Origin of the sequence: Microtetraspora sp. NBRC 13810, assembly GCF_030268685.1 — a bacterium.
Classification (GTDB): Bacteria; Actinomycetota; Actinomycetes; order Streptosporangiales; family Streptosporangiaceae; genus BSRQ01.
In genome coordinates this window covers 115,344-172,761 of the sequence record NZ_BSRQ01000017.1, presented here as the reverse complement: position 1 = coordinate 172,761, position 57,418 = coordinate 115,344, and the positions used below count along the sequence as shown (strand labels likewise).

Genomic DNA, 57,418 nt, shown 5'->3' with positions numbered 1-57,418 from the left:
TACCCAGTGGCCCGAGGTCACCAGCGGCCGGTTGACCACACCGGGCTTCTCGGCGACGCCGTGCACCACCACGAGGGAGGCGACACGGTGCGCGGTGAGGGTGGCGTAGACGACGCGGTAGGGGCCGTTGTGGGCGACGACCCCGGGAGCTTCCGCCAACAAGGTCATGACCGGGGCCACGGGGGAACCCAGGTCGGGGACGAGCGCCACCACGTCCGGTCCGGCGGTGGCCTCCCGGGTCTGCTCGTACAACGTCTGGGACGCCCCGCCCAGGGACAGCCCCAGGGCCATGGTGGCGGTGGCCGCGATCACCGCCACCAGCAGCATCACGGCCTGGGCCTTGTGCCGGCGGACGTCGGCCAGCACGAGGCGCACGACGAGCACGATGCGGCCCATGGCGTTCAGCCCTCCAGCCCGATCAGGCCGCCGAGCCACCCGGTGCCGGTGCCGGCCAGCCGGGTGTCGTCGACGAACATCCCGTCGCGCATCGAGATCAGCCGGTCCGCGGTGGCCGCGACCCGCTCGTCGTGCGTGACGATCACGAGGGTCTGCCCGGCCGAACGCAGGTCTTCGAAGATTCTCAGCACGTCGAGTGTCGCGGTGGTGTCGAGGTTGCCGGTCGGCTCGTCGGCCAGGACGACCAGCGGCTCGTTGGCCAGCGCACGGGCGATGGCGATCCGCTGACGCTGCCCGCCGGACAGTTGCGAAGGCAGGTGCCGGGCGCGGCCGGTGAGCCCGACCCGTTCCAGCAGCAGGCTCGCGCGCCGCCTGGCCTCGCGCCGCGAGCGCCCGGCCAGCAGCGCGGGCAGCTCCACGTTCTCCGCCGCCGACAGCTCCTCCACCAGGTGGAACGCCTGGAAGACGAAGCCCACCGACCGGCGCCGCAGCCGCGCCAGAGCCCGCTCGCTCAGGGTGTCGATGCGCCGCCCGGCCAGCCACACCTCCCCCTCGGAGGGCCGCTCCAGGCCGCCCAGCAGGTGCAGCAGGGTGGATTTCCCGCAGCCGCTGGGCCCCATGACCGCCAGCGTCTGCCCCTCGGGCACCTCCAGGTCGACCTCGTCGACCGCGCGGACCCGGCCCTGCCCCCGGCCGTGGTTCTTCACCAGGCCGTGCACCCGGACCGCCGCATTCACCACGTTCATGCATCCTCAGCTTCGTCATCGACCTTGGACCAGGCTCGCTCGCAGGCCGCCAGCCAGCGCAGGTCCGCCTGCAGCCGCAGCACGACCCCTTCCAGCAGCAGGACGGCGGCCGATCCCGCCGGCTCGGCCAGAGCGGCCTGCTGCACTTCACGCAGGCGGCGCAGCAGCTCACGGCGCTGCGCGGCCACGAGCTCGACCGGGTCGGCGAGCCGGGCCGCGGCCGCCGCGACGAGCTTGAGATGGAACTCCGCCAGGTCCGGTTTCGGCCAGTTGACCTCGGTCAGCCAGGCGGCCACCCGCTGCTGCCCGGCCGGCGTCAGCGCATAGACCTTGCGGTCGGGCCGCTCGGGAAGACCGTCCGCCCGCTCGCAGACGACGAGTCCCGCCTTCTCCAGCCGGGCCAGGGTCACGTAGATCTGGCCGGGGTTCATCGACGCGCCCAGCGGGCCGAGACTCTGCTGCAGCCGAGCGCGTAAGTGGTACCCGTGCGACGGTTCTTTGGCGAGCATCGCCAGCACTGCGTCCTGCACCCCAACCCCCTAACGGTTAGCCAATAGATAGCGGCTATCTATACGGGTGTCAAAACGCCCGATCTCCTAGGGGGCGGTGGCGAGCATGGGCCCCGCACGGACGACCATGGAGCGCATGAGTGACCAACCTGGACGATGGACCCGGGCGACCGTCTACCCCGACATGTGGGCCAACCCGGACGACGACCCCCGCAACAGCGAGGGGCCCAGCCCGGACGGCGAGCTCGCGACGCTGCAGGACTTCATGACGAACTACCGCATGACCCTGCGGATGAAGTGCGAGGGCCTGGACGCGGAGCAACTGGCCCGCCGGTCGGTTCCGCCGTCGACGATGTCGCTGCTCGGCCTGCTCCGGCACCTCGCCGAGGTGGAACGGGACTGGCGCAACTGGATCAGCGACGGCGATCCGCTGCCGAAGCTGTACGGCGAGCGGGACGGGGACTTCGACGGGGCCGTCGCCGAGCAGGCCGAGGTCGACGCCGCGTACTCCGCTCTGGCGCGCGAGCAGGAGGCGACCGACGCCGCGCTGGCCGGGCACCCGGATCTGGGCGAGCGTCTGGGGAAGAGCGGGATCGCGGTTCGGGAGCTGATGGTCCACAGGATCGAGGAGTACGCCCGGCACTGCGGGCACGCCGACCTGCTGCGCGAGCGCATCGACGGCGTCACCGGCGAGTAGGGCTCAGCCGGCGAGCGCCTCCGCGATGGCCCGGTCCAGCTCGGCCGGATCGGCGGGATCGGCGGCGGACGCCTCGGCGAACTTCGTGACCAGCCGGGCGAACTCCTGGCGCTCGGCCGGATCCCAGTCGGCGATCAGCCGGTCGAGGTGGGCCCGGCGGTAGCGGGTGACCGCGTCGAGCACCCTGCGCCCGGTGTCGCTCAGCACCAGGCGGGCCCGCCTGGCGTCGACCCGGGACACCTCGCGCTCGACGAACCCGGCGCCGATGGCGTCGTTGACCAGCCTGCTGGCGGTGGAGGGCTCGACGTCCATGTACTCGGCCACGCCGCCCACGGTCACCTCCGGGCACTCCAGGCCCAGCCGGTAGATCGCGCCGACGACCATGACGTTGGACATCTGGACGGCCCGTGCCGGGTCGCCCGCCCTGCGCGGCCGGAGCGGCCTCGACCACATCCGGCGCAGCCGGAAGAACGCCACGTCGATGGCGGCGCCGGCCGTGCTCTCCCTGGTGTCCACGACTCCAGGCTAGCAGGATATGTGCAGGCTACACACAATCCGCCGGATCCGCCGGATCAGCCGGTCAGCGTGATCGGGTTGACGAGGTCGGCGTACATGAGCAGGCCGGCCATGATGATCATCACGAAGGCCATCGCGTAGGTCAGCGGCAGCGCCTTGGCGATGTCCACGTAGCCGGGCATGGGGCGCCGGGTGACCCGGGCGAAGCCCCGCTTGAGGCCCTCCCACAGCCCGCCCGCGACGTGCCCGCCGTCCAGCGGCAGCAGCGGGATCAGGTTGAACATGCCGATCGCCAGGTTGAACCCGGCCAGCAGGTTGATGAAGAAGGCGACCTTGTTCTCCACCGGCGCGGCCGAGGACGCGACCTCGCCGCCGATCCGGCCCGCGCCGATCACGCCGATCGGGCCGTTCGGGTCGCGCTCCTCGCCGGAGAACGCGGCGTTCCACACGCCGACCATCTTCTGGGGCAGCCTGATCAGCGCACCGGCCGTAGCCGCGGTGAGGTCCCACATGTGCGCGGCGACCGCGCCGACGCCCATCCGCTGGTTCTCCACCTGCGCCAGGACGCCGAGGTAGCCGACCCGCTCGATCTTGCCCGGCTCGTCGAGGGACTCCCGGTCCTGCACGATCAGCGGCGCGGTGAGCGTGAGCCGCTGCCCGGCGCGGTCCACCCCGATCGCGACCGGGCCGGCCTTCTGGGCGCGGATCGCCCGGGTCGCCTCGTCCCAGGTGGCCACCGGGCTGCCCGCGACGGACACGATGCGGTCGCCGGGGCGCAGGCCCGCCCGCGCCGCCGGGCTCGCCGGGTCGCTCGGGGTGCACTCCTTGTTGGACGCGTATGCCTCGGCGGTCTTCACGCAGGCGGGGACCGTGGCGAGCGTGGTCTGCTCGGTCGGCACGCCGAAGCCCATCAGCACGACGGCGAAGAGGATGAAGGCGAGCACGAAGTTCATCGCCGGGCCGCCGAACATGATGATGACCTTCTGCCACCACGGCTTGCGGTAGAAGACGCGGTTCTCGTCGCCGGGGCGGATCTCCTCCAGGGACGCCTCTCTGGCGGTGTCGATCAGGCCCTGCCAGGGCGAGCTGCGCGTGGTGCGCACCATGTTGGGCGCGTCGGTGGGCCGGGGCGGCAGCATGCCGATCATCCGGATGTAGCCGCCGAGCGGGATCCACTTCACCCCGTACTCGGTCTCGCCCCTGCGCCGCGACCACATCGTGGGACCGAAGCCGACCATGTACTGGGTGACTCTCACGCCGAAGCGCTTGGCGGGCACCAGGTGCCCGATCTCGTGCAACGCGATGGAGAGCAGCAGACCCAGCAGGAAGATGACGAGCCCGGCAACGTAGAGCCAGATCACCGTGGAAACCCCCGTTACCGAGAAGCCTGTGGCCCTACCAGGCTAACCGACTCCGGCCCGTCCGGCGCCGATCTTCTCCGCCCGGTGGATCACGGGCGCCAGATGAGCACCAGGGCGCAGTCGTCGTTGTGCCCGGAGGACATCGAGTTGACCAGCGTGCGGGCGCCGTCGCGGAAGCCCTGCCCCGAGGGCACGAGCTGTTCGGCCTCCCCGAGCAGCCGGTCGAGCCCCGCGTCGATGTCCCGGCCCGGCTGTTCGATCAGCCCGTCGGTGTAGAGCAGCAGCGCGTCTCCCCTGCGGAGCACCCCGCTGTCGGTCTCGCAGTGCAGGTCGGGGACCACGCCGAGGACGACGCCCTTGGCCGTGGACACCCGCCAGGAACCGGTGCCCGCCTCGAACTTCACCACCGGCGGATGGCCGGCCGAGGTGATCACGTACTCGCCGGTGGAGAGGTCGAGCGAGAGGTGCACGGCGGTGACGAATCCCTCACTCTCCCGCTGGCGGTGCAGGTAGTTGTTGCACGCGGGCAGGAAGTCGGAGACCGCGCCGAGCAGCCCGCCGAAGGTGCCCGACAGCATCAGCGCCCTGGTCCCCGCGTCGGCGCCCTTGCCCGACACGTCCACCAGGGCGAGCTCCAGCCGGTCGTCCTCGCGCACGGACACCAGGAAGTCGCCGCCGAACGAGGAGCCCCCGGCCTGCTTCAGCACGACCTTGGCGCCCCACTCCTTGGGCAGCGCGGGCAGCTCGCTCTGCCGTTTCAGCCGGTCGCGCAGCTCCAGCAGCATCGCGTCCCCGCGCAGCCCCTGCACGCCCAGCTTGCCCCGGGTGCGGGCCATCAGCGCGGCGAACACCGAGGTGAACACCATCGTGACCAGCAGCCCCGGGCCGATGTGCACGATCTCGCCGGCCGCCGCGATGTAGACCACCGCCGCGACCACGGCCCCCAGCAGCACCAGCAGGCCGCGCAGCCGGAGCTGGAGCCCGCCGATCAGCGTGATCAGGATCAGCAGCGAGGGCGAGAACCAGTCGATGTGGCTGCGCGCGGCCAGCACGCCGACCGCCAGCGACAGCACGCTGAGGGTGATCACCAGGTTCCGGTCGCGGGCGAAGGGCCCGCGGCGCAGGAAGCGGACGATGCGCACGAGGAACGGCACACGGACCAGGAACGCGCGGAGCCGTGGAGGGATCAGCGGCGCCGGACGGGAACTCATGATGCGCTCGACTGTATCGGTCGAAGGCGCGTTTGGGCAGCCCACTTGACCAATGCCTTGATCATCATACCCACGATATTGGTTGGCCCGCGCGTAGCCCGGGGCCTACCGTGGCCCGATGAGCAAGTTCACGATCCGGCCCATCGACGAGTCCGAGTGGGCGGAGTACGACCAGGTCCTCCAAGAGGCGTTCAACAGTGAAGGCGAGCCCGCCTTCACCGAGCGCTTCCGAGCCCTCCTCACTCTCGACCGGACTCTCGCCGTCTTCGACGGGGGGACGATGATCGGCACGACGGCGGTCACCCCCTTCACCATGACGGTGCCGGGCGGCCCGGCCCCCGTCGCCGGGGTGACCGCGGTCGCGGTGCTCCCCTCGCACCGGCGCCGGGGCGTCCTGTCCTCGCTCATGCGCCGCCAGCTCACCGACCTGCACGAGGCCGGCGAGCCCCTCGCAGCGCTGTACGCCACCGAGGCCGCCATCTACGGCAGGTTCGGGTACGGCAGGGCCTCCGACACCCTGGCCGGCACCATTCCCGCCCATCGTTCGGCGTTCAGGAGGGACGCGCCCGCCGACCCCGCCCTGCGGCTGCGCGTGGCCCGGCCGGCCGAGGCGAGGAAGGACTTCGAGCGGATCTTCGACACCGTCATGACCGGCCGCCCCGGCCACTATTCGCGCACCGCGGCCCGCTGGGACGCGCTGCTCGCCGACGACGAGACCGCCCGGCACGGCGACGGCCCGCTGCGCTGCCTGCTCGCCGAGGACGACGGCGAGGTGCGCGGCTACGCGCTGTTCCGGGTGCGGAACGGCGTCACCGATTACGACGTCCCGGACTCCGAGCTGCGGCTGCGCGAGCTGCACGCGACGGATCCCGCGGCCTACGCGCTGCTGTGGCGCGGCGTGCTGGACCGTGACCTGGTGGGACGCGTCCGCACGTGGAGCCGCCCGGTCGATGACCCGATCGTCGATCTGCTCGCCGAGCCGCGGCACTTCAACGCGGTCTGGCTGGACGAGCTGTGGGTGCGCCTGGTCGACGTCGGCGACGCGCTGGTCCGCCGGGCCTATGCGGCGCCGGTGGATCTGGTCCTCGCGGTCGAGGACGACGTGTGCCCGTGGAACGCGGGCCGCTGGCGGCTGTCGGCCGACGAGTCCGGCGCGGTCTGCGAGACCACCTCGGCGCCCGCCGACATCACGCTGCCCGCCTCCGCGCTGGGCGCGGCCTACCTGGGCGGGCGTTCCCTTTCCGGGCTGACCGGCGCGACGGTCGTGCGCGAGGAGACCCCGGGCGCCGTGCGGCGGCTGTCGGCCGCGATGTCCTGGGAACCGCGCCCCTGGGCGGGCCTGGTCTTCTGACCCGTTCCCGAGGCGCTCTCCCGGCGCCCTCTCCCGGGGCCCTCTCCCGGTGCCTCGGCGGAAAGGTTAGGGTCCGGGTATGGCACTGCAGAGTTTGCAGATCACGGCGATCACGGCGATGAGGGCGCGCGACGTCTCACGGCCCACGACGGACCAGCAGGAGGCCGCCGACCGGCGGCCGCTGCGTGACGAGACGCCGCGGCGCGAGACGCGCCGCGGCGGGCAGGCGACCGGCCGCGGCCCGGGCGGCGCCGCGGCGTCGTAGTCCCTACGGCAGCGGCGGCAACTGGCCGATCGTCTCGTAGGACGTGAGCTGGGCGATGCGCCGGCTGTGCCGCTCCGCGCCGGAGTAGGACGTGGTCAGGAAGACCTCGACGAACCGGGTGGCCTCCTCGGTGGAGTGCATGCGGGCGCCGAGGCTCACCACGTTGGCGTTGTTGTGCTCGCGGCCCAGCCTGGCGGTGTCCTCGCTCCAGGCGAGCGCGGCCCGGATGCCGCGCACCTTGTTGGCGGCGATCTGCTCGCCGTTGCCCGAGCCGCCGATCACCACCCCCAGGCTCCCCGGGTCGCCGGCCACCCCTTCGGCCGCGCGCAGCACGAAGGCGGGATAGTCGTCCTCGGCGTCGTAGACGAACGGGCCGCAGTCGATGACCTCGTGATTGTGCTCCTTGAGCCAGGAGACGAGGTGGTTCTTCAGCTCATAGCCGGCATGGTCGGCAGCGATGTAAACACGCACCCGCCCAGTCTCGCAGGTCCGCCCTTCGCGCATCACCGCCTGACGGCTAAGGTAAGACCCAGATCTGCCATGCAGTCCTTACATTTCCCCGACAGGAGCACATCGATGCGTGACATCCGGATGATCGGCGATCCGGTCCTGCGCACCCCCGCGACCCCCGTCACCGACTTCGACCGGGAGTTGCGCCGCCTGATCGACGAGATGTTCACCGTGATGTACGCGGCGAGCGGCGTCGGCCTGGCAGGTCCCCAGATCGGCGTGCCGCGCCGGCTGTTCGTCTACGACATCAGCGGCAGGAAGGGACACGTGGTCAACCCCGAGCTGACCGTGGACGACCCGGAACCGGTGACGGAGGAGGAGGGCTGCCTGTCGATCCCCGACCGCGAGGCGCGCCGGCCCGTCTACGCCGCCACCCCGCGGGCGGCCGGCGTGTCCGTCACCGGCCTGGACCGGCTCGGCCGCCCGGTCCGCGTCAGGGCGCGCGGCATGCTCGCCCGCTGCCTCCAGCACGAGACCGACCACCTCGACGGCACCCTCTTCGTCGACCGGCTGGCCAAGGACGCCGCGCGCAAGGTGCTCCTCCAGGCCCCGTGACCCGCGGCTAGGGAGCCGGCGCGGCCTGCCGGGGGCGGCGCAGCAGCGGGCGGAGCGCCAGCCACGCACCGCCCGCGAACAGCAGGGCGACGACGATCCACTCGTTGGACCCGCCGGGGCCGTAGACGTGGCCGCGCCGCCCGACGTCGAAGGCCCGCGCGGTCTGCCCGGGCCGGAACGTCTCGCGGTCCGCGCCGTAGAAGGAGATCCCGTCGCGGCGCACCCTGCCGTCGGCCGACCGGTAGTCGCCGAACCAGGTGCACTGCTCGTGACCGGGGTGCCGGACGCACTCCACCCGGGTCGCGGTGAACGTGCCCGGCGTGCCGTCGCCACGCGCCGCGGCCAGCGCGGGCCCGGCGTTCTGCGCGGCGAGGAACACCATCAGCAGCCCGCCCGCCATGATCACCACGTCGAAGAACGTCACCCTGCGCACGAAACCACCGCCTTCCCCCCGCCGCGCGGACCGGCCCCCCGCTACATCTGCAGCGACTTGACCTCCAGATACTCCTCCAGCCCGAACTCGCCCATCTCCCGGCCTATGCCCGACTGCTTGTACCCGCCGAAGGGCGCGAGCGGGTTGAAGCCGCCGCCGTTGATCGCCACCTGGCCGGTGCGCAGCTTCCTCGCCACCTCCACCGCCCGCTCCGCACTGCCCGCCCAGACCGCCCCGGCCAGCCCGTACGGCGTGCCGTTGGCGATCCGCACGGCCTCGGCCTCGTCGCGGTAGGCGATCATCGACAGCACCGGGCCGAAGATCTCCTCCTGCTCGATGGTCATACCCGCGGCGACGCCGGCGAAGACGGTGGGCTGCACGTAGAACCCGCGGTCGTGGGGCCGCTCGGTGCCCCCGGCCACCAGCCGGGCGCCCTCCTCCTGGCCGCGGTTGATGTAGTGCACCACCCGGTCGCGCTGGGCCGCGGACACGAGCGGGCCGAGCCGGGTGCCCTCCGCGAACGGGTCGCCGACGGTCTGCTTGCCCGCCGCCTCGACGGCGATGGCCACGGCGTCGTCATACTGGTCGCGGTGCACGATCATCCGGGTGAGCGCGGAGCAGGTCTGGCCGGAGTTGACGAACGCGTTCGCCACGCCGACCTTGACCGCCGCGGTGAGGTCGGCGTCGGGCAGCACCACGTTGGCGGACTTGCCGCCGAGCTCCAGCGCCACCCGCTTGACCGAGTCGGCCGCCAGCGCGGCGACCCTGCGCCCGGCCCGCGTCGAACCGGTGAAGGACACCATGTCCACCTGGGGATGCGCGGCGATGGCCTCGCCGACGACCGGCCCGTGACCGCTCACCATGTTGAACACCCCGGCGGGCAGCCCGACCTCGTGGAAGATCTCGGCCAGCGCGTAGGCGGCGAGCGGGGCGACCTCGCTCGGCTTGAGCACGACGGTGCAGCCCGCGGCGAGCGCCGGGGCGACCTTGCAGACGACCTGGTGCAGCGGGTAGTTCCACGGCGTGATCAGGCCGACGACGCCGGCCGGCTCCCTGATGATCCGCGAGTTGCCGATCCGGCCGCCGTCGAAGTCGTAGGTCTCGGCGAGCTGGGCGAAGGACGCGAGGACCCCGGCCGGCATGAGCGTCTGCACCTTCAGCGCCAGGCCGTACGGCGCGCCCATGTCCGTGGCGATGATCCTGGCGATCCGGTCGGACCGCTCCCTGAGCAGGTCGGCCGCGGCGGCGAGGAACTTGCCGCGCTCGCCGGGAGCGGTGGCCGCCCACCCGGGGAAGGCCGCGCGGGCCGCGGCGGCCGCCACGTCCACGTCGCCGGGGCGGCCCGCCGGAACGCGGTCCACGACCTCCTCCGTGGCGGGATTGACGACGTCGATGCCCTCGCCCGACACCGACGCCGTCCAGGCTCCGTTCAAGTAAAGGGGACGCATGCCGCCATCTTCGCGCGCCCGGGGTGATCTGGCGAGCGCATGTCCCGATCGGTTGGCGGGGGGCGTGCCCGCCGGCTACTCGAAGATGGGGCCCCGGGTGCGGGAGCGCTTGAGCTCGAAGAAGCCGTCGGTGCCGGCCACGAGCAGCACGCCGTCCCACAGCTTGCCGGCGGCCTCGCCGCGCGGCGCGGGCGAGACGACCGGGCCGAAGAAGGCGATCTTGCCCTCCGGGCCGTCGAGGGCGATGACCGGGGTGCCGACCTCCTGGCCGACCAGGCCGATGCCCTCGTTGTGCGAGCTGCGCACGGCCTCGTCGTACTCCTGGGAGTCGTAGGCGTCGATCAGCGCGGGGTCGAGGTCCAGGGCGCCGAGGGCCTCGGACACGATGTCGCGCCAGCCGTCGCGGTCCTTGCCGCGCCCTTCGTTGTGCCAGCGGGTGCCGATCTCGGTGTAGAGCGAGCCGAGAATCTGGTCGCCGTACTTGGCCGCGGCCGCGGCGACGACGCGGACCGGGCCCATGGCGCCGCCCAGCATCTTGCGGTAATCCTCGGAGATGTCCTTGTCCTCGTTGAGCACCGCGAGGCTCATGATCCTGAAACGGGGCTCGATCTCGCGCACGGTCTGCACCTCGAGCAGCCAGCGAGAGGTCATCCAGGCCCAGGGGCAGAGAGGGTCGAACCAGAGGTCTACGGGTGTGCGCTCCGTCATGGCATCTTCCTGGTGGTGAAGTCGGGTCGTTCCTTGTGTCAACCGGATCTTCCGGGTGCGGCATTCCCTCGACCGCCATGGCAGGATTCAGACATCCGTTCCGCAACGAGGCGGAGAGGAGAAGCGCGCGACCGGCGCCGTGTGAAGAGGAGTGGATGTGGCAGGCAATCTCACCCGTGACGAGGCCAGGGAGCGGGCCCGGCTGCTGAAGGTCCAGTCCTACGTCGTAGAGCTGGACCTCACCGAGGGCGACGAGCGGTTCGAAAGCGTCACCACGGCCCGCTTCACGGCCGCCCAGCCGGGCGCCACGACCTTCATCGACCTGGCCGGCGCGCGGCTGCGCCACGTCACGCTGAACGGTGTGGAGCTCGACGTCACGAGCTACGACGCCGAGGAGGGCCGCTTCCCGCTGCCCGGCCTCGCCGCCGAGAACGTGCTGGTCGTCGACGCCGACTGCGAGTACATGCACACCGGCGAGGGGCTGCACAGGTTCGTCGACCCGGTGGACCAGAAGGTCTACCTGCACTCGCAGTTCGAGACGGCCGACGCGCACCGGATGTACGCGTGCTTCGACCAGCCCGACCTCAAGGCCACCTTCGAGCTGACCGTGCTCGCCCCCGGCGGGTGGGAGGTCGTCTCCAACTCGGCGGCCGACCAGGTGAGCGAGCTGGACGAGCACCGCGGCCGGCACGGCACCCTCCAGGCGGCCAGGCGCTGGCACTTCGCCCCGACCCCGGTGATCTCCACGTACATCACCGCCCTGGTCGCCGGGCCGTACCACAAGGTGACCGACGAGCACGACGGTATCCCGCTCGGCGTCTACTGCCGCGCCTCGATCGCCGAGCACCTCGACGCGGACAACATCTTCGAGGTCACCAAGCAGGGCTTCGACTTCTTCCACCGGGTCTTCGGCGTCCGCTACCCGTTCGGCAAGTACGACCAGCTCTTCGTGCCCGAGTTCAACGCCGGCGCGATGGAGAACGCGGGGTGCGTGACCTTCCTGGAGGACTACGTCTTCCGTTCCCGGGTCACCGACGCGATGGTGGAGCGCCGCGCCGAGACGATCCTGCACGAGATGGCGCACATGTGGTTCGGCGACCTGGTCACCATGCGCTGGTGGGACGACCTGTGGCTGAACGAGTCGTTCGCCACCTACATGTCGGTGCTGTGCCAGGCCGAGGCGACCCGCTGGGGCCAGACCGCGTGGACGACCTTCGCCAACGTGGAGAAGGCGTGGGCCTACCGGCAGGACCAGCTGCCCTCCACCCACCCGATCGCCGCCGACATCGTCGACATGCACGCCGTCGAGGTCAACTTCGACGGCATCACCTACGCCAAGGGCGCCTCGGTCCTCAAGCAGCTCGTCGCCTACGTCGGGCTGGACAACTTCCTGGCCGGCGTGCGCGACTACTTCGCCGACCACGCCTGGGGCAACACCACCCTCGCCGACCTGCTGTCCGCGCTGGAGCGCACCTCGGGCAGGGAGCTGTCGTCGTGGTCGAAGGAGTGGCTGGAGACCTCCTGGGTCAACACGCTGCGCCCCGACTTCGGCACTGACGCCGAGGGCCGCTTCACCTCCTTCGACGTGCTCCAGGAGGCCCCGGCCGAGTACCCGACGCTGCGCTCGCACCGCATCGCGATCGGCCTGTACTCCTACGACGGCGGCGTGCTCAGGCGCACCAAGCGGGTCGAGCTGGACGTGGTGGGCGCCCGCACGGCCGTCCCCGACCTGGTCGGCGAGGCCCAGCCGGACCTCGTGCTGCTCAACGACGACGACCTGACCTACGCCAAGGTCCGCCTCGACGAGCGCTCGCTGCGCACCCTGGTCGAGGGCGGCATCTCCGCCTTCGCCGAGTCCCTGCCCCGCGCCCTGTGCTGGTCGGCCGCCTGGGACATGACCCGCGACGCCGAGATGGCCACCCGCGACTACGTCAAGCTGGTCGTCTCCGGCATTCCGTCGGTGGCGGACATCTCCGTGGTCCAGGCGGTGCTGCGGCAGGCCAGGCTCGCCGTCCAGCAGTACGGCGACCCCGCCTGGCGGGACACCGGCCTGACCACCCTGGCCTCCGCCCTGCGCGGCCTCGTCGGTACGGCGGAGCCCGGCTCGGACCACCAGCTCAGCTACGTCAACGCGTTCTCCGCGGTGGCCACCTCGGCCGACGACCTCGCCTACCTGCGCGGCGTCCTCGACGGCTCGGCCGTGCCCGAGGGGCTCACCGTGGACGCCGACATGCGCTGGAGCCTCATCCTCGCGCTGGTCAGCGGCGGGGTGCTGGGCGCGGAGGACATCGACGCCGAGCTGCGCCGCGACGCCACCGCGAAGGGCGAGCGCTCGGCCGCGCAGTGCCGGGCGGCCCTGCCCACCGCCGAGGGCAAGGCGGCGGCCTGGGAGCGCATCCTCAGCGGCGAGCTGAGCGGCGCGCTGCACCGTTCGACGATCGCCGGTTTCATGGACCCGCACCACGTCGAGCTGCTCAGGCCGTTCGCCGAGAAGTTCTTCGCCGAGGTCGGCGGGGCCTGGAAGAACTGGACCTTCGACATGGCCCAGAACTTCGTGGTCGGCTGCTTCCCCGCCCTGCTGATCGAGCAGGCCACGGTGGACCGCACCGGCGAGTACATCGCCACCGCCGAGCCGCCGCACGCGCTGCGCCGGCTGCTGCTGGAGGGCGCGGACGGCATCGGCCGCGCGCTGCGGGCCCGGGCCAAGGACGCCGCCTCGGCCTGATCTCGCGATCACCCCGGGTGAGGGTCTGAGCTCCGTGTGCCACGGAGCTCAGGCCCTCCACGGCGTTCGCGGTGCTAGCCTCCCTAGTGACTCGTGATGGGGGCCTAGGCATCGGGGGGTCATGCCGTGCTCGGACCCGGGACACTGCTCGCCGGTCGCTACCGCCTGCACCACCGCCTCGGCGGCGGCGGGATGGGCGAGGTCTGGCGGGGCGACGACGACGTGCTGGGCCGGATGGTGGCGGTCAAGGTGCTGCTGCCGGCGCTCATGGACGATCCGGGATTCATCGTGCGCTTCCGCGGGGAGGCACGGGCGATGGCGTCGCTGCGTCATCCGCACGTCGTGGACGTCTACGACCACGGCGCCTGTGAGCTCGACGACGGCAGCCAGGTCAGCTACCTGGTGATGGAGTACGTCGAGGGAGAGTCGCTGGACAGGGCGCTGCGCCGCGGGCCGCTGCCGGCCGCCGAGGTGATGCGGCTGGTGGTGCAGGTGGGCGAGGCGCTCGCCGCGGCGCACGAGCAGGGCATCGTGCACCGCGACGTCAAGCCCGCCAACCTCATGGTGCGGGCCGGCGGCGGGATCGTGCTCACCGACTTCGGCATCGCGAGGTCGGCCGCGGGCGACCAGCTCACCACCCGGGGCATGGTGCTGGGCTCGGTGGGCTACTGCGCGCCCGAGCAGGCGAGCGCGGGTGAGATCACCCCCGCCGTCGACATCTACTCGCTGGGCGTCGTCGCCTACCAGTGCCTGGCCGGGCGGGCGCCGTTCGAGGGCGAGACCCCGGTGCAGATCATCTTCAAGCACCTGAAGGCGGAGGCGGATCCGCTGCCCGCGCACGTCACCCCGGCGCAGCGCCAGGTGGTCGAGCGGGCGATGGCCAAGGACCCGGCCGGCCGCTGGTCGTCGGCGGCCGAGATGGCGCAGGCGGCGCGGCGGGCGGCCGAGGACCCGGGCGCGCGCCCGCTGGCCGGGCCCGCGGCGCCGCGCTCGCGGCGCAGGCGGGCGCTGACCATCTTGGCCACCGCGGCGGCGGCCCTGCTGGCCACCGCCGTGCTGGGCGCCGCCGTCTGGCTCCGGCAGCCCGACGCGCGCACGCTCGCGCCGAGCGACGCCGACCTGCGGCAGCCGACGCCCACGGCCGCCCAGCTCACGCCCAGCGCCGAGCCGCCGACCGTGGTGCCGCAGGAGTCCGAGCATCGTCCCCGGCGCACCCCCGGCCGCCGGGTCACCGAACGGCCGGCGCCCTCCCCCTCGCTGACGCCGACCGTGACGCCCACCCGCGAGCCGACCACGAAGCCGAGCGAGCCGCCGACGACGACGCCCACCGAGCCCACGGCGGATCCGGACCCCGATCCCGATCCCGATCCCACCGGCCCGACCGCCGAGCCGTCCGAGATCCCGCCCGCCGAGCGGCAGATCGGCCCGGGCGGAGGGTGCACCACGGAGCCGTGCCCATGACGGCCTGGCAAGCGTGAGATCGTTTCTGCATGGATTCGGCGCGCGATCTCCTCATCGAACTCGCCAGGCGGCACGCCTTCGCCGATCTGGGGGCGCTCGCACCCCGGGTCCTGCCCGACGGGGAGGAGATCGCCGACGTCTGCGAGTTCGGCCAGCGGCTGCTGGCGCTGGACGCCGAGGACTTCGCGGCCGAGGCGCGGGCGGTGCCGGCGGAGCTGAAGCGGCGGGCGCGCGCCTGTCACATGCCGCAGACGCCGCGGGAGCGACCGCGGGGCGCGCTGGCCTCGCTGCGGCCCGCGTACGGGCTGCTGCTTGAGGTGATCGCGATCCGGTGGCACCGGCGGGAGCTGAGTCCCATGGTGGCCGCCGTGCACATCGCCAGCGAGTACCTGCCGCTGCTCGCCTTCGAGCCGGTGCTCGGCCACGCGGGCGACCCGGCGCTGTGGCCGGCCGGGCTGAACGCGGCGGGCAGCAGGTTCGGCGTGATCGGCGACCGGGACTGCGACCACACCAGGGCCGAGCAGTCGGCGGTGAACCGGACGCTGCGGGTGGCGCTGGAGCCGGCGCAGGGCTGGCGGGCCTACTTCGACCGCCAGCACAGCCAGGTCGCCGGGGCGATGGCCACCTGCGTGGCGGCGTGCCGCCACCCGTGCACGGTCATGGACTGGGTCGAGCCGCACGCCCGGGAGAGCCTCGCGGCGCGCGCCGGCGTGGCCCTCACCTTCGCCGACACCCCCTTCGTACGGCTGCGCCACGCCGCCCCCGTGGGGCACGGCTTCGGCGTGCCGTCCGCGGAGGAGGTGCTGGCCGCCTGGGAGCGCAGCCGTGCGGCGATGGCCAAGACGGAGGTCGGTCAGGCCGCCACCGAGGAGGACGGCTTCCCGCTGGCCGGCCTCCCGTCACTCTTCGCTGCCGTCGCCGCGGCCCCGGTCGAGCCGTCCACGCTGATCGACGACATCAGCGCCCATCTGATCGACCGCATGACGTCGTGACCCCCGGTGATCCGAGGCCGTCGGACCGCCGCCGCCGGGGGCATCCTCAAGGTGACAGTTGCGTACACCCCGGGCGAACGCCAGAAGGACGTTCCCCGCGGTCAGGGCTCCGGCGGAGGTCCCGCCCCGGGACGAAACCGCAGATCCGCACCCCGGCTGCCTGGTCCAATACGTAAGATCATGACGTGTGCCGGGTGTTCGCGCACTATGCTCCGGGCTGGAGTTCTCTAGAGAGAAACTGTGGAGATACCCCGGTTCCGAGTGCGCGAAGCAAGTCAACGCGGCCACAAAAGTATGAACTAGGGAAGACTAGGCAATACAACGACACCTCGGCTACGGTGAGTTACGTGGATCTCGGTCAATCTCCTGATGACGGTCACACACAGTCACCTATCTGGGTGAGTGACCGGCCGGCACAGTCGTCGGCACGTCCTTCCGCGCGCGTCTCAGCCTTCACACCGATCGAGCGCGCCTCCCTGCGCAGCCTGCTCCAGGAGCCCAAATACCGACATTTGCGACGCCGTGCGGTGATCGCGGTGCTCGGCGGCATCATCGTCGGCGTGCTGCTGGCCGACTGGCGGCTCGGTGTCACCGGCGCGGTGCTGGCCGCGATCGGCGACACCCTCTACCGGGCGCGTTCGGCATCCTCGGTGCCGGCCTGGCGGCGGCCGTCGGTGGCCGAGCGGCGCACGGAGATGCAGCTCAAGAAGCTGGAGCGGAGCGGCTACCGCACCCTGCACGCCCGCGCCATCCCCGGCAGCGAGGCGCAGATCGACCACCTGGTGATCGGCCCCACCGGCATCTACGCGGTCGACTCGGAGAAGTGGGACAAGCGCCTGCCCGTGCGCGTCCAGGCGGGCAAACAGCTCTTCCACGGCCCGTTCAGCCAGAAGCCGCGCCTTCTGGAGGCCGCGTGGGAGGCGTCCCAGGCGGGCGAGCTGATCGGCAAGAAGCTGGGGCGCGACATCACCATCGTCCCCTCTCTCGCCATCTACGGCCCGTCGCTGCCGTGGAAGATCCTCAACATCCGGCAGGTGGACGTCTTCGAGGGCAGCCGCGTGCGCAGGTGGATCACGAAGCGGGAGCGGTCGCTCACCGACTCCGAGATCGAGCAGATCTTCGACGTCGCGGGCGAGGTGCTGCCACCGCGCTACGCCGAGGGCTGAGCACGGGCGATCGGGGCGACCGGCGGCGAGGGCCGGTACGGCTCGCGGCATGACCCCGGGTCCGCCCGTGGCACCCTGCGGAGTGTCCGAAAGGTGGACCCGGTGTCTCACGCTCCGGGCACGAGTACCATTTGTAAGACTCGCCTTCAACAGGTCGGTCTTCGATGGGAGTAGCGCCATGCCCGCCCTCAGGTCTCGAACGGTCACTCACGGCAGGAACATGGCCGGTGCCCGGGCCCTGCTCCGGGCGACCGGCGTAGCCGGCAGCGACTTCGGCAAGCCGATCGTCGCGGTGGCCAACAGCTTCACCCAGTTCGTGCCCGGTCACGTGCACCTGCGCGAGGTCGGCGACGTGGTGGCGGCGGCGGTCCGCGAGGCGGGGGCCATCCCGCGCGAGTTCAACACGATCGCGGTCGACGACGGCATCGCCATGGGCCACGGCGGCATGCTCTACTCGCTGCCCAGCCGCGAGCTGATCGCCGACGCGGTCGAGTACATGGTCAACGCGCACTGCGCCGACGCGCTGATCTGCGTGTCCAACTGCGACAAGATCACCCCGGGCATGCTGCTCGCCGCCTTCCGGCTCAACATCCCCACCGTGTTCGTCTCCGGCGGGCCGATGGAGGCGGGCAAGACGCCGGGCCGCAAGCTCGACCTCATCGACCCGATGATCGCCTCCGCCGACGACAGCGTCTCCGACGCCGAGCTGCTGGAGATGGAGGAGAGCGCCTGCCCGACGTGCGGCTCGTGCAGCGGCATGTTCACCGCCAACTCGATGAACTGCCTGGCCGAGGTGATCGGCCTGGCGCTGCCGGGCAACGGCACCACGCTCGCCACCCACGTCGCCCGCCGGGAGCTGTTCGAGCGGGCCGGCCACACGGTCGTGGACATCACGCGGCGGTACTACGAGCAGGACGACGAGTCGGTGCTGCCCCGCTCGATCGCCACCCGCGACGCGTTCGAGAACGCGATGGCGCTGGACGTGGCGATGGGCGGCTCGACCAACACGATCCTGCACCTGCTCGCGGCCGCCCGCGAGGCGCAGGTCGACTTCGGGCTCAAGGAGATCAACGAGGTCTCGCTGCGGGTGCCGTGCCTGTGCAAGGTCGCGCCGGCCACCGCGAAGTACCACGTGGAGGACGTGCACCGGGCCGGCGGCATCCCGGCCATCCTCGGCGAGCTGGACCGCGCCGGGCTGCTGCACCGCGACGTGCCCACCGTGCACTCCGCGACGCTGGCCGACTACATCGCCGGCTGGGACCCGCAGTCGCCCACCGTGCTGCCCGAGGCCATGGAGCTGTGGCACGCCGCGCCCGGCAACGTGCGCACGGTCAAGGCCTACTCGCAGGACGCGCGCTGGGAGTCGCTCGACCTCGACCGGTCCGAGGGCTGTGTGCGCGACCTGGAGCACGCCTACACCCGTGACGGCGGCCTGGCCGTGCTCTACGGCAACCTCGCCCTCGACGGCGCCGTGGTCAAGACGGCCGGCGTGGACGAGTCGATCTGGAAGTTCTCCGGTCCCGCCGTGGTCTTCGAGTCCCAGGAGGACGCGGTGGAGGGCATCCTGAACAACCGGGTCAAGGCGGGCGACGTGGTGGTGATCCGCTACGAGGGTCCCAAGGGCGGGCCCGGCATGCAGGAGATGCTCTACCCGACCTCGTTCCTCAAGGGCAAGGGCCTGGGCAAGACGTGCGCCCTCATCACCGACGGCCGCTTCTCCGGTGGCACGTCCGGCCTGTCCATCGGGCACGCCTCCCCGGAGGCGGCCGAGGGCGGCACCATCGCCCTGGTGGAGGACGGCGACATCATCGACATCGACATCCCGAACCGCTCGATGGAGCTCAAGGTGCCGGAGACCGAGCTGGCCGCCCGCCGCGAGCGGCTGCTGACCGGCCTCGGCGGCTACCGCCCGCGCGACCGGCAGCGCACGGTGAGCGTCGCCCTCCAGGCCTACGCCGCGCTCACCACGTCCGCCTCGACGGGCGCCTCCCGCGACCTCACGCAGCTCTCCCGCTGACCGGCGGATGACTCCGGTGAAGGGGGCGGCCGGACCGGCTGCCCCCTTCACCGTGTCCGGGGCAGGGGGAAGGGGCAGGGGGAAGGGGCAGGGGGAAGGGGCAGGGGGAAGGGGCAGGAACAGACCGCCCCGGCCGCGCCGTTCACCCTGAGCGGGGGTGGCACGCCCTGAAGGAGGCGCACATGACGGATCACCTCACCGGCCGGGTGGCGCTGCTGACCGGGGCGTCCGGCGGCATCGGCAGGGCCCTGGGCCGCCTGCTCATCGCGGCGGGCGTGCGGACGGCGTTCGCCTACGGCGGGCAGGCCGAGCAGGCCGAGCGCCTGGTGACCGAGGCGAAGGACGCCGGGGTGGACGCGATCGCGCTGCCCGGCGACCTGGCCGATCCCGAGGTGCCGGCCCGCCTGGTCCGCCGGACCGCCGAAGCGCTCGGCCCGGTGGACGTCCTGATCCCCAACGCGGGCATCGCGATCCAGCTCGGCTACACGGACGTGGATCTCGACGTCTGGGACCGTACGATGGCGATCAACCTGCGCGCGCCCTTCCTGCTGGCCCGGGAGACGGTTCCCGGGATGGCCGAGCGCGGGTTCGGCCGGGTGCTGTTCATGTCGTCCATCGCCGCCTTCACCGGCGGCATCGTGGGCCCGCACTACGCCTCGTCCAAGGCCGGGCTGCACGGCCTGGTGCACTTCCTGGCCTCACGGGTCGCCGGTCAGGGCGTCACGGTGAACGCGCTGGCGCCCGCGCTGATCGAGGACACCGGGATGTTCCCCACCATCCCGGCGGGCGTCCGCCCGGTCCCGGTCGGCCGGTTCGGACGGCCGGAGGAGGTCGCCGACCTCGCGATGGCCATCCTGCGCAACGGCTACCTCACCAACCAGACGATCACCCTGGACGGCGGCGCCCACCCGCGCTGACCTCCCCCTCCGCGCGACGCCGGCCCGAAACCCGCTGCTCGCCGCGCCGCCCGATCCCGTCGCCGGCGGGATCGGGCGGCGCGGCGCCTCGCAAACAGGTGAGCGGGGCGGGACAAGCCCGTCGCCGCCGTCATGAACGGGAGCGGACGACGGCTCCGTGGATCAGTGGTGGGACTTCGTGACCACCGCACCGGTGGCGGGGTCGAGGATCACCCGGCCGGCCTTGGCCTTGCCGAAGCTGAACAGGCCGTCGAGCGAACCCGCGATCCTGTCCAGCGAGTCGCCGCCGATCCCGCCGGTGTTCCAGTTGTCCTCGATGAACCTGAGGACGGAGGTCTGGTCGGTCAGGTGGTGGTCCACGTGGTTGACCTTGCTGTAGGGCGAGATGACCAGCAGCGGGGTGCGCGGGCCGTAGCCGCAGCGGTCGTTGAAGCCGCCGCCGACCTTGGCCTTGCCGCACAGCGCGGCGGCGTCCTGGGCGGAGTCGCGGGACCCGTTGACGATCGGGGCGGCCTTGTGGTCGTACCAGCCGTCGGAGTCGTCATAGGCGATGACGATCGCGGTCGAGGCCCAGTCCTTGGAGTTCTGGATCTTGTTGATCGTGCTGACCAGGAAGTTCTGCTCGTCCAGCGGGTCGGAGTTGGCCGGGTGGCCGTCCTGGTAGGCGCCCGCCTTGAGGAAGCTCACCGCGGGCAGGTTGCCGGCACCGAGGGCGGCGTCGAAGTCGCTCAGGTCGTAGTTGTGGTTGGCCTGGTCGGAGTAGCCGATGGCCGCGACCGAGGACGGGGGCAGGTGCTTGGGGTTGGCGGTCGAAGCGTAGTACTGGAACGGCGAGTGGTGCGGGCTGTAGTCGACGACCGCGTTGCCGCCGATGTTCTTGTGCGTCGTGCCGCAGACCGCGTACTGGCCGGAGGTGTCGGTCGGCTTGAAGCCGCCCTGGAACCAGCCCCACGTGACGCCCTTGCGGTTCAGCAGGTCGCCGATGTTCGGGCCGGTCGCCACCGCGAGGTTGTTCTTCGAGGTGTGGTTGGCGTCGGAGCAGTCGTCGAAGGCCGGGTCGGGGTCGTTGATCACCGTTCCGACGCCGGTCGCGTTCGGCGAGGCGACGACCGAGGAGTCGCTGACGTTCTTGTGCGTCGCCGGATCGACGGCGTAGACGCCGTGGGTCTGCCCGGAGACGAGGTTGAGCGCTCCCGGGGTGGACGGGCCGAACCCGGTGTTGTACGAGTTGTCGCTCATCGCGTAGTTCTGAGCGTAGTTCCACAGGCCGGTCACGGTGTTGCCGTCGTAGTAGTCCATGACCAGACCGGGCGCGCCGTAGAGGATCGGCTGGCCGGTGCAGTTGTCCCGGCCGGTCTGCTGGACGAACTGGTCCATCTTCCCGCCGTTGTAGGCGAGCTGCTCGTGGAAGTAGCCGTGGTCCATGTCGCAGGTGAGCGCCTGCTCGTGGGTGAGCCGCTTCGGGTCGTACTGGTTGGGGTTCTTCGTCAGCAGCTTCTTGGTCAGCCCGTCCACCGACGGGGTGCCCTTGGCGGCCTTGAACGTGGTGCCGTCGGTGTTGGCGGCCTTCGGGTAGGTGCCGAAGTAGTGGTCGAACGACACGTTCTCGTCGAAGAGGACGACGACGTGCTTGATCGGGGTCGTGGTGCGGACCCCCTTGGCCTTCGCCTGCGCCTGGGCCAGAGCCGCCGGGGACAGGGTCGCCGGGGACTGGGCCGCCGGGGCCGGGGCCGCCCCGGTCGCCGACGGTGTTGCCGACGGACTTGCCGGCTGGGTCGGCGACGGGGTCACGGAGTCGGCCGAACCCGGCGACGTGCTCGATACCACCAGGACGCCTGCTGCCACCACGGTGGCCGCGGCGGCGTACCAGCGCGCTGCATTCCTCTTACCTGGGCCAGTGCCCACGGTGCCTCCTTTGACGAAACCGAGCCGCTCTTCGGCCCGGACGGCGCTGGGAGCACACGGCTCTCGGGCGCCCAGGGGATCTCATCGCACCCACACGACACTTCGACCCCACAAAAGTGACAAAAAGGTAAATAACACCCTAAAACGGATCAAATGAGTATATTTTGGACATAGGACTCAGAAGTGTCCCGGACGCCGGGGACGGCGAAGAAGTAGCCGCCGCCGAACGGCGAGATGTAGTCCACCAGCGGCTCGTCCGCCAGCCGCTTCTGCACCGCCTCGAACTGCCGGCGCAGGTCCCGCTGGTAGCTGGTGAAGAGCAGGCCGACGTCCAGGTTGCCCACGTCGTCCATGCCCCGGTCGTAGTTGAAGCCGCGGCGCAGGATCCGGCTGCCGTCGGTCTCCGCCGTGCGCGGGTTGGCCCGCCGGATGTGGCTGGTGAGCGGGATGACCTTGCCCACCGGATCCAGCTCGTACCGGGGGACGTCCTGCTCGTGCGCGCCGTCCAGCGGTGCGCCGGTGTCCTTGGCCCGGCCGAACATCTGCTCCTGCTCGCTCAGCCCCACCCGGTCCCAGAACTCCACCAGCATCCGGATCAGCCGGAAGACGACGAAGCTGCCGCCCGTGGTCCACGCCGTCTCCGGCCGGTCGTCGCGCACCCAGACCAGGCGGTCCATCTCGGCCGCGTCCCCGGTGTCCGGATTGGCGATGCCGTCCTTGAAGCCCATGAGGTTGCGCTGCGTGCCGGTCGGCCGGGGCGGGCTGGCGAACCCGTTCATCCGCCAGCGGACCTGCATGGCGCCCCTGGTGTGCCGGGCGACGTCGCGCAGCGCGTGCAGGAGGGTGTCGTCGTCGTCCGCCTCCAGTTGCAGGCTGAGGTCGCCGTGACACCAGGCCGCGTCCAGGTCGTCGTCGGGGAACACCGGCATCCGGACCAGGCCGGGCGGTTTGCGCGCCGCCAGGCCGTACCTGTCGTCGAACAGGGACGCGCCGAGGCCGAGGGTGACCGTCAGGCCGCCGGGCGGGACGCTCGGGCCGAGGATGCCGGAGTCGGCCGGCGGGGCGCTGATGCCCTGCTCCGGCGGGAGGCCGCCGGTGGTCAGGGCGCGCGCCCGGTCGGTGAGCGTGCGGAACAGCTCCTTCACCTCATCCCTGCCGCCGGCGATGACGTCGAACGCGGCGACGACGGTCCGGCGGCGCGGCGCGGCCAGGATGCCGGCCTGGTGCGGCCCGTGGAAGGCGGGCGCCGGTGACGCCGCGGCAGCCTGGGCCGCCGCCGGTTGCGCGGTGTGCGCGACGGTACCGGCGATCCCGGTGGCCAGCGCGCCGCGGAGGAACGTCCTGCGGTCGTAGCCGCTCATTGTGTCCGCCTCGGGAAACAGATGGTGGCGATCGGGGCGAGCCCTTCGAGCAGGTCGCCCACCGCGCCGTCGATGGATTCGCGGACCGGCGGGTCGAGGTCCTCGACGGGGGTCCACCGGCCGCCGTGCCGCTGGGCCTTGAGCAGCGCCTCGACCCGGTCCAGTCGCCGGTCCAGCCCGGCCAGCCCGGGATAGCGGGTGCGCAGCAGCGGACGTAGCACGCCGACCGTCGCCCGGGTGCCCCGGAGGTTGGCGGCGGCGGTGGCCAGCGTGGTGCCGCTGCCCTCGTCGGCGCGGCCGGAGAGCTCGAACCGGAGGGTGTTCTCCAGGATCTCGTGCGCGCGCAGCGGCAGGTCGCCGGGTTCGAGCTGCTCGTCGGGGAAGTCCGCCCGCAGCGCCCTGACGTCCTTGTACAGGCGGTCGGCCGCCGGGCGCAGCGACTTCGCGGACTCCCCGTGCCACAGGCCGTACTCCACCCGGTGCATGCCGGTGAAACCCGGATCGCGGACGCCTCCGGGCAGGCCCGCCGGACGGCCGTCGATCTCGCCGTCGAAGTCGCCGAACGTGTCGTACGCCGCGCCGAGGCTCTCGTAGGCGAGGTGGGCGGGCAGCCAGGCGGCCCTAGCGGCGGCGAGGTCACCCGCGTCCACCGCCCCCGCCAGCGTCCTCGTCCTCGCGACCAGCGTCTTCAGCCCGCCGGCGACGTAGTCGCGGTACGCCTGCGCCGGGGCGTACAGGTCGTTGTAGGTGACCGGCAGCGTCGCGGGACCGCCTGAGCCGCCTCCCGAGACGGTCACCGGGGGGCCGGCGATCGGGTCGCGGCCGTCGATCTCGCACCGGATCGCGTACGTCCCCGGGCCGAGGCTGACGTGCACGGTACGGGTGGTCCCGGGCGCGAGCCCTTCCAGCTCGGCGTGTACGGCGCCGCCGGGCACGTCGATGAGATCGGCGCCCGCGGAGACGTCCCCGTCGTTGGCGACCATCAGCGTCTGGTCGCCGGTGTGCGGGTGCGTCCAGCCCTCGCCGCAGTGGCTGGCGGAGACCCGGATGGACGGCGGCGCCTGCGGGGCGGCGCTCCCCCTGGCGGCGGGTGTGCCGGGCGGCGCGGTCCCGCCCTCCGAGCATCCGGTCGCGAGGAGCAGCGACGCGAGGACCACCGCACCCAGCCGCCTGACACCCACCCGATCACCCCCCAAATCACCACAAAATGGGCAATGACAGGGTAGGCGCAACATAAGTCACATAAAGCTAAATATCCCCACAGATGTTGGCATGTTCACGAAGCGCTCACCCGGCGTTCCCCCGGCCGCCGCCGGCAGGACAGGCCGGTGGACCAGCCGCCCCGTGGCACGGCGCAGCCACGGGGCGGGACGCGGAGTCAGGCGGCCTTGCGGCGCTGGAAGGGCAGGTAGCGCTCGGCCATGTGCGGGCGGGCGGGAATCGTGGTGGGCTCGACCGCGATGATCCGGTCGAACCGGAAGGCGCGGATGGCGCGCCGCAGCCGGCACATGCCCACGAGATACCAGTATTCGCGGTGGACCAGGCAGGTCACCGGGTCCACCTCGCGCGCGGAGACGCGCTGGGCCACGTCACGGTAGTGCAGGCGGATCACGAGCCTGCCGGTGATCGCGTCGGCGATGAGCCGGGCGCGCTCCGCGACGTCGTCGGGCAGCGGGGCGGTGAGGGTCGCGAGGGTGGCGGCGATGACGTCGTCGTCAACGGGGAGGTGCTCGAACGCGTGGCGCAGGCCACGCCGAGCGGTGATCGACTGCGGTCCGGAGCCCAGGTGGGCGAGGGAGAGGGCGAGGGCAGCGATCTCGGCGGTCGTCAGGGAGCGGGCAGGGGCCGTAATGACGTTAGCCATAGGTAAAGAATAGCCCGCGGCACTGACATTTTTCAGAACACGTGCTCGATTGTCACACCGTCACGCGAGGCCCCCGCGGCCCGTTCAACCGCAGCAGCCGCCCCCGCAGCAACCGCCGCCGCCACCGCCGCCCGTGGGCGCCTGGGCCGCTCCGCCGCCGGTCACGGCCACGGTCGAGAGCAACTTGACGGTGTCGCCGTGGCCCTGGGGGCAGGACGCGGGGTCGCCCGCCTGCGCCATCGGCCTGCTCACCTCGAAGGTGTCACCGCAGGCCCGGCATCGGAAGTCGTAACGAGGCATGGCTGAAGGATACTCCCGCCCCGGCAAGACGCCAGGGGTCCGGCGTGGCGACGGGCCGTGGAGCTCGGAACTCCACGGCCCGCTACCCGTCCTGGTCCACGGTCGAGCTTGCGAGGCTAGGCCGCGGTCTCCTCTAGGTAGGGCGCCCACTGCGGGTCACCGATCAGCTGTGCGCCGATGAGCCGCCAGTGGGCGCCTCGTGGCACCACCGGGGCGACGCGCAGCGACCACCCCAGTTCGTCCAGCAACTTGTCGGCCTTGCGGTGGTTGCACGTCATGCAGGAGGCGACGCAGTTCTCCCACGTGTGCGTGCCGCCCCGCGAGCGCGGGAGGACATGGTCGATGGTCTCGGCCCGCTGGCCGCAGTAGGCGCAGCGGAAGTCGTCACGGCGCATCAGTGCCGCGCGCGTGAGCGGGATCCGGGACCGGTAGGGGATTCGGACATATCTTCTGAGCCTGATCACCGACGGCACGTCCACCGTACGGCTGGCCGAACGCAGCACGGCGCCGCGCCCGTCCCGATGGATCACGTCGGCCTTCTCCCTGAGCACCAGCACGACGGCCCGGTGCAACGAGAGCGTGGTCAGAGGCTCGAAGGTGGCATTGAGCAGTAGTACCTGGCGCATCAGCGGGCCTCTCCCGCTCGCAGCGCCGTGTCAAGGGTCGCGCCGAGGCACGACCCGGGTTGTGGCCCGCTCTCTTGGGGCCCGGATGTTTCGGTCACAGGCACCTCCGCCGGACGGTCCAGCGGATGGTCACCACGGCACCGTCCTCCACCCAGTTTGGCGTTTGTCCATGCTTTTCCGCCACTCCATAACGCCCAGCCGGAATGACGGAAGTCGCTGATCTCTCTTATCCCCGCCCTGGCTCATCTTTACTCCGGTCCACAACAGCCTCCTGGCACGGCTTTGCGCGGGCACCGCGAATGTAGGGTTCGGGTCATGACGCGACTGCCTTATCCGCCGGCCCACCGGGGTGACACCAGCGACGACCTGCACGGCACCGTGGTGCCCGACCCCTACCGCTGGCTGGAGGACCCCGACGACCCGGCCACCAAGGAGTGGCTGAACTCACAGGATGAGTTGCTCAAGGCCACCCTGCACCGGAGTCCCCGGTTCAAGGAGCGGATCGCCGAGCTGCTCAGGTCCGGCTCCATCGGCACGCCGGTGTGGCGCGGGGAGCGCAGGTTCTTCACCAGGCGCACCCCGGAGCAGGAGCACGCCGTGCTCTACACCGTGGATCCCGGCGGCGAGGAGCGGGCGCTGATCGACCCGATGGCCCTCGACCCGAGCGGCCTGACCACGCTCGACTCGTGGCAGCCGGACAAGGAGGGACGCCTGCTGGCCTACCAGATCTCGGTGGGCGGTGACGAGGAGTCGATGCTCTATGTGATGGACGTCGCGTCCGGTGAGCGGGTCGAGGGGCCGATCGACCGCTGCCGTTACTCGCCGGTCGCCTGGCTGCCCGGCGGCGAGTCCTACTACTACGTGCGCAGGCTCGCCCCGGGGCAGGTGCCCGAGGGTGAGGAGCAGTTCCACCGCCGCGTCTACCTGCACCGGGTCGGCGCGTCGCCGGACGACGACGTGATGATCTTCGGGGCCGACCGGGAGAAGACCAACTACTACGGCGTCTCGGTCTCCAGGGACGGCCGGTGGCTGACGATCTCGGCCTCCCGCGGCACCGCGCCGCGCAACGACCTGTGGGTGGCCGACCTGGCCGCCTCCCCGGCGGGACAGCCCGAGCTGATCAGCGTGCAGCAGGACGTCGACGCCCAGACCGCGCTGTTCTTCGGCCGTGACGGCCGCCTCTATGTCTACTCCGACCGCGACGCGCCGCGCGGCAAGGTGTGCGTGACCGATCCAGCCGAGCCCGGCTTCGAGAGCTGGCGGGAGCTGATCCCGGAGGACCCCGAGGCCGTCCTGTCCGACTTCGCGATCCTCGACGCGCTGGACCGCCCGGTCATGCTCGTCGCCTGGACCAGGCACGCGATCAGCGAGATCACGGTGCACGACCTGGTGACCGGCGAGCGGATCGGCGAGGTGCCCACGCCGGGCCTCGGCACGATCGGCGGCCTCATCGAGCGTCCCGAAGGCGGCCACGAGGCGTGGTTCGGCTACGCGGACAACACGACCCCCGCCACCATCCAGCACTACGACGCGCGCACCGGGGAGACCACCCTCTGGGCCGCCTCCCCCGGCGCCGTCGAGGTGCCCCCTGTGCGCACCGAGCAGGTCACCTACCGCTCGGCGGACGGCACGGAGGTGCACATGCTGGTCATCTCCCGCCCCGACCTGACCGGCCCCCGCCCGACCATCCTGTACGGCTACGGCGGTTTCGGCATCGCGATGACGCCGGGTTACTCCGCCTCCATCCTGAGCTGGGTGGAGGCGGGCGGTGTCTACGCCATCGCCCAGTTGCGCGGCGGCGGCGAGCAGGGCGAGGAGTGGCACCGCGCGGGCATGCTGGCCAACAAGCAGAACGTGTTCGACGACCTGCACGCGGCGGCCGAGCACCTGATCGCCACCGGCGTGACCGGCTCGGAGATGCTCGGCATCTCCGGCGGGTCCAACGGCGGCCTCCTCGTCGGCGCGGCGCTCACCCAGCGCCCGGAGCTCTACGCGGCGGTGGTCTGCTCGGCCCCGCTGCTCGACATGGTGCGCTACGAGAAGTTCGGCCTCGGTGCCACGTGGAACGTCGAGTACGGCTCGGCCGACGTCCCGGAGGAGCTCGGCTGGCTGCTGTCCTACTCCCCTTACCACCACGTCAGGGAGGGCGTCTCCTACCCGGCGACGCTGTTCACGGTCTTCCAGTCCGACACCCGGGTGCACCCGCTGCACGCCTGGAAGATGTGCGCCGCGCTCCAGCACGCCCAGGCGGCCGACCGGCCGATCCTGCTGCGCAACGAGATGGAGGTGGGCCACGGCGCCCGCGCCGTGAGCCGGTCGGTGGACCTCGCCGCCGACCAGCTCACCTTCCTCGCCGAGCACACCGGCCTGGCGATCTAGCCGCGCGTCATCGGGGGAAGATGATGGTCTTGTGGCCGTCGAGCAGGATGCGCTGCTCGGCGTGCCACCTGACGGCGCGGGCGAGGGCCTGGCACTCCAGGTCGCGGCCCATCGCGGCGAGGTCCTCGGCCGAGTGGGTGTGGTTCACCCTGGCGACCTCCTGCTCGATGATCGGCCCCTCGTCCAGCTCCGGGGTCACGTAGTGCGCGGTGGCGCCGATCAGCTTCACCCCGCGGGAGAACGCCTGGTGGTAGGGCTTGGCGCCCTTGAAGGACGGCAGGAACGAGTGGTGGATGTTGATCACCTGTCCGGCCAGCTTGGCGCACAGGTCCTCCGACAGCACCTGCATGTACCGGGCGAGCACCACCAGGTCGGCCTGGTAGTGCTCGACCAGTGTGAGCACCTCGGCCTCCTGCCGCGGCTTGGTCCCCGTCGTGACCGGCAGGTGGTGGTAGTCGATGCCGTAGGACTGCGTGAGCGGCCGCAGGTCGGGGTGGTTGGACACCACGGCGACGATCTCGATGTCGAGCAGCCCGGAGCGCACCCGGTAGAGCAGGTCGTTCAGGCAGTGGCCGAGCTTGCTGACCATGACCAGCACGCGCGGCCGGACCGACAGGTCGCGCAGCCTGAACTCCATGGCCAGTTCCGGGGCGAGCGCGGCGAAGGCGGCGCTGAGGTCGTCGGCCGGCAGCCCGGAGACGAACTGCACCCGCATGAAGAACCGGTCGGCCACCCGGTCGCCGAACTGCTGGCTCTCGGTGATGTTGCACCCGTGCGCCGCCAGCAGCCCTGAGACCGCGGCGACCACGCCGGGCCGGTCGGGACAGGACATCGTCAGGACGTACTCGGCTGCCACGGGTCGCTCACCCACTCCTCGTTCATTACACGCACTGCGCAGATTACAGCGCCCGGAAGCCGGTGCACGGTTCCTCACCCGATCCCCTCCCCCATGATTCGCTGGATCTTGGGTAGGTGTGCACCATCGAACTGTTCACGAAATGTTCACTTTCAAGGTGGCGCAGGGGACGATGACCCTTTCGCTGGTGGCGCTCGCCGGTCTCTTCGCGGTCGTCACCGGCATCAACGACGGTGGCGCCGTGCTCGGCACCGGTATGAAGGTGCCCCGGCTGCGCCCCTTCTTCGGACTGCTCGGCCTGATGGCCGCCGTCGCCTTCGTCCCGCTGGTCACCGCCATGGTGGCGACGACGTTCACCTCCCGGCTGGCGTCCCTGCAGGGCGCGCACGGGCGGGCCGCCATGGCGATCGCGGTGCTGGCGGCCATCGCCGTCGTCACCGTGCTCAACGACCGGGGGTGGCCGACCAGCCTGACGCTGGCCATCGTGGGCGCGGTCACCGGCGCCGCCCTCGGCTGGGACCTGCCGGTCTCGCCGGGCGGTGTGACGTTCGTCCTGGTGGTGGGCCTGGCCGCGCCGTTCGCCGGAGCCCTGGTGGCCGTCCTGGTGCGCAGGATGCTGATCCTGCTGGCCACCGGCGCCACCCTGCCCGCCTGGCATCGCTGGGGCTTCGCCCTCCAGTGCCTGGCCTACGGCGCCAACGACGGGCAGAAGATGCTCGCCGTCTTCATGGTGGCGCTCGGCTTCACCGGCGCGCCGCTCACCGTCTGCGCCGTGATCGCCGTCCTGTTCGGCCTCGGCGCCCTGTACGGCCTGCCGCGGGCCGGCCGTACGCTGAGCCGGGAGATCATCGCGTCCCGGCCGTTGCACGCGGTCTCCGCCGAGGTGGCCGGAGGCGTCACCGTGCTCGGCTGCGCCGCGGCGGGGGCGCCGGTCAGCATGACGCAGGCCCTCGCCGGCGCGCTGATCGGCGCGGGCGTGTCCGAGAGCGCCCGGCGGATCCGCTGGCCGGCCACCGCGCGGATCCTCCTGGCGTGGCTGCTGACACTGCCGGTGAGCGGCCTGGTCGCCGGTGCCGCCGCCCTCGCCGTCCGGGGGGTGACCGCGTGAAACGGCTGAGACGGGTGACGAACCTGATGACCGGGCGGATGGACAACGTCCTCACCGAGGCGCTGACCGGCCAGTTGGCGGCCACCAGGGAGGGCGCGGCGCTGGCCATCGCGATGGTCGCCGGCGAGACCGGCCGGGCGGAGGCGCACGAGCGGATGCGCGAGATCGAGCACCTCGGCGACACCTGCCGGGCCCGGTTGGTGGCCGAGCTGTCCGGCGCCCTGGTGACGCCGATCGACCGGGAGGACCTCTTCCGGCTGTCCCGTTCGATCGACGACGTGCTGGACTCGCTGCGCGACTTCGTCCGGGAGTCCTACCTCTACCGGGTGCCCGGCGAGCGGCGGTTCGCCGCGATGCTGGACCAGGTGGTGGAGGGCATCGAGGCGCTGGAGGAGACGGTCCGCGACCTGGCCGCCGGGTCGTCCGCCGTCGGGCACGGCTCGCGGCAGGCGAAGAAGGCGGGGCGCACCATCCGGCGGATGTACCAGTACGAGATCGCGCGCATCTTCGACGGCGAGATCACCGCGGAGAACCTCAAAGAACACGAACTCGCCAGCCGCCTGGAGAAAGTGGGAAGGGCCATCGGGGAGGCGGCCGACGCCATCGCCGACGGCGCCATGAAACGCTGATAGGCCCGGTAGGAGAAAATCCTCCGGAGTGGAAGGGGTATCCGCTCCGGGGCGTGAATCGTGCACCGGATGGGGGCTCCCGGAGGAAGTCCTCGGGGGAGGGTTCTCTACCTCCGGGAGTCAGCCCAGCTCCATGCCCTGCGGCGGGGGGAAGAATCACTCCTCCAGGGCATGTTTAATGTCGGGGTCATCCGGATTCAGGTCATATGCCAGGTGGAGATCCCGGTCCGCGTCCGCCACCCTGCCGAGCACCCGCAGGGCGGTGGCCCGGTTGTAGTACAGCTCGGCGCGCTCGTCCGGCCCGGCCAGCTCGATCGCCCGGGTCAGGTCGGCCACCGCGCCCTGCACGTCGCCCGCGTCGAAGCGCATGACGCCGCGGTTCGCCCATGCCGCGCTCAGCTCGGGATCCGCCGCGAGCGCCGCGTCGAAGGCCGCCTCCGCCTCCGGATAACGCCGCTCGGCCGTCTCCACCTGCCCGAGCACCGACCACAGGTAGGCGTTGCCCGGGTCGATCGCCAGCCCCGCCAGCACATCGGCCCGCGCCTCCTCGCCGCGACCGGCCATGGCGCGCAGGCCCGCCCGGTTGACGTAGGCGTCCAGGTATCCGGGGTCCAGCTCCAGCACCCGGTCCAGCTCGGCCAGCCCGATCTCCCACTCGCCCAGTGCGACCCGCAGCATCGCCCGGTTGTAGTGCCCCTCCGGCAGCGGCGGGCTCAGCCGCAGGGCGGAGTCGTAGTCGGCCAGCGCCTCCTCCAGCAGCCCGAGCTGGAAGAGCACGTTGCCCCGGTCCAGATAGTGGTCGGGGAAGGCGGGGTCCAGCGCGACCGCGGCGTTGTAGTCCTCCACCGCCTCCTTCGTGCGCCCCTGCCTGGCGAGCAACTGCCCGCGGTTGGCCAGCAGCACCATGCGATGGGACAGGTGCCTGCCGGGCGGCAGGTCGCGGGCGGCCAGCTCGATCGCCGCCTCGACCAGCTCCAGCGCGGCGTGCGGGCGCCCCCTGCGCAACTCGATCAGGGCCAGCCCGTTCTGGTCGAAGCCCAGTTTGAACGCCCGGTCCGCCGGATCGGGCAGCAGGTCGGAGATGGCGATCGCCTGGTTGATCCAGGCCGTCGCCCGGTCCAGGTCACGGCGCGCCGGATCGGGATGCCGGGCGTCCAGCATCGCGATGCCGTACGCCGCCGCCGCGTGCACCGCCGGGTCGCGGCTCGCCCGCCTGGCGAGGTCCCACAGCCGACGCGCCTCCTCGTGCCTGACCAGGCCGCCGAGCGCGGTGGCCGTGCGCTGGACGAACCGCCACCACAGGTCAGAGCCCTCCTCGGCGAGCTCCACGCCGCGCAGGCCGAGCTCGGTCACCGCGTCGAGGAATCCCTCGCGCACGCAGTGGTCGGTCGCGGTCCACAGCGCCTCGGCGCCCGCGCCGTGCGGATCGCCGCCGCGCATCCGATGGAACGGCACGGCGCCCAGCCTCGGCGCCCAGGCCGGCCCCGCCTCCAGCTCCGCCGCCCTGCGGTCGTGCAACTCGGCGCGCACCTCGGGGGGCAGCGCCTCGTAGGCGGCCAGCAGCAGCGGGTCGTCGTCGGTGCCGTCGGACGCGACATACGCCGCGCCGTCCGCTTCGGAACGCTCCACCGGCAGGGCGGGCGCGTGCACGACCCGGCCGTTGAACCACGCGGGAGGCGGCTCCGCCGCGCAGACCACCACGGTCAGCCGCTCCGGCGGCACCCGGCGCACCAGCACCGCGAGCAGTTCGCGGTCGGTGGCATCCGCCTCGTGCGCGTTCCGCACGACCAGGACACCGCCCTCCGGCACGCACGCCGCGACGAACTCCGCGATCCCGTTGGCGATCCGCAGGGTACGGCGGGGCGCGGGCACCAGGATCCGCTCGTCGTCGGTGAGACGCTCGTCGAGCCCCTCCCAGCGGGCGGGCACCCGGTCCCGCAGGTCGGGCGCGGCGGCCCGGATCGCCAGATGTTGCGCCACCACCAGCTCCGGAGAACTTTCCAGCGCGGCGGGCACCAGCGTGTGCAGGATCGCCCCCGCCATCGTGTACGGCCCGCGAAGCCGCCGATGCGCGTCCACCACGAGCGGCCCGGTCGCCCACGGGCCGAGCGCCCCCGCACTGTCGCGGGAGCGCTCGCCCTGTAGCCAGAGGTGGCCGGAGTGGTCCATCACCCCTTGTGGATGACGCTGGAACTACCGGTGAGCTTGGCGAGTGTGTGCTTGCACACGATGATCTTCTTCATGGCTCCCCTCCAATACAGTCAAAGGTTCAAATTATTGGGGAGCGGACGAAACAGCACAAGGGAGCTGAAGCGCAATATCTGTATCGATAAGGACAATTAGAATTTCCTACACGACTACAGCCAAGGCCGGAAAAACGTGACCGCGGAGCTCAGGTGGCACCGGGCGTGGCCAACTGATGGACAGAATCGGTCACAAGGTGCTTTTCACCATAAATGACCACAAGTCCACCTACCTCGCGCCGGGAAAGCTCGCGCCAGCCGTACTTCTGGTAGAGCGCGATCGCGGCGTGCTGGTTGAGCGTGGTGTCGCCGCGGGCGAGGCGATAGCCGAGCGCTACCGCCCTCGCCTCCAGCACCACCATGATCTCCTCGCCGTAGCCACGCCGCTGGAACTCGGGATGGACGCGGAGCCGGCACATCTCGGCGGTGACGTCGTCGATCCTGCGCAGCCCGCCCATGGCGACGATGCGCGGCCCGTGCGACTCGATCACCTCGCCGACCAGGAACTCACCACGGTTGGCCAGGTAGACCTCCTGGATGCGCGGAAAGTCGTGGTCGTAGTAGACCCCGTCTCCGGACGCCAGCCCCACCTGGGCCAGACAGATCCGGTGGAGGGCGCTCACCGCCTCCAGGTCGGACCAGCGATACCGCCTGATCTTCAGGGTCATCCATCACCCTTCTCGGTACGTCGCCATCGACTGGCCGTCGGTCTGGTGACCGGGTTCAGGTGATCGGGCCGGGGACGAGGCGATGGGGTTCTTCAGGAGTTCGTTGTACAGGCCGAGCAGCGGATGTGTGGGGTCCTTCTCCGCCACCGACCGGCCCAACTCGTTCGCGCGCCGCATCACGATGTCGGCGCGGTAGTGCTGTTCGAGGGTCCGGAGGAGGCCGACCCCGATGGTGATGGCCTCGTCGACGTCGCCCTCCAGCAGCTTGCACTTGGCCTGATCGAATCTGATCAGCATCGGATCCAGCCACTCGGAGGGCTGGTACCGGTTGAGGGCCTGCGTCAGCGCGATGTCCGCCTCCAGCGCCTGGCCCAGCTTGACCAGCGCGTCGCCCTGGTGGAAGTAGAGCTGGCGCTCGGTGTATCCGAACGTCGAGTCTTCCTTGTCGTTGGGGGGCATCATCTGGAACGCCTGACGGGCTCTGGCCAGGGCCCGTTTCGCCTGCTCGATGGTGTCCTTGCGGCCGCTGGTCGAGAGCATGGCGAGTGCCCTGGCCTCCACGACGGGCGCCATGGCCTGCGCCGGGCAGGGCGTCTGGCCGGCCAGGTCGCGGCTCTTCTTGGCGAGGTTGAGCGCCTCGCGGGGGTCGCCCAGATAGAGCGGGACCAGCGCCTCCCTGGCGGTGACCCAGGCGCGCAGCGCGCGGTCGCCGGTCTCGTCGGCGGCGGTCCTGCCGGTCCTGAAGAACGACCTGGCCAGGCGGTGGTCGCCGAGGTTGATCATGATCATGCCGCCGAGACCGGCGAGCTGGGCGGCCATCCGGCACAGCCGCTCCTGGAGGTCGATGGGCTGCCGGCGCTCCAGCGCCTTGCGCACCGCGCTGAACTCCAGCAGGACGTCGCAGAGCAGCCGCAGCGGCGGCGTGTTCAGGTACTGACGCCCGAAGCCGCGGGTCGCCTCCTCCCACTGGTCGAGCATGGCGGGCGAGACGGTGGCGCTGACGAAGGTCTCGTCCATCCGCCTGCGGATGTTCTCGACCGCGCCGAGCAGCGGCCCGTTCAGCGTGACGTCCTGGCCCTGGAGGATCTTCAGGAGCGACGTGCGCAGCACGTTTTCGTCTTCGTCGTGCGCGCTGACGTGGGGCGGGCCGGGGGCGAAGGGGTGCTGCACGACCAGGTGCGCGCCGTGCGTGATGCTCGGCCGCTCCTCCCGGAACTCGCCGCGGGCCGCCGCCAGGGTCCGGTGCGGGTTGCCGCAGATGCACGGCCCCTCGTAGCCCAGCGCGACCGGCTCCACCCGGTAGACCGAGCACAGATAGTGCAGGTATTCCGGGCCGGGACGCTTCAGCCCGCTCTCGTAGGCCGAGAGCAGCGTCTCACCGATGCCGGGGACGGGCTTGCCGTCCCGGTCGAAGAGGGCGCGCACCTGCTCGATCACGTCGGCGAGTGCGATGCCATGGGCCAGCCGATGGCTTTTGATCCGAGTTGTACCGAATTGCGGGCTGCACGTGTCGTGAATCTCCTCCGCGATCTGAGCGGTACCGCGCCCCACGGCGAGGCCTTTGGCCCTTATCTGCCGCGCCAGCTCGGTTTCCCTGTGCTGCCTGCCGGACATCCCGGCCCCTCTCCATTGCCAGCTCGACCAACTGGCCGTCTTCAACCGACCGGATCTCTGACCTTGCTGACACAGCGTAGTCCATGAGTCGCACTGCGCCTATGAGAATGATGAACCAACTGGGAAGACTTGAAAATACCGCGATAAGGCTTCCGGCTAAGGATCGTCCACCGCCGGACTGTTTCTTTCAACCCGGTTGAAAGAACGGCTACCCGCAGTGGTGAAGTACGCGTTTGACCACAGCCAGACTGTGAGTCATCTTGGGCCAACCGGAACGGCCGCAGGTCACGGGAAGGACTTTCGGCCGTTACGGCGCCACGAAGCTGAACCAGGAGGTGGAGGCAAAGTGGGGGAGGACGACTCCGGACACCTTGAGCGCTTGGTGTCGGAGCTTGACGCTCACGGGTTGCTCGCCCGGGTGGTGCGCACCCAGTCGGGTCGCGCGTTCGTCCGCGTGATCAATCCCAACGCGACCAGTCTGGCAGAGAACGTCACATGCCGGCAGGTCCCGGTCCCCGATCACCGCGATTGGTACTACTGGTGGTCGTGGGGCGAACGCATGCACTCGGTGGACGACCCGGCCGGTGCCGCGACCAAGGTCGCGAGAGTGCTCGCCGCGGTGGGGGACTGACCGTGGCGGTGACCGGCGTCGCGCGGGCGCCGCTGTCACCGCCGTCCCCACCCCGGCGCCGGGAGCCGGCAGGGTGACCGGTGCGGAGCGTCCGAGAGCCGTTCGCGGCCCGGGGACGCTGGTCGCCCGGCCGGCTCCGCGCCCCCTCGTACCCGCGCCGCACCCGCGGCACGACCGCCCGCCGCGCCACAGACTCCCTCCGCAACCACCGGAGGGCGATCGGAGGGGTTCACGCCCTTCCAGGAACGGCACGGGACACGCTTCCGGGTGTGTGTCCCGCGCCGGGCAGGTCGTCACTGGGAGTGTCCGGTCCGCCCCCCGCGGCCCCGGACCGGGCCACCCCGTCTTCCCCGGCGTAATGTGACGGCGGCCGGTTCGGTCGGCAATATGGAGAGGTTCACGACTTCCGCTGCCGACCGAACCGATCCGGGGAGATCCGCCACGTGTTTCCGCTCGCTTCACCCTCGCCGTCACCCACCCCGCCACCCGGCATCCCCGACGGCAGCGCGATGCTCAGCCACCTGGCGACCACCTGTGAGAACGACCAGGGCTTCGTGTGCCCGCTGCTCAACGGCCTCTTCCCCGGCAGCCTCGACGCCTGGGTGCCGTTGATCGCCGGGCTGACGGACCTCATCGTCATCCTGGCCCTCGCCTTCCTGCTGCGCGGCATCGGCCACCGGCTCATCAGCCGGATCGTGAACCGCGCCGCCGAGACCACCCTGCCCCTGCGCAAGCGCCGCCTCGAAGGGGTGGACCTGCTCCTCACCGAGCGGCGCAAGCAGCGCGCCGAGACGATGGGGTCGGTGCTCAAGCACGTGGCCTCGATCATCGTCCTCGGCACGGCGGCCCTGACCGTCCTCGACCGCCTCGGCATCCCGATCACCCCGCTGCTCACCAGCGTCGGCATCCTCGGCGTCGCCATCGGCTTCGGCGCCCAGGAGCTGGTCAAGGACTTCATCGCCGGCATGTTCATGCTGCTGGAGGACCAGTACGGGGTGGGTGACGTGATCGACGCCGGAGCCGCGGTCGGCACCGTCGAGGCCGTCACCCTGCGCGTCACCCGGTTGCGCGACGCCGACGGCCGGGTGTGGTACGTGCGCAACGGCACCATCACCCGGATCGGCAACGAGTCCCAGGGCTGGTCCCGGGCCTCGATCGACGTGCCGGTCGACTACGACGCCGACGTGCCCGCCGTACGCGAGCTGCTCAAGAAGGTCGCCGACGAGCTGTGGGAGGACCCCGACTACCACGGCAAGGTGATCGTCGAGGAGCCGCAGGTCTTCGGCCTGGAGCAGATCTCCGACACGGCGATCATCTTCCGGGTCGCGGTGAAGACCATCCCCGCCGGTCAGGCCGAGGTCGCCCGCGAGCTGCGGCTGCGGCTCAAGAGCGCGCTGGACCGGGAGTCCATCCACATCGCGGCCAGCGGGTGATCCGCGGCGTGACCGGCCCGCGGGGTGACTTAGGCTGATGGGTATGTCAGGGAGCGCCGGGCAAGAGGAGATCCAGGAGCAGGTGTCCTTCTATGACGCCGTCGGAGGCGAGGAGACCTTCCGGCGTCTGGTGCACCGGTTCTACCAGGGAGTCGCGCAGGATCCGCTGCTGCGGCCGCTCTATCCGGAGGAGGACCTCGCCGGGGCCGAGGACCGCCTCCGCATGTTCCTCATCCAGTACTGGGGCGGTCCCAGCGCCTACAGCCAGCAGCGCGGCCACCCCCGGCTGCGGATGCGGCACCACCCCTTCGTGATCGGCTCCGCCGAGCGTGACGCCTGGCTGCGGCACATGCACGACGGCGTGGAGTCCCTGGAGCTGCCGCCCGAGCTGGCCACCCGGCTGTGGGACTACCTCGTCTACGCCGCGCACAGCCTGGTCAACGCTCCCGACTCCTGAGCGCTGTCAGGCATGATCCGGCGGCGCCCAGGGCAGCCCAAGACGCATGGACATCCCCTGGTGGCGTGACGCCGTCGTCTACGAAATCTATGTCCGCAGCTTCGCCGACGCGTCCGGGGACGGCGTCGGCGACCTGCCCGGCATCCGGTCCCGCCTGCCCTACCTCGCCGGCCTCGGCGTGGACGCGATCTGGCTGACCCCCTTCTACCCCTCCCCCATGGCCGACGGCGGATACGACGTGGCGGACTACCGCGGCGTCGACCCGCTCTTCGGCACCCTCGCCGACTTCGACGCCCTGGTGGCGGACGCGCACGAGCACGGCCTGCGAGTGATCGTCGACATCGTGCCCAACCACAGCTCGGCGCGGCACCCGTGGTTCCAGGCGGCCCTGGCCGGCGCGCCCGGCGGCCCCGAGCGGGAGCGTTACGTCTTCCGCGACGGCGGCGACCTGCCGCCCAACAACTGGCAGTCCACCTTCAGCGGCCCGGCCTGGACCAGGCTGCCGGACGGCCAGTGGTATCTGCACCTCTTCGCCCCCGAACAGCCGGACTTCAACTGGTTCTCCCCCGAGGTGCACGCGGAGTTCCTCGACGTGCTGCGCTTCTGGCTGGACCGGGGCGTGGACGGCTTCCGCATCGACGTGGCGATGGGGCTCTACAAGCAGGAGGGGCTGCCGGACACCCCGCCGCTGGACCAGGCGTTCAAGGCCGAATCCCCCATCTGGGGACGACCGGAGGTGCACGAGGTCTACCGGGAGTGGCGCAAGGTGCTCGACTCCTACCCCGACGAGCGGATGGCGGTGGGCGAGGTGTGGACCGACTCGGCCGAGGACCTCGCCCGCTACGTGCGCCCCGACGAGCTGCACCAGAGCTTCAACTTCGCCTGGCTGGAGGCCCCCTGGTCCCCCACCGCCTTCCGCAAGGTGATCGACGACACGCTCGGCACCGTCCCGTCCCCCACCTGGGTGCTGTCCAACCACGACGTCGTACGGCACCGCACCCGGTACGGCGAGGCCGACCCGGGCACCGGCCTGGCCCGTGCCAACGCCGCCCTGCTGACCATGCTGGCCCTTCCCGGGTCGGCATATCTCTACCAGGGGGAGGAACTCGGCCTCCCCGAGGTCAAGGATCTGCCTCCCGAGGCGAGACAGGATCCCATCTTCGCGCGCAGCCAGGGCACTCTTCCCGGGCGTGACGGGTGCCGGGTGCCGCTCCCGTGGTCGGGCGACGCGCCGCCGTACGGGTTCTCGCCCGACGGCGCCCGGCCCTGGCTGCCGCAGCCCGCGGACTGGGCCGGGATCACCGCCGACCGCCAGGACCGCGACCCCGCCTCCACGCTGGCCTTCTACCGCCGCGCCCTGGCCGCCCGCCGTGCCCTGCGCGGCACCCTGCCCGACCAGATCACCTGGCTGGACTCCCCCGAAGGCGCCCTGTTCTTCACCCGCGGCCCCCTCACCTGCGCCCTCAACTGCGGCCCCACCCCCATCCCCCTCCCGCCCCACACCGACCTCCTCCTCTCCAGCACCCCACCCCCCACCTCCGCCCCCACCCACGCCCACGCCCCCGGCACGGGCACGGGCACGGGCACGGGCACGGGCACCAGCCTCGGCACCACTTCCGGCACCGGCGACACCCTCCCGCCCGACACCGCCGTCTGGCTCCGCACCCCGTAGCCCTCCTTCACCACCTCGGCCCGGCCACGCGACGCCCGCATGGCCGGGCCGAGACACACGCGGACCAAACGGTGGATCGGCCGGGCGCGTGGAGCGGTCAGGCGGTGCGGGGGCGGCGGGGGCGGGTGTCGAGGGCCGCGCGGCGTTCGGCGGCGATCGGGATGAGGGGGACGGCGAGCAGGGCGAAGCCCGCGCCGACCGCGAAGCCGCTCCAGTAGTCGGCGGCGCTGATGGCCAGCCCGATCAGCGGCGTCCCGGCGAAGGAGACGAGGTTCTGCACGGTGTTGTGCGCCCCCAGCACCCGCCCCGCCCACGCAGGTCCGGCCAGTTCACCCGCGGCAAGGTAGGACAGTCCGTTGCCGCTCACCGTGATCACGGACGCGAGCAACAACGCCACTACCGCGGCCCACGGGTTCACCCACTCCCCCAGGGCGAGCACCGTCATCACGGCCACCGTGACGAAGGCGATCATGCGCAGCGGCAGCAGCCGCCGCCCCGTCCGATCCGACCAGAACCCCACGCCCAGCCGGATCGCCACCCCGCCCAGCGCGGCCACCCCGAACACCTGCCCCGCCGTGACCTTGTCCCAGTCGTGCGCCTCCACCAGGCAACTCACCCCGTACGTGCCGACGATGAACTGCGGCACGGACAGAGCCGCACTCGCCGCATGCACCCGCCACAACGCCGGATCACGGTAGGGCGACCGCCCCTTGACCGGCCGGGCCACCCCCTCAGGCGCAGGCGTCGTGCCAGTACCCACCGGAACGACACCGGCCACGGGCGCGACGGCCACCGACGGGACGGTCGCAGATGAGGCGGGGTGGGTCTGGGGAGGGGCGGGGTGAGGTTCCTTCGGCGGGTCGGCGACGAAGATGACGGCGAGGACCGCCGAGAAGAAGCAGAGGGCGGCGGCGACGACGAAGGCGCCGGTCAGGCCGAAGGCGCCGGCGATCGGCGGCAGCGCGAAGGCGGCGATCGCCACGCCGAGGGTGTAGGAGATCTGCCGCAGTCCCATCGCGGTCCCGCGCTCGTGGGGCGGAAACCAGCGCAGCACGATCCGCCCGCCGCCCACCACCGCCGCGGCGCCACTGGCACCGGCCAGCACCAGCAGGACGGCCAGCGGCAGGACGGCGGACACGGTGGCGGCGATCGACAGCAGGATCGCGCATCCGGTGACGCCGATGCCGAGCACGATCCGCTCGCCGTGCCGATCGGCCAGCGCCCCCCAGAGGATCAGCGTGGCCAGGGCGCCGAGGCTGGGCATCCCGGCGATCAGCCCGGCCACGGCGAGCGAGACGCCGAGATCCTGGCGCAGGACGGGGAGGATCAGGGGGAGACCGTACAGCCCGACCGTGGTGAGCGTGTGCGCGTTCACCCCCACCGACAGGATCAACCAACGCCGACGCTCATGTCCCATTCCAGGCATCTTCGTACGGAGCGAGGCCACACGCCAACCAGTCTCAAACCGTGAGATCTAACCTCAAACTTCGCAGAACGCCTTAAGGTAGGACAATTCCTCTTCCTCAGGCGACGCGGGCCGGTGGCGTGGATGTCGTAGGCCACCAGCACCGACCGCGCCTGGGCGAACACCTGCTCCTCGTCGCGGATCCGGTGGTCAAGCGTGAAGCGCGCGGCCCGGATGTCGCTCACCCGGGTCTCGACCACCACCGGATCGTGCCGGAAGCCGAGAGGTCGCCGGTAGTCGATCTCGTGCCGGGCGACCACCAGCCCGGCGAACGGGGGCTCACCCCGGCGATGCCGGTCGGTGCGGAACATCGCCTGCCTGGCGTCCTCCAGGAAGTCGAAGAACCGCACGTTGTTCACATGCCCCAGGGAGTCGACGTCGGCGAACCGCACGCTCCTCGAAAAGAGATGACTCCCGCCCATCACACCTGCTCCGACCGCTCGAAACGCATAATGCATACCCCTGCGAAACGCCCGGGCGACCCCTCACGGGCGACCCGGGTCCGTATTCCGGTTATAAAACGTGACGCGTTAATGCGCCGCTCCGATTCCGGCATCACGTCAAAGACGGCCACGCGCCGACAAACCAATCACGAAATCCAACCAGGAAACATAATGCGGGTCCGCACCACGCCCCAGCCCCGTCCGAGACACAAAACGCCCTCCAAGGCCCCACATCACCCGCCGGCCCATTCGAAAACCCAGCCGTAAAACATAATGCACGATATGCTACCGCTCACAGGAAAGCCCCAGAACGCCAGATCCGCCCCCCTTCAGAACACGCACTCCTCAGCCCCCACAGACCCCAGCCGCCTCATGCCACGCCTCCCACAGCTCACCCACGCCTCACCAGCCACCGCACAGCACAAGTCACCGTCACGGCAACGGAGTACCCGGCCTCCCACTCTTGCGACAAAGCATGACGATCCATCCACTGCCGACGGCAACGAGACCCGGCATCCGCATACCGGTCAGCACGAGGCGCACTGCCTGCGCATGCAATTCTCCGTAGTTGATGGGTGAGGCCGACAAGCGCTCAGGTTCCCCAGGGCGGGGCTGGGCGGTGTTCCCTGCCGGCGTCAGCGGCACGGCGGCACGGAGACCGGCCGTGCAACCGGGTGGTACGGGAGTGGTCAAGATGTTTTGCGGCGGCTGCGGTGCAGATACGCCTGGCCGTCCAGTAGGGTGCCTGCGCCCGGATGGCCGTGGCTGATCCGCTCGTCGAAGTCCACGGCGTCGGCCCAGTCCAGTGGATGGTCATCGCGCATCCTTCGCCAGCGGGCGTTGCCGGAGGCGGCCGGCGGTGCTGGCCGCGTCCAGGTAGAGCATGTCGGCGCGGGCCGGGGCTGCCGTGCACGGTGTGCCGGGCGCGGGGCCTGTTCTGGCACCCCGCCCCCGGCACCGACCCTGTGGACGGCATTTACGTGCACTACGGCTTCACCGGAACCGGCAGGTGGGCCTCACCCAAGGCCGCTGGGCTGTCCTCTTGGGCGTGCCCGCTTGCATGAAGACGGTGGTGAGCTCTCGACCGCCCCACTCCAATGACGATTGCTGTCCTCCTGGCCCTCAGGCTCTGGCTTGGAGGGGCCCTCGTCGACTAGGTCAGCTCACCTCCTGCGACAACGAGGCTGGGTTCAGGCGGATCAGCGTGATGCCATACGCGATGATCCAGGCAACCCACATCAGCCAGCCGGCGAGGCCAAGGAGACCGAGGGGGCCGGAGTGGTCGATGACCAGGGGGGTGAGGGTGGCCGAGCCGAACAGCAGCGCGGCCGATGCCAGCCCCAAGGTGCCATGCCAGGGCCGGATGAGACCGGCGCGCAGGCCAGCGACGGACAGGCCGATGAGGGCGAGTGCCAGGAAGGTGCCGTTGAGGGTGAACAGCGCGTCGTGCAGGGCCCACAGTCCCCCGGCTGTGGCGCTGTCACGCACGGCCGTCGACGTGAGCGCGAGGCGGGTCGCGATGACCGCGGCGAAGGTGGCGTTCTGCAGTGCCAGGCCGGTGAACCCGAACAATGACCATGCTTCGCCCCGGCCGCGTTCGAAGCGCCGCAGCGCGGAGACCGCGCCCGCGCCGAACAAGGTGGCCAGTAGCCAGGCGGAAGGAGTGAGCGCGGACGCGATGGCCACGATATCGCCCTCGGTGCCGAAGAACACGTTGACCTCGCCGATCTCGGCACCGGTAAGCGGCAGGCCGGCGGGCACCATGATCGCGTTGGCGAGAACGATCATGATGGCGAAGCCAAGGCCGGCGATGCCCGTGATTCGAGAGAAGCCCATGGCTGCCTCCGTATTCATGGTAGGGACGAGCGCATGCCCTGAATTGCCATATGTCTGGACAACGGGCAGTGGTGGCGGGCCGGTACGGCGCGCTGGGAACTTGGGGGACGGTCTTCAGGCAGACCCGAACGCGCGCTTGTATTCCGGGTTACCGCGGCGCGCTGATCAGACAGTGCCCGCCGCGCAGACCAGGACGAAACCGATCAGCAGCAGCCAGGAGCGCACGCCCTGGAAGAACTCCCAGCGGCGGCGGGTTCGTTCCCATCCGGCGGGCGGGTTCGCCGGATCCCAGCGTCCGGTGGCGATGTTGATCGGGACGTTGACGGCGACGGTGAACCCCACCGCGACGGCGAACGCGACCACCGCGGACCATGCGAGCCACCCGGGCCCGCTGCCCTCGATCGCGACGGCCACCGCGAGCACCACGCACAGCGTCATCCCGACCGGCATGACCCGCCCGAACGTCTTGAGCAGGCCCTTCTCGACGGTGATGCGTTCGGTGCCGGGCAGGTGGCGCAGCACAGGATGGACGAAGGCATAGGAGCCGAACTCGGAACAAGCGATGAAACCGGTGACGGCCAGCGTGACGAAGACGAGCAGGTTCACGGCGACTCCGCGGGTAGTGGCCTCGGCGGCGACGCGGCTCGCACAGCGGTCAACGCCGTCTCGATCAGCGCATCGGGCTCGGGCCATGGCATGTCGGGTTTGGTGATGCGCAGGTCGATGGCGCCGTGCAGGGAAGCCCACAGCTCGGTGGCCAGCACGAATGCCGCACCGCGGCGGGCGGGCGACAGGCACGCGCTGACCGCGTCGACCAGTATCTTGTAGGAGGCCGCGCCCGGATGCGCGGCGCCAGGCTCGAGCCCCAGCCCGGCCGGGCCCGCGTTCGTGGCGCTGAACAGCACCCGGTAGTGCCCCGGCTGCTCCAGACCGCTCCGGACGTACGCCCTGGCGATCGCCTCGAGTCGCGCGACGGGGTCGCTGGCGGCGGACACGGCCGCGCTTTCGAGTTGCTCGGTGAACTCGGCGAACCGCTCGGCGATGACAACACGCAGCAACGCCTCCTTGTCCGGGAAGTGCCGGTACACCGAGGGTGCGGTGACGCCTGCGGCGGCGGCGACGGCCCGCATGGTGAGCGCTTGGGCGTCGCCATGCTGCGCCAGCAGGTCGGTGGCCACCCGGACCACCACTTCACGCAGCTCGTGCCCCGTGCCACGGCGCCTGCGGTGCGTTGCGGTCATGGGGTGATGGTCTCGCCGTCCAGCAGCACGCGGACCAGAACCCGGCCGCTCGCGATAGCCGCGTGTACGTCTGCGGTGTCCGGGGTGCCGTCCGCGCCGACCCGGACTCGCGCCCAGCGCCCGTACGCGCGGTGGTCACGTACGAGTGCGGTGAGCGCCTCGGCCACTACAGTGGGCTCGCGCACCGCCTCGGCCACCGCCGCGACCCGGCGGCCCCGCAGCCGCAGCTCCACCGGCACCCCGCCTTCGAAGTTGCGCCACCACCCCCTCCTCGTGGTGATCAGCAGCTCGCGGTCACGCTGGAGGTAGTTGACGGGGGTGACGTAGCGGACGCCGCTGCGGCGCCCGGTGAAGCTCAGCAGGAGACTCCTCCGGCTCATCACCGGGTGCAGCGGCGAGGACAGGATCGCGGCCGGGATCCAGTTGCGCAGCGATGGGGTGGCCATCAGACGACACCGCCGGGGTGCGGCACACCCAGCCGCCGCCCCATCTCGTCGGCCAGCGCTTGCAACGCCGCGAGCGGCCGGACGAACACCGTGAGATCCGAGATCCGCTCGTCCCGGTCCTGCCGGGCGACCAGCAGCCCGTCGGCCCGGCCGGGGTGGCCCGCGACCTGGGCGCTGAACATCAGAATCGAGGTGTCGCCGCCGCCGATGGTCGCCGACACCTCGATGTCGTGCAGCACCCCGTCGAGCACAGCCCCGATGACGTGAGACGCGGCACCGGCCCCCTCGATCGGCTCGTCGTGCACCGCGACCCGCAGGATGACGTCCTCGGCCAGCACCACGGACACGGCAGCGGCGTCCGCCGCGGCGAGCGCCCGTCCCAGCTGATCCAGCACTGCTCCCCCTCCAAATAAGTTAACGAACGTTATAGTAACGTACGTTACCCTACTTTTACAGGTTCCATTGCCGCCCTTGTTCGACCGAATGCACGCCACCAACTGGGCCCGATGCTCGGGTCGGTACCGAGTTCGGGCGGCGGCCTGCAGCAGGCGGGCGTGGCGGCGCTGAGCGGCACGGCGGTCACCCACCGCAGCACCGGCGCGTAGACAGGCCGGGGCTTGTTCTGGCATCCCGCCCCCGGCACTGACCCCGCGGACGGAATCTACGTGCATTACGGTTCACCGGAACCGGCATGTGGCTCTCACTCAAACGAGACCGCTGTGCCGTGCTGGGGGTCGAGGAGGAAGTCCGCAGGAATTAGCACTAGATCTAGCGCGCAACGCAGGAGGCTATGTCGTGCCGGCTGGGGTGGATGGCGGCTTTTGCCGGGGAGCCTCGGGGTCAGCCAACGTCTCGAGAATGAAGTTCGCACCATGTGATGGCCGCGTTGGCCGCTAGATGAGCGTGGCGGGGCCGGAGCCCGTGTCGGGCGCTGGCAGGCCCGCGGCCGGTGCCGTAGCCGCGGTTGCGTAGTTCGGCGACGCCTACGGCGATGGCGCTGGCGCTTCCCAAGATCTTCTTGACGGCGTCGGTGCCGTCCGGGCCGGCGGCTCTGTTCGGCTGGAGGAGCAGCGCCTTTTGCGCTTCGCGGATGAGTTCCTGGATGTCGGCGCGTGGGTTGATGGTGCGGCCGAGTTCGTGGAGGACCAGTTTGGCGGTGCTTTCAATGAGTTCCTTGGCGGCGCCGATGACGAGGGCGGGATCGTCGTGCTGCTCGGCTCGCCGGATGCGTTGGAGGCCGTCGTGGATGGCAGTGGCGTCGGTGAGGTTCGCCAGGGCTCCAGGGCGGATGCCGACTCCGACGCGGGTGATGTGTCCGTCGTCGGTGTTGATTCTGTAGCCATCGCGTTCCAGTTCGCGGCGCGCCCGGTAATAGATGATCTCCTTGGAGCTGAGGTAGTGATCCTCCAGGAGACGCTCGATGCCGCGTAAGGCCCGGGCCACGTGGCTTCGTCGGCCCAATCCACCGCGTCGAGGTAGGACTGGAACAGTCTCTGGCGATCGCCCGACACCGCCTCGATTTCGAGGCGTTCGAACGTCAGGGGATCGGGTGCGAAGCCTTCGGCCTGCCACAGGTTGTTGATCTGGCGTACCGGAGACCACGAACGAAGAACCGCGAGGACCCGAGATCCACCTCCGCAATCCCGCACAGGGCATCGTGCGAGGCGCCTCCCCCACCGGCACGGCCGCACCGGGAGCCGGTGCGGCCGTGTGGAGGAGCGAGGTCAGTCGCGGCGCAGTTGCCGGTAGGTGACGCGGTGCGGGCGGGCCGCTTCGGCGCCCAGGCGCTCGACCTTGTTCTTCTCGTAGTCGGCGAAGTTGCCCTCGAACCAGAACCAGCTCGAACCCTCTTCCCAGGCCAGGATGTGGGTCGCGATGCGGTCGAGGAACCACCGGTCGTGGGACGTGATGACCGCGCAGCCGGGGAAGTCGAGCAGCGCGTTCTCCAGGCTGGAGAGGGTCTCGGTGTCCAGGTCGTTGGTGGGCTCGTCGAGGAGCAGCACGTTGCCGCCCTGCTTGAGGGTGAGCGCCAGGTTGAGCCGGTTGCGCTCGCCGCCGGACAGCACGCCCGAGGGCTTCTGCTGGTCGGGGCCCTTGAAACCGAAGGCCGCGATGTAGGCCCTGGACGGCATCTCGACGTGGCCGACCTTGATGTGGTCGAGCCCGTCGGAGACGACCTCCCAGACGGTCTTCGCCGGGTCGATGCCCGCCCGGCTCTGGTCGACGTAGGACAGGCTGACGGTCTCGCCGACCGTGATGCTGCCGCCGTCGGGGGTGTCGTTACCGGTGATCATGCGGAACAGCGTGGTCTTGCCGACGCCGTTGGGGCCGATGACGCCGACGATGCCGTTGCGCGGAAGGGAGAACGAGAGGTTCTCGATGAGAAGCCGGTCGTCGAAGCCCTTGGTGAGCCCCGAGGAGTCGATCACCGTGGTGCCCAGGCGCGGGCCCGGCGGGATCTGGATCTCCTCGAAGTCGAGCTTGCGCTGCTTGTCGGCCTCGGCCGCCATCTCCTCGTACCGCTGCAGACGGGCCTTGCTCTTGGTCTGCCGGGCCTTGGGGTTGGAGCGCACCCACTCCAGCTCGTCTTCCAGGCGCTTCTTGCGCTTGGCGTCTTTCTGGCCCTCGACCTTGAGCCGGGCCGCCTTCTTCTCCAGGTAGGTGGAGTAGTTGCCCTCGTAAGCGTGGCAGCGGCCGCGGTCGAGCTCCAGGATCCAGCCCGCCACGTTGTCCAGGAAGTAACGGTCGTGGGTGACGGCGAGCACGGTGCCCGCGTACTTCTCCAGGTGCTGCTCCAGCCAGTTGACACTCTCGGCGTCGAGGTGGTTGGTGGGCTCGTCGAGCAGCAGCAGGTCGGGGGCCTCCAGCAGGAGCTTGCACAGCGCGACCCGGCGGCGCTCACCACCGGAGAGCATGGTCACGTCGGCGTCGGGCGGCGGGCAGCGCAGTGCGTCCATCGCCTGTTCGAGCTGGCTGTCGAGATCCCACGCGTTGCGGTGGTCGAGCTGCTCCTGCAGCTTGCCCATCTCTTCGAGCAGCGCGTCGCTGTAGTCGGTGGCCATCTGCTCGGCGATCTCGTTGAAGCGATCGAGCAGTGCCTTGGTCTCGGCGACGCCCTCCTGGACGTTGCCGAGCACGGTCTTGGACTCGTTGAGAGGCGGCTCCTGCTGGAGCATGCCGACCGTGAAGCCGGGCATGAGCCGGGCATCGCCATTGGACGGCTGCTCCAGGCCCGCCATCATCTTGAGCAGCGTTGACTTACCGGTGCCGTTGGGACCCAGCACGCCGATCTTCGCACCCGGCAGGAACGACAACGTGACGTCGTCGAGCACCACCTTGTCGCCATGCGCCTTGCGCACACGCTGCAATGTATAGATGTACTCCGGCATGCCATCAAGCTTAGTGGCCCCGGCCAAGCGGATTTCGCGCGACGAGCAGGCTGTGGAAAACTCACCCGGCCGGGCGGGCGCCGTGGAGATCGCCGGCTAGGGCGACTCGGCCTCGGCGGCGGACGCGGGCGGCGGCGGAGCGCTGGTGAGCGGCAGGCACACCTGGTCGCGGCCCAGCTCCTTGGCCCGGTAAAGAGCCAGGTCGGCCGCGGCCAGCAGCTCGATCAGGTCGTCCCCGTGCAGGCTCATCAGGGCGACCCCGGCCGAGATGGTCACGCTGATCATCACGTCGTCGGCGGGGATCGCCATCATCCCCACCCGCACCCGCAGCCGCTCGGCGATGAGACGGGCCTCGCGCACCTCGGTGTGCGGGAGCAGCACCACGAACTCCTCACCGCCGAAGCGGCCGATCACGTCGTACTCGCGGAGCTGGCTGCGCAGCGTGGCGGCGACCCCGGCGAGCACCTGGTCGCCCACCAGGTGGCCGTGCCGGTCGTTGACCCGTTTGAAGTGGTCGATGTCGACGATGAGCACGGCGAGCGCCGACCCCGTGCGCCGGGCGCGGACGATCTCGGTGTCGGCCTCCCGCTGCCAGGCCGCGGCATTGAGCAACCCTGTCTTGGGGTCGGTGCGGGCCGCCGCCTGGAGCTGGGCGTGCAGCAGGCTCCGCTGGAGGAGGACCACCGGCGGCAGCGCGAGCACGAGAAGGGCGAGGTTGATGCCGCAGGCGATGGCCACCAGCACGCCGAGGCAGAGCTCCACCACGTCGAGCAGCGCGCTCTCCCGATCCCACAGCACGTCACGCAGCCGGGTGTCCGGCTCGGACATGAAGGCCGCGACCGCGATCAGCGAGGTGTTCAGCACCGTGAACAGCACCGCGCCGCCCACGGCGAGCAGGATCGCCATCACCCCGCCGGCGGTCAGCTCGGCCGGGTCGGGCACGCCCAGGTGGAACACCATCGACGCGGTGCCCCCGGCCAGGCCGATCGCCGCCACGCTGCCGACCCGGCGGTAGAGCACGGTCTCCCTGACCCGCTTCTGCAGCAGGATCTGCAACGGGATCGGCGCCAGCAGGGCATAGAGCGGAGGAAGCAGGAACGCGGTGGGCAGCCACCACGCCGAGAGCATGTCGCGCGCGATGCCCGCCGGCATGCCGAGCCGCCGGGTCGCCTCGATGCACACCGCGCCGCAGACGGTGAGCGCGGTGAAGGTGAACACGTCGCCCCACCGGAACGGCGTCGAGACCGCGAAGACCGCGAGCAGCACCGCGTGCAGCGCCACCATCCCGCAGAGGTAGGCGATGAGCGGCCGACGTTGCGCGAGCAGGGGCCACCGCGCCGCCAGCGCGGAGGCTCCATTACGAGGCTTGACTGAGATATGACCGGTCATCACCACGCCATCCCCCCCTCTACCTAACGATGTGTAACACAATAGTTGCGGACTGTGCGTTACGCGACGGGAACCGATACCTTGGGCGAGGTGGACACCTTCGGCGATCCACCGTCGAAGGCCGCATGACGGTGCGCGCTAACCCGTGCGGAAAGGAGTTGCGATGATGCGGGGCATTACCTGGACCTAGGTCATGACCCCCGGCGGATGCGCTGACATCCGAACGGCAAGACCGTCGGCCGACGTCTTCGAGGCCCCTCCCGCGCCCACCGGACCACGGCGACGCCGTCGCCCGTGAGCCGCGCCGCGAGAGCACCTCTTCGCCCCGGCCGATGCCCCCTCCTTCTCCGACCCCTCCGGAGGAGGGTGCGCCTCGACCCCCCTTCTCGAACTCCAGGATCTCACGGACCGCTATCGTTCGAACACGGGGCGAGGCCGATTGGGTGGTGAGATATCACACCCGCCCTGCCGAGAAGGGTGATCGCACGACCGGCGACCACCCCTCCCCCGCGGACCGGCGCGCTAGGCGGCCAGGCGCTCGCCGAGCGTCTCACCGGATCGATCGGCCCTCACCGTACGACGGCGCGGGCGCGGACCCGGGTCGGCGGCCGGGTCGGCGGCCGGGTCGGTGGCGGGGTTGTCGGCCGAATCGGCGGCCGGGTCGCCCAGCGGGCTCACCATCTCGACCACGTCGGCGCCCGGCACCTCCTCCGGCGGCGCCACGGACACCGACGGCTCCACGCCGCCGGGCAGCGGGGCCTCGAACGGGAACGCCGCCGCTCCCTCCGCGGCGGCGGGCGGCGCGGGGCGGGCCGTGGCATGCGCCCAGTCCTCGGTGGCCTCGTCGAGGCGGTCGCGGATCTCGGCGTCGAACGTGGGGGCGGTGCCGCGCTGCGGTTTGGTGAACGTGCCCACCCCCCAGCGCAGGTCGTGGCCGACCGAGCCGGCCTCGACCTCGGCCATGAAGCGCCGCTCACCCTCCCTGCCGAACTCGCGGATTCTGAGCCGCCCCTGCACGACGACCGGGTGGCCGACCCGGATGGACTGGGCCACGTTGTCCCCCAGCCCGCGCCAGCAGCGCACGGCGAAGAAGGTCCTGTCGCCGTCGCGCCACTCCTGGGACTTCTTGTCGAAATAGCGGTTGGCGGTGACGACCCGCAGCGAGGTGACCCGTGAACCGTCGGAGAACGTGTGCTGGCGCGGCTCGGCCGCGACGTTGCCGGTGAGCGTGACGTAGATGTCATTCATGACGTGTGCCTTCCATGTGGCGGACCCGAACGCCGCCGTCTGGAAGCCACGATGGCCCGCCCGCCGGGCCCGCCATCGGCCAGAACCGCGTTCTGGGGATGGCCGCCGGCCCCTGTGGACGACCGGGCGCTAGGCGCGCAGGCCGCGCAGGGCGGTGTAGAACTCGTGGTGGCGGGTCAGCTCCTTCTCCACCGGCTCGATCACCATCGACTCCGACACGGCGGCGACCCTGCGCCGCATGTCGCGTTCGAGGCGGTCGCGCTCGTTCCCGGCGCCGAGGACCACGAGGTTGCGGCTGGCGACGCCCGTCAACAGCCCGAGGCCGAGCACCGAGAGCATCATCAGCCCCACCCACGGCATCGACTCGACGTCCTCGAAGAGCCGCAGCCCCTCCGGCAGCTTGCCCACCTCCAGCACGCCGTAGGCGACGGTGGTGCCGAGCCAGGCCACGCCGGCGACGAAGAGCACGACCAGCAGATACTGCCAGATCTTGAGCAGCCGCCACGACGTGGGCACGCGGTCCAGCCGGGGCGCCACCTCGGCGAGCTCCTCCGACAGCACCTTGGGCAGCTCGGCGGCACGCGAACGCGCGGCCTGCTTGAGCCCGTTGCGCCAGGAGTCGTGCATGCCGCCGGACAGCCCGTCGGCCAGCGCCTGGATCGCGTTGTCCACCTCGGCCGGCTGGGCGCTCACGGCCCCCGCGGTCAGCCCGCGGATCTCCTGGCGCAGGTCGCCGAGCCGCAGGCTCTTCAGCGGGTCGCCGCGCAGCCCGCGCGCCCACCGGGCGTACGGCCAGCCGACGTAGTCGGCCGAGCGGGCGGCGTAGACGTTCTCGACGGCCTCGCCCAGTGCGGGGACGCCCACGGCGTCGCAGAGCGCGTCGGTGAGGCCCACCCGGCGGGCGCCGTCCACGGACGCGGCCACGCCGACCGCCTCCCCGGGCGGCATCATGGCGCCGAGGTGCCGGCTGACCCGCTCGACGTCGGCCTCCAGGCGCTGGATCGCCGCCCTGCGCTTGGACACCGCGTCGGCGAGCACGGTCTTGAGCGCCTCCGCGCCGCCGCCGGCGACGGCGGAGGTGGCGACCACCTGCGGGGACTCGACGCCCTCCTGCTTGAGCAGCCGGTCGAGGTCGGCGAGGCACTCGGCGAGTTCCTCGCGGGAGAGCCGGTCGGCCTGGTTCAGCGCGAAGACGGTCACCGCGTCGTGCCCGGCCAGCTCGGTGACGTAGCGCCGGTGCGTGGAGGCGTCGGCGTACTTCTGCGGGTCGAGCACCCAGACGACGAGGTCGGCGATGCCGATCAGCCGGTCGGCCTCGTGGTCGGTGAGGGCGCGGATGGAGTCGTGGTCGGGCAGGTCGAGCAGGATCAGGCCGTGCAGCCCGCCGTCTCCCTTGTCCAGCGCGCTGGCCCGCGCGAACCTGTGCCGCCACTGGATCTGCAGCCAGTCCAGCAGCGGCCCGGCGCCCTCCAGGCCCCACACGCAGGCGTGGGTGCGCGCCGTCGTGGGGCGGCGCACGCCGGTCGGCGACAGCTCCAGCCCGGAGACCGCGTTGAACAGCGACGACTTGCCGCTGCCGGTGCCTCCCGCGAGCGCGACCACGGTGTGGTCGGAGGACAGCTTCAGCCGGTCGCCGGCGCGCAGCAGGAGCTGGCCCGCCTCGGAGAGCAGCGTGGGGTTGACCCGGCCGGGGCCGAGCTCGACGATGCGCGACAGCGCCGCCAGGCGGGGGCCGAGCGCCGGCCGCGCGGAGGTGGTGACAGTCATCGGGCGACCTCGAGGTTGTACGTGGCCTGGTAGAGGCGGGTCGCGGTGGATTCGTCGGGAATGCCGGCTCCGTCCAGCACCTGGACGTATCTCATCGTCTCCTCATCGAACACCGTGCCTATCCGGGCGCGCAGGTCGTTGCGGGCCTTGACGCTGATGCTCCGCAGCGACTCGGCCCCCAGCAGCGCGCGCAGCAGCCGCTGCGGCATCGGGACCCGCCCGCCGTCGGACGCCTCGTGCGTGCCGTAGCCGAGCAACCCCACCGTGAAGATCAGGGCCAGCGACTCCTCGTCATAGGACACGACCTTCGCCACCGACCGCTTGGCGACGCCCTCCTTGCGCATCAGCTCGGCGAGGTAGTCCTGCCAGGATCCGATCGTCCGGCCGGTTCGCCGCACCATCTCGTCGGAGATGTCGCCGAGTCCGGGCGTCTCGGCCAGCGCGTCGCCCGGCCGGCCGCGCCGTACCCACCGCTCGACGACCTCCTCCGCGGCCCGCTGCGCCGCCGAGACGATCATCGACTCCAGACCGGAGCGCAGCGCGGACTTCAGCGCGCGCTGCCGGTCGGGCGCCTGCCGCGAGGACTTGCCGCCGAGCCGGGCGGGCCGGCGCAGATGCAGGGTCCGCGTGATGTCGCCGGACCCGGCGAAGTCCTGCCAGCGCGCGAAGACCTCGCCGCGCATGAGCGAGCCGTTCCTGGTCACCTCGTCGATCTCGGCGAGCGCCGCCGTGTAGGCGGTCTCCACGTCGGCGCGCAGCTCGGCGCGCAACGCCACCTGCGCCTCCAGGTGCCGGGCGAGCGCGGGGACGCGGGTGCGGAAGCTGTCCAGCACGCCGGTGAGCGTGGCCTGCACGGCCTTCGCCCGCCGCTCGTCGTCCACCGACAGCTCGGTCAGCCACATCCGCAGGCCGGCGATCTGGTTGTCGGGTAACCGGCCGTCACGCGCCGCGCACTCGTCGATGACGAACCGGTCCACCCCGCCCAGGCCGTAGTCGGTGAGCATCCGGGTGAAGTGCTTGACCACCATCTCGCGGGAGCGCGGCGGCACCCGCGACAGCACGATGGCCATCCGCGCGCCGCGCTCCTTGGCCATGCGCAGCAGCCGCCAGGCGGGGGCGTCGGCGTAGCGGGCGGCGGTCGTCACGAAGATCCACATGTCGGCGGCGTCGAGCATGCGGTAGGCGATCTCGTGGTGGCTCTCCACCACGGAGTCGATGTCGGGGCTGTCGAGCAGCGCCACCCCCGGCGGGAGCAGGTCGCTGGTGGACAGCACCAGGCTGTCCGGGCCGGCGCCCTCCTGGGACTCGACCCGGCGCAGGCCGCCGAGCAGGCCGTCCTGCACGAACCAGCCGCTGTCGTCGGGATGGCAGGCGAGCACCGGGGTGGCGGTCGTCGGCCGCCGCACGCCCGTGACGCTCACCTTCTCCCCCGCCAGGGAGTTGACCAGGGTGGACTTGCCCGCCCCGGTCGAACCGGCGATCACGATGAGCGCGGGTGCGGTGCTCATCCTCACCCGGGGGATCACGTAGTCGTCGAGCTGGGCGAGGATCTCGGCCCTGGCCTTGCCCGCCTCCTCGGCGCCCGGCCCGTCCAGCCCGAACCGCAGGTCGGTCACGCTCTCCCTGAGCGCGGCCAGCGCCTCCGTCAGCCGGTGCGCCGAGTCGTCGGGCAGCGACTCCTCGCGCACCCGCGCCGCCCGCTCGTCCGGTCCGGGTTCGGCCCCGGGTTCGGGCTCCGGCTCGGGGGGCTCGGGGTCGGGTTCGGCCTGGTCCGCCACGGGGTGCACCGGGGTGAAGGCGGCGAACGCGTCGAACGACGTGGCCGGCTTACCGGCTCCCGCCGGGCCGCTCCTCGCCCGGGGACCGGCGCCGTCGTCCTTGGCCGGGCCCGGGTCGTCGTCGCCGATCGCCCGGAACGTCACGGTCTCCTCGCCCGGCGACTCCGGGTGGTCGGCCAGGTCGGCGCCCGCGTCCTGGCTCACCCCTTCACCGAGCCGCCCGGAGGGCCCGTTGGCAGCCGACTTCACGGAACCCGCTCCGCACGGACCATCTCGACCTCCTGGCCGACCTTCACGACGTCGCCTACGAGCACGATCGCCGGTGGCCGGATCCCGGCCGCGCTCACGCGCTCTGCCACGGTCGACAGGTTGGCGTATACAGCTCGCTGCGTCGGAAGAGTACCGTCCTGTACCACCATTACGGGCGTTTCCGGCGAACGTCCGTCTCGGAGCAGCCTCTCGGCCACCTTGCCGAGGCGCTCGACGGCCATCATGAACACCAGCGTCCCCTCCGAGCGCGCCAGCGCCCCCCAGTCCACCGTGGACTGGGGATGGTCCGGGGGCACGTGCACCGAGATGACGTGGAACTCCTGGCTGACGCCCCGGTGCGTGACGGGCACGCCCGCCGCCGCGGGGACCGCGACCGGGCTGGTGACGCCCGGCACCACGAGCACCGGGATGCCGGCCTGCGCACAGGCGAGCATCTCCTCGCCGCCCCGGCCGAAGACGAAGGGATCGCCCCCCTTCAGCCGCACCACGAACTTCCCCGCCCTGGCGTGCTCGACGAGCAGCTCGTTGATCTTCTCCTGGGCGAGGTAGCGGCCATAGGGGATCTTGGCGGCGTCGATCAGCTCGACATCCGGCGACAGCTCGTCCAGCAGGGCGCGCGGCGCGAGCCGGTCGGCGATCACGACGTCGGCCTGCGAGAGGAGCTGACGGCCGCGCACGGTGATCAGGCCGGGGTCGCCGGGCCCGCCGCCGACCAGCGCCACGCCCACCGGCTTGGTGCGGTTGCGCCGGGCGTCGACCGTGCCTTCGCGCAGGGCCTCGACGACCGCGTCCCTGATCCCGGCGGCCCTGCGCGGGTCACCGCCCGCGGTCACCGCCACGCTGACCTCGTCGACCTTGCCGGCGGCCGGGGTCCAGGCTGCCGAGGCGTCGCGGTCGTCGGCGCGCACGCACCAGACCCGCTTGGCCTCCGCCTCCGCGGCGATCGCGGTGTTGACCGCGCGGTCGTCGGTGCACGCCTGGACGAGCCAGGCGCCGTCGCAGTCGCCCACCTGGTAGGGGCGGGCCTCCCAGGTGACCCGGCCGGCCGCGATGAGATCGTCGAGTGCGGGTGTGACGCTCGGCGACACGAGCGTGACCAGGGCGCCGGCGTCGAGCAGGGCCGGCACCCGGCGCTGGGCGACCCTGCCTCCGCCCACGACGAGCACCCGCCGCCCGGAGAGGCGCAGACCGAGCAGGTAGGGGGACATGGCGGCCGATCTCCAGTTCACGAGACTTGCGGATTCGTGCGTGTTTCCTGTTAGGAGGTAAACCTACCGGCTTGGACAGGCCGATTTGCTGCGCGTGGGTTAACGACCGTCAAGAAGGGGCTGACGTGGATCCCATCGCGGCCCTCCCGCGTCGTCCTTGCGCCGCCTGGCCATCGCCGACAACGCCTCCAGGACGACCCGGTTGCCGAGATAGGCGGTGATGTCCGCGTGATCGTACGGCGGCGCCACCTCCACCACCTCCATGCCGACCACGGGCAGCTCGTAACAGATCCGGCGCACGCTGTCGAGGAGCTGCCGCGCGGTGAGGCCGCCCGGCTCGGGGGTGCCGGTGCCGGGCGCGTGACCGGGGTCGCAGACGTCGATGTCCACCGAGAGGAAGACGCCCTCGCACTCGTCCAGCGCGATCGCGAACGCCTCGGTCAGGCACTCCTCCAGGCCGCGCGCGACGATCTCCGTCATCTCGTAGGAGCGCATCTTCCGCTCGGCCATCCAGCGCAGGGTCTCCGGCTCGGGCCAGTAGCCGCGCAGGCCGATCTGCAGGAACCGGTCGCCGCGGATGGCGCCGGACTCGATGAGCCTGCGCATGGGCTGGCCGTGACCGTAAAGGTGACCGAAGGCGATGTTGCCGGTGTCGGCGTGCGCGTCGAAGTGCAGCATCGACACCCGTCCCATGCCGCGCGCCGTCGCCACCCCGCGCGCGTCCGGCAGCGCGATCGTGTGGTCGCCGCCGAGCACGACGGGGATCGCCCCGGACAGCGCGATGCGCCGGACCGCCTCCTCGATGTGCGCGATCGACCCTTCGACGTCCCCGGAGTAGCACTCGACGTCGCCCGCGTCGTAGACCCGCAGGTCGCGCAACGCGTCGACGCGCAAAGCCAGGCTCGGCCTCGACCCGTCGGCCGGCAGATAGCACGCCTGGCGCAGCGCGCCCGGCCCGAACCTGGCGCCCGGCCGGTGCGAGGTGCCGCCGTCGAAGGGCGCTCCGATGATCACGACGTCGGCGTCGGCGAACGTGCCCGGGTCGGTCACGTCACAGCGGTCCACCCCGAGGAACGTGATGTCGGGTCCGAACATGGCGCCATATCTGGTCAACGGTCCCACCTCTCCACCCGGCTCGCTCCGGCCCCACATTACTGAAAAGGGCCATGGCGCCACCGGTGGCGAGACGGCCCGGAGGTTTCAGGACT

Annotated in this window: 54 protein-coding genes (2 of these 54 only partly in view); 17 read left to right on the top strand and 37 right to left on the bottom strand. The window is 71.2% G+C overall.

Features of this window, described 5'->3' with window-relative positions; all coding sequences use genetic code 11:
• The 3 genes in view from QSK26_RS29400 to QSK26_RS29390 are tightly spaced (at most 5 nt apart) and all read right to left on the bottom strand, a layout consistent with a single transcriptional unit that may run on beyond the window.
• A protein-coding gene (locus QSK26_RS29400; protein ID WP_285778533.1) for an ABC transporter permease crosses the window boundary here: on the bottom strand, positions 1-396 show its start. Its footprint begins 1,389 nt before the window's first position; 396 of the gene's 1,785 nt are visible here — the first part of the coding sequence; it begins with the start codon at positions 394-396; its stop codon lies beyond the left edge, outside the window.
• Positions 397-401: 5 nt separating this feature from the next.
• The gene (locus QSK26_RS29395) at positions 402-1,142 is read right to left on the bottom strand and encodes an ABC transporter ATP-binding protein (protein WP_285778532.1); all 741 of its coding nucleotides are present in this window, start codon (positions 1,140-1,142) and stop codon (positions 402-404) included.
• Positions 1,139-1,672 (bottom strand): PadR family transcriptional regulator, encoded by a 534-nt coding sequence (locus QSK26_RS29390; RefSeq protein ID WP_285778531.1) that lies wholly within the window; start codon positions 1,670-1,672, stop codon positions 1,139-1,141. Before QSK26_RS29390 ends, QSK26_RS29395 begins: the two co-directional genes overlap by 4 nt.
• A gap of 115 nt (positions 1,673-1,787) precedes the next feature.
• Between QSK26_RS29390 and QSK26_RS29385 the strand changes: the two genes are divergently transcribed.
• Entirely contained in the window at positions 1,788-2,348 is a 561-nt protein-coding gene (locus QSK26_RS29385; RefSeq protein ID WP_285778530.1) for a DinB family protein, read from the top strand.
• Positions 2,349-2,351: 3 nt separating this feature from the next.
• On the opposite strand, the gene QSK26_RS29380 is transcribed toward QSK26_RS29385, so the two are convergent.
• From QSK26_RS29380 to QSK26_RS29370, 3 genes are all read right to left on the bottom strand, one after another.
• Positions 2,352-2,864, bottom strand: a complete 513-nt coding sequence (locus tag QSK26_RS29380; RefSeq protein WP_285778529.1) for a MarR family winged helix-turn-helix transcriptional regulator — start codon at positions 2,862-2,864, stop codon at positions 2,352-2,354.
• Between the two features lie 56 nt (positions 2,865-2,920).
• Positions 2,921-4,225, bottom strand: coding sequence for a M50 family metallopeptidase (locus QSK26_RS29375; protein ID WP_285778528.1), 1,305 nt, complete (start codon positions 4,223-4,225; stop codon positions 2,921-2,923).
• An 89-nt stretch (positions 4,226-4,314) separates the two neighbouring features.
• A complete protein-coding gene (locus tag QSK26_RS29370; protein ID WP_285778527.1) occupies positions 4,315-5,436 on the bottom strand; it encodes a PP2C family protein-serine/threonine phosphatase in 1,122 nt (373 codons plus the stop codon).
• A 118-nt stretch (positions 5,437-5,554) separates the two neighbouring features.
• Between QSK26_RS29370 and QSK26_RS29365 the strand changes: the two genes are divergently transcribed.
• Both QSK26_RS29365 and QSK26_RS29360 read left to right on the top strand, forming a co-directional pair.
• On the top strand, positions 5,555-6,787 hold the full coding sequence (locus tag QSK26_RS29365; protein ID WP_285778526.1) for a GNAT family N-acetyltransferase: 1,233 nt from the start codon (positions 5,555-5,557) through the stop codon (positions 6,785-6,787).
• Between the two features lie 79 nt (positions 6,788-6,866).
• Entirely contained in the window at positions 6,867-7,052 is a 186-nt protein-coding gene (locus tag QSK26_RS29360; RefSeq protein ID WP_285778525.1) for a hypothetical protein, read from the top strand.
• Between the two features lie 3 nt (positions 7,053-7,055).
• On the opposite strand, the gene QSK26_RS29355 is transcribed toward QSK26_RS29360, so the two are convergent.
• Positions 7,056-7,523: a ribose-5-phosphate isomerase gene (locus tag QSK26_RS29355; RefSeq protein ID WP_285778524.1), complete on the bottom strand. Its 468-nt coding sequence runs from the start codon at positions 7,521-7,523 to the stop codon at positions 7,056-7,058.
• Positions 7,524-7,628: 105 nt separating this feature from the next.
• On the opposite strand from QSK26_RS29355, the gene def reads away from it, so the two are divergent.
• On the top strand, positions 7,629-8,117 hold the full coding sequence (gene def, locus QSK26_RS29350) for a peptide deformylase (protein WP_285778523.1): 489 nt from the start codon (positions 7,629-7,631) through the stop codon (positions 8,115-8,117).
• A gap of 7 nt (positions 8,118-8,124) precedes the next feature.
• Here def and QSK26_RS29345 read toward each other — a convergent pair whose 3' ends face one another.
• From QSK26_RS29345 to QSK26_RS29335, 3 genes are all read right to left on the bottom strand, one after another.
• Positions 8,125-8,550 (bottom strand): hypothetical protein, encoded by a 426-nt coding sequence (locus tag QSK26_RS29345; RefSeq protein WP_285778522.1) that lies wholly within the window; start codon positions 8,548-8,550, stop codon positions 8,125-8,127.
• 41 nt (positions 8,551-8,591) lie between these two features.
• Complete coding sequence (locus tag QSK26_RS29340; protein ID WP_285778521.1) at positions 8,592-9,998, bottom strand: aldehyde dehydrogenase family protein; 1,407 nt, start codon at positions 9,996-9,998, stop codon at positions 8,592-8,594.
• A 75-nt stretch (positions 9,999-10,073) separates the two neighbouring features.
• Positions 10,074-10,706, bottom strand: coding sequence for a mycothiol-dependent nitroreductase Rv2466c family protein (locus QSK26_RS29335; RefSeq protein WP_285778520.1), 633 nt, complete (start codon positions 10,704-10,706; stop codon positions 10,074-10,076).
• Between the two features lie 157 nt (positions 10,707-10,863).
• On the opposite strand from QSK26_RS29335, the gene pepN reads away from it, so the two are divergent.
• The 6 genes from pepN (at position 10,864) to QSK26_RS29305 (ending at position 19,984) form a co-directional block, all read left to right on the top strand.
• Positions 10,864-13,431, top strand: coding sequence for an aminopeptidase N (pepN, locus tag QSK26_RS29330; protein ID WP_285778519.1), 2,568 nt, complete (start codon positions 10,864-10,866; stop codon positions 13,429-13,431).
• A gap of 126 nt (positions 13,432-13,557) precedes the next feature.
• A complete protein-coding gene (locus tag QSK26_RS29325) occupies positions 13,558-14,892 on the top strand; it encodes a serine/threonine-protein kinase (RefSeq protein WP_285778518.1) in 1,335 nt (444 codons plus the stop codon).
• Positions 14,893-14,921: 29 nt separating this feature from the next.
• Positions 14,922-15,884, top strand: coding sequence for a hypothetical protein (locus tag QSK26_RS29320; protein WP_285778517.1), 963 nt, complete (start codon positions 14,922-14,924; stop codon positions 15,882-15,884).
• Between the two features lie 512 nt (positions 15,885-16,396).
• Positions 16,397-17,050: a nuclease-related domain-containing protein gene (locus QSK26_RS29315; protein ID WP_285778516.1), complete on the top strand. Its 654-nt coding sequence runs from the start codon at positions 16,397-16,399 to the stop codon at positions 17,048-17,050.
• A gap of 178 nt (positions 17,051-17,228) precedes the next feature.
• Positions 17,229-19,067, top strand: a complete 1,839-nt coding sequence (ilvD, locus tag QSK26_RS29310) for a dihydroxy-acid dehydratase (RefSeq protein WP_285778515.1) — start codon at positions 17,229-17,231, stop codon at positions 19,065-19,067.
• Between the two features lie 182 nt (positions 19,068-19,249).
• A complete protein-coding gene (locus QSK26_RS29305; protein ID WP_285778514.1) occupies positions 19,250-19,984 on the top strand; it encodes an SDR family NAD(P)-dependent oxidoreductase in 735 nt (244 codons plus the stop codon).
• Positions 19,985-20,146: 162 nt separating this feature from the next.
• Here QSK26_RS29305 and QSK26_RS29300 read toward each other — a convergent pair whose 3' ends face one another.
• The 6 genes from QSK26_RS29300 to QSK26_RS29275 all read right to left on the bottom strand — a co-directional run bounded on the left by QSK26_RS29300 (position 20,147) and on the right by QSK26_RS29275 (position 26,040).
• On the bottom strand, positions 20,147-21,889 hold the full coding sequence (locus QSK26_RS29300) for a phospholipase C (protein WP_285778513.1): 1,743 nt from the start codon (positions 21,887-21,889) through the stop codon (positions 20,147-20,149).
• 149 nt (positions 21,890-22,038) lie between these two features.
• Positions 22,039-23,250 carry an iron uptake transporter deferrochelatase/peroxidase subunit gene (gene efeB / locus QSK26_RS29295; RefSeq protein ID WP_285778512.1) on the bottom strand — a complete coding sequence of 404 codons (1,212 nt, stop codon included), beginning with the start codon at positions 23,248-23,250 and terminating at the stop codon, positions 22,039-22,041.
• Positions 23,247-24,431 (bottom strand): EfeM/EfeO family lipoprotein, encoded by a 1,185-nt coding sequence (locus QSK26_RS29290; RefSeq protein ID WP_285778511.1) that lies wholly within the window; start codon positions 24,429-24,431, stop codon positions 23,247-23,249. Before QSK26_RS29290 ends, efeB begins: the two co-directional genes overlap by 4 nt.
• 197 nt (positions 24,432-24,628) lie before the next feature.
• Positions 24,629-25,114 carry a helix-turn-helix transcriptional regulator gene (locus QSK26_RS29285; RefSeq protein ID WP_285778510.1) on the bottom strand — a complete coding sequence of 162 codons (486 nt, stop codon included), beginning with the start codon at positions 25,112-25,114 and terminating at the stop codon, positions 24,629-24,631.
• 84 nt (positions 25,115-25,198) lie between these two features.
• Positions 25,199-25,414, bottom strand: a complete 216-nt coding sequence (locus tag QSK26_RS29280) for an FmdB family zinc ribbon protein (RefSeq protein WP_285778509.1) — start codon at positions 25,412-25,414, stop codon at positions 25,199-25,201.
• Between the two features lie 116 nt (positions 25,415-25,530).
• Entirely contained in the window at positions 25,531-26,040 is a 510-nt protein-coding gene (locus tag QSK26_RS29275; protein WP_285778508.1) for an HNH endonuclease, read from the bottom strand.
• A gap of 315 nt (positions 26,041-26,355) precedes the next feature.
• On the opposite strand from QSK26_RS29275, the gene QSK26_RS29270 reads away from it, so the two are divergent.
• Positions 26,356-28,419, top strand: a complete 2,064-nt coding sequence (locus QSK26_RS29270; RefSeq protein WP_285778507.1) for a prolyl oligopeptidase family serine peptidase — start codon at positions 26,356-26,358, stop codon at positions 28,417-28,419.
• Between the two features lie 7 nt (positions 28,420-28,426).
• Here QSK26_RS29270 and purU read toward each other — a convergent pair whose 3' ends face one another.
• A complete protein-coding gene (gene purU, locus QSK26_RS29265; RefSeq protein ID WP_502888760.1) occupies positions 28,427-29,251 on the bottom strand; it encodes a formyltetrahydrofolate deformylase in 825 nt (274 codons plus the stop codon).
• 166 nt (positions 29,252-29,417) lie between these two features.
• On the opposite strand from purU, the gene QSK26_RS29260 reads away from it, so the two are divergent.
• Together QSK26_RS29260 and QSK26_RS29255 are read left to right on the top strand one after the other, a co-directional pair.
• Positions 29,418-30,383, top strand: a complete 966-nt coding sequence (locus QSK26_RS29260; protein ID WP_285778505.1) for an inorganic phosphate transporter — start codon at positions 29,418-29,420, stop codon at positions 30,381-30,383.
• Entirely contained in the window at positions 30,380-31,012 is a 633-nt protein-coding gene (locus tag QSK26_RS29255) for a DUF47 domain-containing protein (RefSeq protein ID WP_285778504.1), read from the top strand. Before QSK26_RS29260 ends, QSK26_RS29255 begins: the two co-directional genes overlap by 4 nt.
• A gap of 156 nt (positions 31,013-31,168) precedes the next feature.
• Here the strand turns inward: QSK26_RS29255 and QSK26_RS29250 are convergent, their stop codons facing one another.
• The 3 genes from QSK26_RS29250 to QSK26_RS29240 all read right to left on the bottom strand — a co-directional run bounded on the left by QSK26_RS29250 (position 31,169) and on the right by QSK26_RS29240 (position 35,360).
• On the bottom strand, positions 31,169-33,181 hold the full coding sequence (locus tag QSK26_RS29250; protein WP_285778503.1) for a tetratricopeptide repeat protein: 2,013 nt from the start codon (positions 33,179-33,181) through the stop codon (positions 31,169-31,171).
• 223 nt (positions 33,182-33,404) lie between these two features.
• The gene (locus QSK26_RS29245) at positions 33,405-33,923 is read right to left on the bottom strand and encodes a GNAT family N-acetyltransferase (RefSeq protein WP_285778502.1); all 519 of its coding nucleotides are present in this window, start codon (positions 33,921-33,923) and stop codon (positions 33,405-33,407) included.
• A 3-nt stretch (positions 33,924-33,926) separates the two neighbouring features.
• A complete protein-coding gene (locus QSK26_RS29240; RefSeq protein ID WP_285778501.1) occupies positions 33,927-35,360 on the bottom strand; it encodes an NsdA family TPR-like regulatory protein in 1,434 nt (477 codons plus the stop codon).
• 523 nt (positions 35,361-35,883) lie between these two features.
• Between QSK26_RS29240 and QSK26_RS29235 the strand changes: the two genes are divergently transcribed.
• The 4 genes from QSK26_RS29235 to QSK26_RS29220 all read left to right on the top strand — a co-directional run bounded on the left by QSK26_RS29235 (position 35,884) and on the right by QSK26_RS29220 (position 39,730).
• A complete protein-coding gene (locus tag QSK26_RS29235; protein WP_285778500.1) occupies positions 35,884-36,168 on the top strand; it encodes a hypothetical protein in 285 nt (94 codons plus the stop codon).
• Positions 36,169-36,611: 443 nt separating this feature from the next.
• Positions 36,612-37,601, top strand: a complete 990-nt coding sequence (locus QSK26_RS29230) for a mechanosensitive ion channel family protein (protein ID WP_285778499.1) — start codon at positions 36,612-36,614, stop codon at positions 37,599-37,601.
• 43 nt (positions 37,602-37,644) lie between these two features.
• Positions 37,645-38,058 (top strand): globin, encoded by a 414-nt coding sequence (locus tag QSK26_RS29225; protein WP_285778498.1) that lies wholly within the window; start codon positions 37,645-37,647, stop codon positions 38,056-38,058.
• Positions 38,059-38,104: 46 nt separating this feature from the next.
• Entirely contained in the window at positions 38,105-39,730 is a 1,626-nt protein-coding gene (locus QSK26_RS29220; RefSeq protein WP_285778497.1) for a glycoside hydrolase family 13 protein, read from the top strand.
• A 97-nt stretch (positions 39,731-39,827) separates the two neighbouring features.
• Here QSK26_RS29220 and QSK26_RS29215 read toward each other — a convergent pair whose 3' ends face one another.
• From QSK26_RS29215 to cobT, 17 genes are all read right to left on the bottom strand, one after another.
• Complete coding sequence (locus tag QSK26_RS29215; protein ID WP_285778496.1) at positions 39,828-41,105, bottom strand: MFS transporter; 1,278 nt, start codon at positions 41,103-41,105, stop codon at positions 39,828-39,830.
• Positions 41,106-41,119: 14 nt separating this feature from the next.
• A complete protein-coding gene (locus QSK26_RS29210) occupies positions 41,120-41,587 on the bottom strand; it encodes an acyl-CoA thioesterase (protein ID WP_285778495.1) in 468 nt (155 codons plus the stop codon).
• A gap of 740 nt (positions 41,588-42,327) precedes the next feature.
• Complete coding sequence (locus QSK26_RS29205) at positions 42,328-42,462, bottom strand: hypothetical protein (protein ID WP_285778494.1); 135 nt, start codon at positions 42,460-42,462, stop codon at positions 42,328-42,330.
• Positions 42,463-42,796: 334 nt separating this feature from the next.
• A complete protein-coding gene (locus QSK26_RS29200; protein WP_285778493.1) occupies positions 42,797-43,474 on the bottom strand; it encodes a hypothetical protein in 678 nt (225 codons plus the stop codon).
• A 165-nt stretch (positions 43,475-43,639) separates the two neighbouring features.
• Complete coding sequence (locus QSK26_RS29195; protein ID WP_285778492.1) at positions 43,640-44,080, bottom strand: anthrone oxygenase family protein; 441 nt, start codon at positions 44,078-44,080, stop codon at positions 43,640-43,642.
• The gene (locus QSK26_RS29190) at positions 44,077-44,715 is read right to left on the bottom strand and encodes a TetR/AcrR family transcriptional regulator (protein WP_285778491.1); all 639 of its coding nucleotides are present in this window, start codon (positions 44,713-44,715) and stop codon (positions 44,077-44,079) included. The genes QSK26_RS29195 and QSK26_RS29190 overlap by 4 nt, the downstream gene beginning before the upstream one ends.
• Positions 44,712-45,161 carry a nitroreductase/quinone reductase family protein gene (locus QSK26_RS29185; protein ID WP_285778490.1) on the bottom strand — a complete coding sequence of 150 codons (450 nt, stop codon included), beginning with the start codon at positions 45,159-45,161 and terminating at the stop codon, positions 44,712-44,714. The genes QSK26_RS29190 and QSK26_RS29185 overlap by 4 nt, the downstream gene beginning before the upstream one ends.
• Positions 45,161-45,556: a hypothetical protein gene (locus tag QSK26_RS29180; protein ID WP_285778489.1), complete on the bottom strand. Its 396-nt coding sequence runs from the start codon at positions 45,554-45,556 to the stop codon at positions 45,161-45,163. The genes QSK26_RS29185 and QSK26_RS29180 overlap by 1 nt, the downstream gene beginning before the upstream one ends.
• Positions 45,557-46,001: 445 nt before the next feature.
• Entirely contained in the window at positions 46,002-46,604 is a 603-nt protein-coding gene (locus QSK26_RS29175; protein ID WP_285778488.1) for an abortive infection family protein, read from the bottom strand.
• 281 nt (positions 46,605-46,885) lie between these two features.
• Positions 46,886-48,550: an energy-dependent translational throttle protein EttA gene (gene ettA / locus QSK26_RS29170; protein ID WP_285778487.1), complete on the bottom strand. Its 1,665-nt coding sequence runs from the start codon at positions 48,548-48,550 to the stop codon at positions 46,886-46,888.
• A gap of 96 nt (positions 48,551-48,646) precedes the next feature.
• Positions 48,647-49,939 carry a GGDEF domain-containing protein gene (locus tag QSK26_RS29165; RefSeq protein ID WP_285778486.1) on the bottom strand — a complete coding sequence of 431 codons (1,293 nt, stop codon included), beginning with the start codon at positions 49,937-49,939 and terminating at the stop codon, positions 48,647-48,649.
• A 522-nt stretch (positions 49,940-50,461) separates the two neighbouring features.
• Positions 50,462-51,187, bottom strand: coding sequence for a single-stranded DNA-binding protein (locus QSK26_RS29160; protein ID WP_285778485.1), 726 nt, complete (start codon positions 51,185-51,187; stop codon positions 50,462-50,464).
• A 129-nt stretch (positions 51,188-51,316) separates the two neighbouring features.
• Positions 51,317-52,954: a P-loop NTPase family protein gene (locus QSK26_RS29155; protein ID WP_285778484.1), complete on the bottom strand. Its 1,638-nt coding sequence runs from the start codon at positions 52,952-52,954 to the stop codon at positions 51,317-51,319.
• Positions 52,951-54,981, bottom strand: a complete 2,031-nt coding sequence (locus tag QSK26_RS29150; protein WP_285778483.1) for a GTPase — start codon at positions 54,979-54,981, stop codon at positions 52,951-52,953. The genes QSK26_RS29155 and QSK26_RS29150 overlap by 4 nt, the downstream gene beginning before the upstream one ends.
• Positions 54,978-56,210 (bottom strand): uroporphyrinogen-III C-methyltransferase, encoded by a 1,233-nt coding sequence (cobA, locus tag QSK26_RS29145; RefSeq protein ID WP_285778556.1) that lies wholly within the window; start codon positions 56,208-56,210, stop codon positions 54,978-54,980. The genes QSK26_RS29150 and cobA overlap by 4 nt, the downstream gene beginning before the upstream one ends.
• A 99-nt stretch (positions 56,211-56,309) precedes the next feature.
• Positions 56,310-57,323, bottom strand: a complete 1,014-nt coding sequence (gene speB, locus QSK26_RS29140; protein ID WP_285778482.1) for an agmatinase — start codon at positions 57,321-57,323, stop codon at positions 56,310-56,312.
• An 87-nt stretch (positions 57,324-57,410) separates the two neighbouring features.
• Positions 57,411-57,418, bottom strand: the 3' end of a protein-coding gene (gene cobT, locus QSK26_RS29135) for a nicotinate-nucleotide--dimethylbenzimidazole phosphoribosyltransferase (RefSeq protein WP_285778481.1). The gene runs 1,072 nt beyond the window's last position; the window shows 8 of its 1,080 coding nt (coding positions 1,073-1,080); its start codon lies off the right edge, out of view; its stop codon occupies positions 57,411-57,413.

Coding starts and splice junctions, on each gene's coding strand:
- QSK26_RS29260 (WP_285778505.1), top strand. CDS start 29,418: ATGTTCACTTTCAAGGTGGCGCAGGGGACGATGACCCTTTCGCTGGTG.
- QSK26_RS29280 (WP_285778509.1), bottom strand. CDS start 25,414: ATGCCTCGTTACGACTTCCGATGCCGGGCCTGCGGTGACACCTTCGAG.
- QSK26_RS29340 (WP_285778521.1), bottom strand. CDS start 9,998: ATGCGTCCCCTTTACTTGAACGGAGCCTGGACGGCGTCGGTGTCGGGC.
- QSK26_RS29365 (WP_285778526.1), top strand. CDS start 5,555: ATGAGCAAGTTCACGATCCGGCCCATCGACGAGTCCGAGTGGGCGGAG.
- QSK26_RS29305 (WP_285778514.1), top strand. CDS start 19,250: ATGACGGATCACCTCACCGGCCGGGTGGCGCTGCTGACCGGGGCGTCC.
- QSK26_RS29270 (WP_285778507.1), top strand. CDS start 26,356: ATGACGCGACTGCCTTATCCGCCGGCCCACCGGGGTGACACCAGCGAC.
- QSK26_RS29200 (WP_285778493.1), bottom strand. CDS start 43,474: ATGGGCTTCTCTCGAATCACGGGCATCGCCGGCCTTGGCTTCGCCATC.
- QSK26_RS29370 (WP_285778527.1), bottom strand. CDS start 5,436: ATGAGTTCCCGTCCGGCGCCGCTGATCCCTCCACGGCTCCGCGCGTTC.
- QSK26_RS29360 (WP_285778525.1), top strand. CDS start 6,867: ATGGCACTGCAGAGTTTGCAGATCACGGCGATCACGGCGATGAGGGCG.
- QSK26_RS29275 (WP_285778508.1), bottom strand. CDS start 26,040: ATGCGCCAGGTACTACTGCTCAATGCCACCTTCGAGCCTCTGACCACG.
- QSK26_RS29190 (WP_285778491.1), bottom strand. CDS start 44,715: ATGACCGCAACGCACCGCAGGCGCCGTGGCACGGGGCACGAGCTGCGT.
- QSK26_RS29155 (WP_285778484.1), bottom strand. CDS start 52,954: ATGACTGTCACCACCTCCGCGCGGCCGGCGCTCGGCCCCCGCCTGGCG.
- QSK26_RS29160 (WP_285778485.1), bottom strand. CDS start 51,187: ATGAATGACATCTACGTCACGCTCACCGGCAACGTCGCGGCCGAGCCG.
- purU (WP_502888760.1), bottom strand. CDS start 29,251: ATGTCCTGTCCCGACCGGCCCGGCGTGGTCGCCGCGGTCTCAGGGCTG.
- QSK26_RS29285 (WP_285778510.1), bottom strand. CDS start 25,114: ATGGCTAACGTCATTACGGCCCCTGCCCGCTCCCTGACGACCGCCGAG.
- ilvD (WP_285778515.1), top strand. CDS start 17,229: ATGCCCGCCCTCAGGTCTCGAACGGTCACTCACGGCAGGAACATGGCC.
- QSK26_RS29225 (WP_285778498.1), top strand. CDS start 37,645: ATGTCAGGGAGCGCCGGGCAAGAGGAGATCCAGGAGCAGGTGTCCTTC.
- QSK26_RS29335 (WP_285778520.1), bottom strand. CDS start 10,706: ATGACGGAGCGCACACCCGTAGACCTCTGGTTCGACCCTCTCTGCCCC.
- efeB (WP_285778512.1), bottom strand. CDS start 23,250: ATGAGCGGCTACGACCGCAGGACGTTCCTCCGCGGCGCGCTGGCCACC.
- QSK26_RS29320 (WP_285778517.1), top strand. CDS start 14,922: ATGGATTCGGCGCGCGATCTCCTCATCGAACTCGCCAGGCGGCACGCC.
- QSK26_RS29205 (WP_285778494.1), bottom strand. CDS start 42,462: ATGCGCGATGACCATCCACTGGACTGGGCCGACGCCGTGGACTTCGAC.
- QSK26_RS29220 (WP_285778497.1), top strand. CDS start 38,105: ATGGACATCCCCTGGTGGCGTGACGCCGTCGTCTACGAAATCTATGTC.
- QSK26_RS29395 (WP_285778532.1), bottom strand. CDS start 1,142: ATGAACGTGGTGAATGCGGCGGTCCGGGTGCACGGCCTGGTGAAGAAC.
- QSK26_RS29385 (WP_285778530.1), top strand. CDS start 1,788: ATGAGTGACCAACCTGGACGATGGACCCGGGCGACCGTCTACCCCGAC.
- QSK26_RS29185 (WP_285778490.1), bottom strand. CDS start 45,161: ATGGCCACCCCATCGCTGCGCAACTGGATCCCGGCCGCGATCCTGTCC.
- ettA (WP_285778487.1), bottom strand. CDS start 48,550: ATGCCGGAGTACATCTATACATTGCAGCGTGTGCGCAAGGCGCATGGC.
- QSK26_RS29165 (WP_285778486.1), bottom strand. CDS start 49,939: ATGACCGGTCATATCTCAGTCAAGCCTCGTAATGGAGCCTCCGCGCTG.
- def (WP_285778523.1), top strand. CDS start 7,629: ATGCGTGACATCCGGATGATCGGCGATCCGGTCCTGCGCACCCCCGCG.
- QSK26_RS29245 (WP_285778502.1), bottom strand. CDS start 33,923: ATGACCCTGAAGATCAGGCGGTATCGCTGGTCCGACCTGGAGGCGGTG.
- cobA (WP_285778556.1), bottom strand. CDS start 56,210: ATGTCCCCCTACCTGCTCGGTCTGCGCCTCTCCGGGCGGCGGGTGCTC.
- QSK26_RS29250 (WP_285778503.1), bottom strand. CDS start 33,181: ATGGACCACTCCGGCCACCTCTGGCTACAGGGCGAGCGCTCCCGCGAC.